Source organism: Streptomyces sp. NPDC127038 (assembly GCF_042725875.1).
In the GTDB taxonomy this organism is placed as follows: Bacteria; Actinomycetota; Actinomycetes; order Streptomycetales; family Streptomycetaceae; genus Streptomyces.
Map to the genome: position 1 here is coordinate 1 of NZ_JBHXDQ010000007.1, position 56158 is coordinate 56158.

At 68.4% G+C, this 56158-nt stretch carries 54 protein-coding genes and 8 pseudogenes (1 of these 62 cut by a window edge); 23 read left to right on the forward strand and 39 right to left on the reverse strand.

Features of this window, described 5'->3' with window-relative positions:
• Window positions 1-35 precede the first annotated feature (35 nt).
• Window positions 36-260, forward strand: a complete 225-nt coding sequence (locus tag ACFWI4_RS07325) for a SpoIIE family protein phosphatase (protein WP_387192245.1) — start codon at window positions 36-38, stop codon at window positions 258-260.
• A 123-nt stretch (window positions 261-383) separates the two neighbouring features.
• Here ACFWI4_RS07325 and ACFWI4_RS07330 read toward each other — a convergent pair whose 3' ends face one another.
• From ACFWI4_RS07330 to ACFWI4_RS07340, 3 genes are all read right to left on the reverse strand, one after another.
• A complete protein-coding gene (locus tag ACFWI4_RS07330) occupies window positions 384-827 on the reverse strand; it encodes a DUF2267 domain-containing protein (RefSeq protein WP_387191914.1) in 444 nt (147 codons plus the stop codon).
• A 58-nt stretch (window positions 828-885) separates the two neighbouring features.
• On the reverse strand, window positions 886-1281 hold the full coding sequence (locus ACFWI4_RS07335) for a DUF2267 domain-containing protein (protein ID WP_387191916.1): 396 nt from the start codon (window positions 1279-1281) through the stop codon (window positions 886-888).
• 108 nt (window positions 1282-1389) lie between these two features.
• Window positions 1390-1821 carry an Hsp20/alpha crystallin family protein gene (locus ACFWI4_RS07340; RefSeq protein WP_365736670.1) on the reverse strand — a complete coding sequence of 144 codons (432 nt, stop codon included), beginning with the start codon at window positions 1819-1821 and terminating at the stop codon, window positions 1390-1392.
• 127 nt (window positions 1822-1948) lie between these two features.
• Between ACFWI4_RS07340 and ACFWI4_RS07345 the strand changes: the two genes are divergently transcribed.
• A complete protein-coding gene (locus ACFWI4_RS07345; protein ID WP_385408832.1) occupies window positions 1949-2578 on the forward strand; it encodes a type III effector protein in 630 nt (209 codons plus the stop codon).
• Window positions 2579-2720: 142 nt separating this feature from the next.
• Here the strand turns inward: ACFWI4_RS07345 and ACFWI4_RS07350 are convergent, their stop codons facing one another.
• The 3 genes from ACFWI4_RS07350 to ACFWI4_RS07360 form a co-directional block, all read right to left on the reverse strand.
• Window positions 2721-3242 carry a winged helix-turn-helix domain-containing protein gene (locus tag ACFWI4_RS07350; RefSeq protein ID WP_387191919.1) on the reverse strand — a complete coding sequence of 174 codons (522 nt, stop codon included), beginning with the start codon at window positions 3240-3242 and terminating at the stop codon, window positions 2721-2723.
• 281 nt (window positions 3243-3523) lie between these two features.
• Window positions 3524-3877, reverse strand: a complete 354-nt coding sequence (locus ACFWI4_RS07355; RefSeq protein WP_387192247.1) for a VOC family protein — start codon at window positions 3875-3877, stop codon at window positions 3524-3526.
• A gap of 641 nt (window positions 3878-4518) precedes the next feature.
• On the reverse strand, window positions 4519-6123 hold the full coding sequence (locus tag ACFWI4_RS07360) for a phospholipase D family protein (RefSeq protein ID WP_387191921.1): 1605 nt from the start codon (window positions 6121-6123) through the stop codon (window positions 4519-4521).
• 333 nt (window positions 6124-6456) lie between these two features.
• Between ACFWI4_RS07360 and ACFWI4_RS07365 the strand changes: the two genes are divergently transcribed.
• Window positions 6457-7434 (forward strand): L-threonylcarbamoyladenylate synthase, encoded by a 978-nt coding sequence (locus tag ACFWI4_RS07365; RefSeq protein WP_387191923.1) that lies wholly within the window; start codon window positions 6457-6459, stop codon window positions 7432-7434.
• A gap of 19 nt (window positions 7435-7453) precedes the next feature.
• Here the strand turns inward: ACFWI4_RS07365 and ACFWI4_RS07370 are convergent, their stop codons facing one another.
• The 4 genes from ACFWI4_RS07370 to ACFWI4_RS07385 all read right to left on the reverse strand — a co-directional run bounded on the left by ACFWI4_RS07370 (window position 7454) and on the right by ACFWI4_RS07385 (window position 12670).
• Window positions 7454-8089 (reverse strand): carbonic anhydrase, encoded by a 636-nt coding sequence (locus ACFWI4_RS07370; RefSeq protein WP_387191924.1) that lies wholly within the window; start codon window positions 8087-8089, stop codon window positions 7454-7456.
• A gap of 516 nt (window positions 8090-8605) precedes the next feature.
• Window positions 8606-10399, reverse strand: coding sequence for a cytochrome c biogenesis protein CcdA (locus ACFWI4_RS07375; RefSeq protein ID WP_387191926.1), 1794 nt, complete (start codon window positions 10397-10399; stop codon window positions 8606-8608).
• A gap of 87 nt (window positions 10400-10486) precedes the next feature.
• Window positions 10487-11803, reverse strand: a complete 1317-nt coding sequence (locus ACFWI4_RS07380; protein ID WP_387191928.1) for a class I SAM-dependent methyltransferase — start codon at window positions 11801-11803, stop codon at window positions 10487-10489.
• A gap of 198 nt (window positions 11804-12001) precedes the next feature.
• Window positions 12002-12670: a fasciclin domain-containing protein gene (locus ACFWI4_RS07385; RefSeq protein ID WP_387191930.1), complete on the reverse strand. Its 669-nt coding sequence runs from the start codon at window positions 12668-12670 to the stop codon at window positions 12002-12004.
• Window positions 12671-13654: 984 nt separating this feature from the next.
• Between ACFWI4_RS07385 and ACFWI4_RS07390 the strand changes: the two genes are divergently transcribed.
• From ACFWI4_RS07390 to ACFWI4_RS07400, 3 genes are all read left to right on the forward strand, one after another.
• The gene (locus ACFWI4_RS07390) at window positions 13655-15217 is read left to right on the forward strand and encodes a DUF4331 domain-containing protein (RefSeq protein ID WP_387191932.1); all 1563 of its coding nucleotides are present in this window, start codon (window positions 13655-13657) and stop codon (window positions 15215-15217) included.
• A gap of 76 nt (window positions 15218-15293) precedes the next feature.
• On the forward strand, window positions 15294-16628 hold the full coding sequence (locus ACFWI4_RS07395; protein ID WP_387191934.1) for a hypothetical protein: 1335 nt from the start codon (window positions 15294-15296) through the stop codon (window positions 16626-16628).
• Window positions 16625-18295 (forward strand): nickel/cobalt transporter, encoded by a 1671-nt coding sequence (locus tag ACFWI4_RS07400; protein ID WP_387191936.1) that lies wholly within the window; start codon window positions 16625-16627, stop codon window positions 18293-18295. The genes ACFWI4_RS07395 and ACFWI4_RS07400 overlap by 4 nt, the downstream gene beginning before the upstream one ends.
• A 128-nt stretch (window positions 18296-18423) precedes the next feature.
• On the opposite strand, the pseudogene ACFWI4_RS07405 reads toward ACFWI4_RS07400, so the two are convergent.
• Window positions 18424-18762, reverse strand: a pseudogene (locus ACFWI4_RS07405) (SLC13 family permease); the annotation flags it as partial.
• 658 nt (window positions 18763-19420) lie between these two features.
• Window positions 19421-19777: a hypothetical protein gene (locus tag ACFWI4_RS07410; protein WP_387191938.1), complete on the reverse strand. Its 357-nt coding sequence runs from the start codon at window positions 19775-19777 to the stop codon at window positions 19421-19423.
• 214 nt (window positions 19778-19991) lie between these two features.
• On the opposite strand from ACFWI4_RS07410, the gene ACFWI4_RS07415 reads away from it, so the two are divergent.
• Window positions 19992-20507, forward strand: coding sequence for an ATP-binding protein (locus ACFWI4_RS07415; protein ID WP_387191940.1), 516 nt, complete (start codon window positions 19992-19994; stop codon window positions 20505-20507).
• A 266-nt stretch (window positions 20508-20773) separates the two neighbouring features.
• Window positions 20774-21169 carry a hypothetical protein gene (locus ACFWI4_RS07420; RefSeq protein WP_387191942.1) on the forward strand — a complete coding sequence of 132 codons (396 nt, stop codon included), beginning with the start codon at window positions 20774-20776 and terminating at the stop codon, window positions 21167-21169.
• 9 nt (window positions 21170-21178) lie between these two features.
• Here the strand turns inward: ACFWI4_RS07420 and ACFWI4_RS07425 are convergent.
• Window positions 21179-21430: pseudogene (locus ACFWI4_RS07425) on the reverse strand (IS5/IS1182 family transposase); the annotation flags it as partial.
• Between ACFWI4_RS07425 and ACFWI4_RS07430 the strand changes: the two are divergent.
• The gene (locus ACFWI4_RS07430) at window positions 21410-22204 is read left to right on the forward strand and encodes an alpha/beta hydrolase (RefSeq protein ID WP_387191944.1); all 795 of its coding nucleotides are present in this window, start codon (window positions 21410-21412) and stop codon (window positions 22202-22204) included. The pseudogene ACFWI4_RS07425 and the gene ACFWI4_RS07430 sit on opposite strands and share 21 nt — an antisense overlap.
• Window positions 22205-22467: 263 nt before the next feature.
• Here the strand turns inward: ACFWI4_RS07430 and ACFWI4_RS07435 are convergent, their stop codons facing one another.
• Entirely contained in the window at window positions 22468-23433 is a 966-nt protein-coding gene (locus ACFWI4_RS07435) for a hypothetical protein (RefSeq protein WP_387191946.1), read from the reverse strand.
• Between the two features lie 122 nt (window positions 23434-23555).
• Here ACFWI4_RS07435 and ACFWI4_RS07440 point away from each other — a divergent pair, with 122 nt between their 5' ends.
• The gene (locus ACFWI4_RS07440) at window positions 23556-24245 is read left to right on the forward strand and encodes an HAD family hydrolase (protein WP_387191948.1); all 690 of its coding nucleotides are present in this window, start codon (window positions 23556-23558) and stop codon (window positions 24243-24245) included.
• A gap of 232 nt (window positions 24246-24477) precedes the next feature.
• Here the strand turns inward: ACFWI4_RS07440 and ACFWI4_RS07445 are convergent, their stop codons facing one another.
• Window positions 24478-24942 (reverse strand): hypothetical protein, encoded by a 465-nt coding sequence (locus tag ACFWI4_RS07445; protein ID WP_387191950.1) that lies wholly within the window; start codon window positions 24940-24942, stop codon window positions 24478-24480.
• Window positions 24943-25096: 154 nt separating this feature from the next.
• Here ACFWI4_RS07445 and ACFWI4_RS07450 point away from each other — a divergent pair, with 154 nt between their 5' ends.
• Complete coding sequence (locus tag ACFWI4_RS07450; protein ID WP_387191952.1) at window positions 25097-25801, forward strand: alpha/beta hydrolase; 705 nt, start codon at window positions 25097-25099, stop codon at window positions 25799-25801.
• A 189-nt stretch (window positions 25802-25990) separates the two neighbouring features.
• Window positions 25991-26290: pseudogene (locus ACFWI4_RS07455) on the forward strand (IS110 family transposase); the annotation flags it as partial.
• Here ACFWI4_RS07455 and ACFWI4_RS07460 read toward each other — a convergent pair.
• Window positions 26283-26729 (reverse strand): annotated as a pseudogene (locus ACFWI4_RS07460) (hypothetical protein). The pseudogenes ACFWI4_RS07455 and ACFWI4_RS07460 overlap by 8 nt on opposite strands.
• Before the next feature lie 115 nt (window positions 26730-26844).
• Between ACFWI4_RS07460 and ACFWI4_RS07465 the strand changes: the two are divergent.
• Complete coding sequence (locus ACFWI4_RS07465) at window positions 26845-27258, forward strand: DUF5959 family protein (protein ID WP_387191954.1); 414 nt, start codon at window positions 26845-26847, stop codon at window positions 27256-27258.
• Here ACFWI4_RS07465 and ACFWI4_RS07470 read toward each other — a convergent pair.
• A pseudogene (locus ACFWI4_RS07470) lies at window positions 27247-28059 on the reverse strand (IS5 family transposase). The gene ACFWI4_RS07465 and the pseudogene ACFWI4_RS07470 sit on opposite strands and share 12 nt — an antisense overlap.
• Before the next feature lie 286 nt (window positions 28060-28345).
• Here ACFWI4_RS07470 and ACFWI4_RS07475 point away from each other — a divergent pair.
• Window positions 28346-29122, forward strand: coding sequence for a hypothetical protein (locus tag ACFWI4_RS07475; RefSeq protein WP_387191956.1), 777 nt, complete (start codon window positions 28346-28348; stop codon window positions 29120-29122).
• Window positions 29123-29283: 161 nt separating this feature from the next.
• On the opposite strand, the gene ACFWI4_RS07480 is transcribed toward ACFWI4_RS07475, so the two are convergent.
• From ACFWI4_RS07480 to ACFWI4_RS07500, 5 genes and pseudogenes are all read right to left on the reverse strand, one after another.
• Window positions 29284-29850: a dienelactone hydrolase family protein gene (locus tag ACFWI4_RS07480; protein ID WP_387191958.1), complete on the reverse strand. Its 567-nt coding sequence runs from the start codon at window positions 29848-29850 to the stop codon at window positions 29284-29286.
• Window positions 29851-30093: 243 nt separating this feature from the next.
• The gene (locus ACFWI4_RS07485; RefSeq protein WP_387191960.1) at window positions 30094-30555 is read right to left on the reverse strand and encodes a hypothetical protein; all 462 of its coding nucleotides are present in this window, start codon (window positions 30553-30555) and stop codon (window positions 30094-30096) included.
• Window positions 30556-30876: 321 nt separating this feature from the next.
• Window positions 30877-31281, reverse strand: a complete 405-nt coding sequence (locus ACFWI4_RS07490; protein ID WP_387191962.1) for a type II toxin-antitoxin system PemK/MazF family toxin — start codon at window positions 31279-31281, stop codon at window positions 30877-30879.
• 204 nt (window positions 31282-31485) lie between these two features.
• Complete coding sequence (locus ACFWI4_RS07495; RefSeq protein WP_387191964.1) at window positions 31486-31953, reverse strand: hypothetical protein; 468 nt, start codon at window positions 31951-31953, stop codon at window positions 31486-31488.
• Window positions 31950-32615 (reverse strand): annotated as a pseudogene (locus ACFWI4_RS07500) (transposase); the annotation flags it as partial. The gene ACFWI4_RS07495 and the pseudogene ACFWI4_RS07500, both read right to left, overlap by 4 nt.
• Before the next feature lie 108 nt (window positions 32616-32723).
• Here ACFWI4_RS07500 and ACFWI4_RS07505 point away from each other — a divergent pair.
• A pseudogene (locus ACFWI4_RS07505) lies at window positions 32724-33529 on the forward strand (IS701 family transposase); the annotation flags it as partial.
• 269 nt (window positions 33530-33798) lie between these two features.
• Window positions 33799-34599, forward strand: a complete 801-nt coding sequence (locus tag ACFWI4_RS07510) for a hypothetical protein (protein ID WP_387191966.1) — start codon at window positions 33799-33801, stop codon at window positions 34597-34599.
• Window positions 34600-34784: 185 nt separating this feature from the next.
• Here ACFWI4_RS07510 and ACFWI4_RS07515 read toward each other — a convergent pair whose 3' ends face one another.
• The 10 genes from ACFWI4_RS07515 to ACFWI4_RS07560 all read right to left on the reverse strand — a co-directional run bounded on the left by ACFWI4_RS07515 (window position 34785) and on the right by ACFWI4_RS07560 (window position 43288).
• Complete coding sequence (locus ACFWI4_RS07515) at window positions 34785-35294, reverse strand: hypothetical protein (RefSeq protein ID WP_387191968.1); 510 nt, start codon at window positions 35292-35294, stop codon at window positions 34785-34787.
• A gap of 428 nt (window positions 35295-35722) precedes the next feature.
• The gene (locus ACFWI4_RS07520) at window positions 35723-36145 is read right to left on the reverse strand and encodes a hypothetical protein (RefSeq protein ID WP_387191970.1); all 423 of its coding nucleotides are present in this window, start codon (window positions 36143-36145) and stop codon (window positions 35723-35725) included.
• Window positions 36146-36296: 151 nt separating this feature from the next.
• Window positions 36297-37499, reverse strand: a complete 1203-nt coding sequence (locus tag ACFWI4_RS07525) for an MFS transporter (protein WP_387191972.1) — start codon at window positions 37497-37499, stop codon at window positions 36297-36299.
• Window positions 37499-37978, reverse strand: coding sequence for an SAM-dependent methyltransferase (locus ACFWI4_RS07530; RefSeq protein ID WP_387191974.1), 480 nt, complete (start codon window positions 37976-37978; stop codon window positions 37499-37501). The genes ACFWI4_RS07525 and ACFWI4_RS07530 overlap by 1 nt, the downstream gene beginning before the upstream one ends.
• On the reverse strand, window positions 37975-38418 hold the full coding sequence (locus ACFWI4_RS07535; protein ID WP_387191976.1) for a hypothetical protein: 444 nt from the start codon (window positions 38416-38418) through the stop codon (window positions 37975-37977). The genes ACFWI4_RS07530 and ACFWI4_RS07535 overlap by 4 nt, the downstream gene beginning before the upstream one ends.
• A gap of 1 nt (window position 38419) precedes the next feature.
• A complete protein-coding gene (locus ACFWI4_RS07540) occupies window positions 38420-39226 on the reverse strand; it encodes a class I SAM-dependent methyltransferase (RefSeq protein ID WP_387191978.1) in 807 nt (268 codons plus the stop codon).
• A complete protein-coding gene (locus ACFWI4_RS07545; protein WP_387191980.1) occupies window positions 39223-40074 on the reverse strand; it encodes a hypothetical protein in 852 nt (283 codons plus the stop codon). The genes ACFWI4_RS07540 and ACFWI4_RS07545 overlap by 4 nt, the downstream gene beginning before the upstream one ends.
• Window positions 40071-41558 (reverse strand): coproporphyrinogen-III oxidase family protein, encoded by a 1488-nt coding sequence (locus ACFWI4_RS07550; protein ID WP_387191982.1) that lies wholly within the window; start codon window positions 41556-41558, stop codon window positions 40071-40073. The genes ACFWI4_RS07545 and ACFWI4_RS07550 overlap by 4 nt, the downstream gene beginning before the upstream one ends.
• 123 nt (window positions 41559-41681) lie before the next feature.
• The gene (locus ACFWI4_RS07555; RefSeq protein ID WP_385397803.1) at window positions 41682-41822 is read right to left on the reverse strand and encodes a hypothetical protein; all 141 of its coding nucleotides are present in this window, start codon (window positions 41820-41822) and stop codon (window positions 41682-41684) included.
• An 80-nt stretch (window positions 41823-41902) separates the two neighbouring features.
• On the reverse strand, window positions 41903-43288 hold the full coding sequence (locus tag ACFWI4_RS07560; protein ID WP_387191984.1) for a radical SAM/SPASM domain-containing protein: 1386 nt from the start codon (window positions 43286-43288) through the stop codon (window positions 41903-41905).
• Between the two features lie 498 nt (window positions 43289-43786).
• Here ACFWI4_RS07560 and ACFWI4_RS07565 point away from each other — a divergent pair.
• Window positions 43787-44101: pseudogene (locus ACFWI4_RS07565) on the forward strand (transposase); the annotation flags it as partial.
• A 218-nt stretch (window positions 44102-44319) separates the two neighbouring features.
• Here ACFWI4_RS07565 and ACFWI4_RS07570 read toward each other — a convergent pair.
• The gene (locus ACFWI4_RS07570; RefSeq protein WP_387191985.1) at window positions 44320-45156 is read right to left on the reverse strand and encodes a DUF6461 domain-containing protein; all 837 of its coding nucleotides are present in this window, start codon (window positions 45154-45156) and stop codon (window positions 44320-44322) included.
• Window positions 45157-45285: 129 nt separating this feature from the next.
• Here ACFWI4_RS07570 and ACFWI4_RS07575 point away from each other — a divergent pair, with 129 nt between their 5' ends.
• Window positions 45286-46005, forward strand: a complete 720-nt coding sequence (locus ACFWI4_RS07575) for an SMI1/KNR4 family protein (RefSeq protein ID WP_387191987.1) — start codon at window positions 45286-45288, stop codon at window positions 46003-46005.
• On the opposite strand, the gene ACFWI4_RS07580 is transcribed toward ACFWI4_RS07575, so the two are convergent.
• Window positions 45995-46126, reverse strand: a complete 132-nt coding sequence (locus ACFWI4_RS07580) for a hypothetical protein (RefSeq protein WP_387191989.1) — start codon at window positions 46124-46126, stop codon at window positions 45995-45997. The two genes, ACFWI4_RS07575 and ACFWI4_RS07580, sit on opposite strands and share 11 nt — an antisense overlap.
• Before the next feature lie 71 nt (window positions 46127-46197).
• Complete coding sequence (locus ACFWI4_RS07585) at window positions 46198-49167, reverse strand: helix-turn-helix transcriptional regulator (protein ID WP_387191991.1); 2970 nt, start codon at window positions 49165-49167, stop codon at window positions 46198-46200.
• Window positions 49168-50359: 1192 nt separating this feature from the next.
• Between ACFWI4_RS07585 and ACFWI4_RS07590 the strand changes: the two genes are divergently transcribed.
• From ACFWI4_RS07590 to ACFWI4_RS07600, 3 genes are all read left to right on the forward strand, one after another.
• Window positions 50360-50704: a DUF2750 domain-containing protein gene (locus tag ACFWI4_RS07590; protein WP_387191993.1), complete on the forward strand. Its 345-nt coding sequence runs from the start codon at window positions 50360-50362 to the stop codon at window positions 50702-50704.
• 89 nt (window positions 50705-50793) lie between these two features.
• Window positions 50794-51540 (forward strand): hypothetical protein, encoded by a 747-nt coding sequence (locus tag ACFWI4_RS07595; protein WP_387191995.1) that lies wholly within the window; start codon window positions 50794-50796, stop codon window positions 51538-51540.
• Between the two features lie 36 nt (window positions 51541-51576).
• The gene (locus ACFWI4_RS07600; protein ID WP_387191997.1) at window positions 51577-51930 is read left to right on the forward strand and encodes a transposase; all 354 of its coding nucleotides are present in this window, start codon (window positions 51577-51579) and stop codon (window positions 51928-51930) included.
• 443 nt (window positions 51931-52373) lie between these two features.
• Here the strand turns inward: ACFWI4_RS07600 and ACFWI4_RS07605 are convergent, their stop codons facing one another.
• Window positions 52374-52751, reverse strand: coding sequence for a hypothetical protein (locus ACFWI4_RS07605; protein ID WP_387191999.1), 378 nt, complete (start codon window positions 52749-52751; stop codon window positions 52374-52376).
• Between the two features lie 279 nt (window positions 52752-53030).
• Entirely contained in the window at window positions 53031-53444 is a 414-nt protein-coding gene (locus ACFWI4_RS07610; RefSeq protein ID WP_387192001.1) for a DUF4345 domain-containing protein, read from the reverse strand.
• 90 nt (window positions 53445-53534) lie between these two features.
• Between ACFWI4_RS07610 and ACFWI4_RS07615 the strand changes: the two genes are divergently transcribed.
• Window positions 53535-54140, forward strand: coding sequence for a TetR/AcrR family transcriptional regulator (locus ACFWI4_RS07615; RefSeq protein ID WP_387192003.1), 606 nt, complete (start codon window positions 53535-53537; stop codon window positions 54138-54140).
• 218 nt (window positions 54141-54358) lie between these two features.
• On the forward strand, window positions 54359-55345 hold the full coding sequence (locus ACFWI4_RS07620; protein WP_387192005.1) for an alpha/beta fold hydrolase: 987 nt from the start codon (window positions 54359-54361) through the stop codon (window positions 55343-55345).
• A gap of 42 nt (window positions 55346-55387) precedes the next feature.
• Here ACFWI4_RS07620 and ACFWI4_RS07625 read toward each other — a convergent pair whose 3' ends face one another.
• Together ACFWI4_RS07625 and ACFWI4_RS07630 are read right to left on the reverse strand one after the other, a co-directional pair.
• Complete coding sequence (locus ACFWI4_RS07625) at window positions 55388-55960, reverse strand: hypothetical protein (protein WP_387192007.1); 573 nt, start codon at window positions 55958-55960, stop codon at window positions 55388-55390.
• A protein-coding gene (locus ACFWI4_RS07630) for a DnaB-like helicase C-terminal domain-containing protein (protein WP_387192249.1) crosses the window boundary here: on the reverse strand, window positions 55960-56158 show its end. Its footprint extends 2321 nt past the window's final position; only the last 199 of its 2520 coding nucleotides appear in the window; the start codon falls outside the window, past its right edge; the stop codon is at window positions 55960-55962. The genes ACFWI4_RS07625 and ACFWI4_RS07630 overlap by 1 nt, the downstream gene beginning before the upstream one ends.

Consider the following 56158-nt stretch of genomic DNA (forward strand, 5'->3'; position numbering starts at 1 on the left):
GTTCCCCACCCTCGGGTGGGGAACGCCGCCGGCGCTTGCTGCTCTACACCGACGGCCTGGCCGAACGCTCTGGCGAAGACCTCGACCGCCGTCTCGCCCGGCCGCGTCAGCACGCCGCAGCCCTGACCCGCGAACCACTGGCGGTCTTCCGCGACGAGCTCCTCGCCGGCCTGGCCCATGGCGGTAACGACGACATCACCCTCCTGGCGGTCCGCCTCCCGCCCCACGGCCTGAAACCCCCGACTGAGGAACGGCCCTGACACCGTGCCCTCGGCGGGGCGTGTCGATTCGTCGGTGCGCGCTGACGAGCGGGCGACGGCAGTCACCTCGCGGACCCCAGGCGCGGGGCGGACACCGCTCGCGTCCGCCCCGCACGTCGCCAGCTATGCGGCGGGGGTGAGTTCGGCGCGGCCGAACAGCAGGGCGTAGCCGGTGGGGAGCTGGTGGAGGATGCGGGTGATGAGTTCGGGGCCGGCGTGGGCGGCGACGGCAGCGATAACGACTCCGGTGTCCCAGCGGGTGGTGGCCTGGGAGGCGCCGGTGCGGGCGGCGAGATCCTTGACGAAGGCCCAGCCGGTCAGCGGCTGAGGGTCGGGGATCTGTGCGGTCAGCGCACGTGCGGCCTCCAGGGGCAGACAGGCGGCCAGCTCGACGCGTTCGTCGCCGGTCAGCTGGCGTCCCAGCCCCGAAAGGACTAGGCGGACGGCTTCGGCGGCCTTCTCACGGGTGGGGTAGGCGCCTTCGTAGCGGACCTTCTCCAGCATCTGGTCATACGCCGTCGAGTACGGCTGCCGGTGCTCAAGCGGTACGCGCACGTCGGTGATCACTGCAATGCATGCCTTTCTTCAAGCAGGGTGGGATGGTGCCAGCGTCGGGCACCGGTAGTCAGGCGGGCTGGGGACGTCCGAAGAGCAGGTCGTAGCCGACGGGGAGCTGGAGCAGGATCTGTCCCAGCAGGTCCTCGCCGGCGGTGTCGGCGACGGTCGAAAGCACGGCGCTGACGTCCCAGGTGGCGGTCTGCTCGGTGGCGCCCTCGATCCAGGCCGCGGTCGCCCGCACGAACCGCTCCGTCGGCAGCGGTTCGGCGCTCTGGAGCGGGTTGAGGAGGATCAGGGCGAACTCGTCCGGCAGGCGGGCTGCGAGCTGGGCGCGGACCTCGCCGACCAGGTGCGCGCCGAGCAGGGCGAGCACCACGCGGGCCACGCGCTCGGCTTCCTCATCGGTGCCGTACTCTCCGCGCTCCTTCACACGAGCGAGGAACGCTTCGTGTCGCAGGGTCATCTCGACCGCCACCCCTTCTTCTCTTCTTCAAAACTTCCCGCAGGGGTGCGGAGGGCGAGGTGAGGGGGAGATCAGGCGTCCCGTCCTCCGCACCTTCTCCGGCCGGTGTCAGCCGGAGATCTCCTTGTGGCCGGATCCGACGCCGATGGAGATCTTGCGGGGCTTGGCGCGCTCGGCAATCGGGATGCGCAGGGTGAGCACGCCGGCGTCGTAGTCGGCCTGGATGTGCTCGGTGTCGAGGGTGTCGGCGAGCACGATCTGGCGGGAGAAGACGCCCAGCGGCCGCTCGGACAGCTCCATCTTCACGTCGTCGGCCTTCGTCACCGGCCGGCGCTCGGCCTTGACGGTGAGCATGTTCCGCTCGACGTCGATGTCGATCGCGTCCGCGGTGACACCGGGGAGGTCGAAGGCCACCACGTACTCGTCGCCCTCGCGGTAGGCGTCCATCGGCATCGCCGACGGCTTCGACCAGGTACCCGGGCCCATCAGCTGCTGCGTCAGCCGGTCCAGCTCACGGAAGGGGTCAGTGCGCATCAACATCGTGAAACACCTCCAGCAGGTTCAGGCAGTGGTTGCCAATGCGCTGCACTGACACCGTTGTAACATGTCATCCAATGGATGACAAACATGATGTCGTCTGCCTGATGACAACTCGAGGGAGGTGCCCGTGACCCCGACCGACCAGCCGTCCTCGCCCAGCACCGACGCCCACAGCCCGGCGTCGTTCCTCGCTGCCGCGGCGGCCCTTGATGCCATAGACGACGCCCTGCGCGCCGCCCAGCACAAGACCCCTCACGGCTCCGAGGCCGACCCGGGCCCGGAGCAGGCCCTGGCCTCCCTGCTGCTGCTGCGGCAGGTCCGCGAGCAACTGGCCGGATGGGAAACCGGCCTGATCGAGACCGCCCGCGACGCGGGCGCCAGCTGGGCAGACCTCGCCCAGCCTCTCGGCGTCACCAGCCGCCAGGCCGCCGAGCGCCGTTACCTGCGCGGCCGCCCCGGCCCGGCCGGGACCACTGGCGAGCAGCGCGTGACGGCCACCCGCCGGGCCCGGGCCGCCGACCGCACCGCCGCCGCCTGGGCCCGCCGCAACGCGGCCGACCTGCGCCGCCTCGCCGGCCAGATCACCTCCCTCACCGACCTGCCCGCCGCCGCCCGCCGCCCACTCGGCGAACTGCACGCGGCCCTCGCCCACGATGATCCCGCCGACCTCATCGGCCCCCTGGCCGCCACCCGCCCCCACCTGGCCGCCGCCCACCCCGATCTCGCCGCCCGGCTCGACACCCTCACAGCCCCGTAGCACGAGTCGACGATCCAGCCGCACCGTCGACAGCAAGTACCTGAACTTCAAGGTCGGCGGCGGCCGTGACCCGCACGTCCGGGGACCGTCATGAAGGCAACATCGCCTTCGACGTCTACGCCAAGGCCGCCGACCCCCGCGCCTACTGGATCTTCGAGGTGTACGCCACGCTCTGCCGCGATGCTCTTACCCGCGGCCAGGTCCCCTTCTTCCACACCTCGACCGCGCTGTCGTCGCGCTCGATCGCCCGGCGGGTCGGCTGCTGCCAGCTCCAGCCGTGCCGCTTCAGCAGCTGCCAGGCGCCCTCCACCGTGTAGGAGACGTGGAACAGCTGGCCGATCAGCGTCTTGATCCGTGCCAGTGTCCACCGCTGGTCCGCCCAACCGTGAGCCAGCGGCCCGCACTCCAACTCCCGCTCCAGCCTGACGATCTGGATTTCACTGAGCCGAGGTCTCCCCGGCGAGCCCTTCGACAGCACCCCCGCCTCGCCGCCCTCGCGCCAGGACCGGCGCCACCGCTCGACCGACCGCACGCTGATCCGCAGGACAACGGCAATCTCCGCGTTCTTCTGCCCGCACTCGAAGCACTCCACAGCCTGGAGCCGCAACCGCTCCCGCGCTGCTCTCTCCGCGTACGTCAGCCCGCCACCCTGCGCGTACCTCACACCCCCAGGGCTACCGGCACCGAACGCTCGCTGTCAGACGAACGCCACCGACATCACCCAATCAAGTTCAGTCGCTTCACACCTTTCGGCGCTCCAAGGAACTCATCGGGCATCGGTCGGCGGATCGCTCATGTGCGGCGGTACCGCGAGGTCAACGCTGGCGAAGAGGCGTGCGAGACCCGCAGGTTCGTCTTGGACGCACAGCGAGGCGACGACGTCGATCAGATCGAGATATGCGACTGATGTGACGCGTGGCCCGTCATGACGGGGCGTAGCGCGGGTCAGTAGTACTGGGCCAGGCAAAATTCGTGCTCTTCGGGATCGGCCATCACAACAACCACACCCTCCTCGTAGTCATGCCGTTCGCCGGTGAACCGGCCGCCTAGGGAGGTGACTTGGGCAATGCCCTTGTCGATGTCGTCGACGACGACGTCGAGGTGCAGGCGTACCTTGCCGTGCTTGGGCTCGGACACCGGCTGGAAGACGAGTCGGGGCAGCGGGTCGTCGCGGTCGCCGAGGTAGACCCAGCCAGGCCGGGACGGCCCCGGCCGACGGTCCAGCAGGGCGCTCCAAAAGGCCGCCACCTTTTCGACGTCGGCGCAGTCGATGGTCACTCCGGCCCAGCGGTTCGGCATGTTGTCGGCTCTCTGTTTCATGGCGTGGGTGGTTGACGGTCCCTGGCGGACCCGATCTCGGTCAATTGCGTGACCGCGGGTGTGGTGCGGTGGGTCCTGGCCAGGTGGAAGGCCTGGCGGAGCGTGACTGCTATGCCGTCGATCCGCGCGACCAGCCGCTCCTCGGGTTCCTGGCGCAGTTGGACCCCGGTGGTGTGGATAGCGCCTCCGGAACGAGGACATCGACCTCCGTGGTGAGCGCGTCGTCGGATCTGCCCAGGTCGCACCCAGCTCCTCGACCAGGTTGTGTGCGGCCGGGGCAATGTCTGTCACGACGAGCCGGGCGCCAGCCCGGTTCAGCAGCCGCGCCACATGGCCGCCGACCGCACCGAGACCGATCATCCCGAACGCGGGCGTCGGCATGCACGCCGTCATCCCGATCAGGACGCTCCTGAGCCCCTCTCGCCCTGCGCCAGCGCCCACGAGCACTTCGTCCGAGACGTGTTGCGGCACATATCCGGTTACCCAGGGACTCCGCTCCTACCGCTTCCGTGTCCCACCTGGCGCGTCGTGACCCGCCGGGCCAGGTCGGCCGCGTGAGGGGCAAGACGTGGACTCACCCGTCGCAGCATCGGGGTCACCTCACCCGCCCGGGACACCGGTCAGTAGGCGCCCTGCCGACGCAGCGAGCGCGGGCGGCCGTCGGGATCGGCGACGACCCGGTAGAGGGGGTCGGTCAAGGCCCGCGTGATGCGGGACAGATACGGCGGGTGATAGGTGCGCAGCCGTCCCGGCGGTCGCGGACCCTGACGGCCGGCGTCGTGCCAGGCGTCCAGAGCGGCAGCCGAGTCGGCGTAGGCCGCAAAGACGCGGTCCGGGTGGCAGAGTGCGACTGCTGCCTCGTCCCCGTCACGGTCAAGGTGTTCGAGATTCAACGACAACCGCAGTTCGCGGGCGAAGACGCGGGCGCCGTCCCCCAGGCCGCCGGGGTCCATCGGTTCACGGGGGTCGCGGGCCTCGTCGAGGACAGCGCAGCTGAGTTCCGAATCGTGCGTCCAGGAGCGCCGGTTGACGTTGTCGGAACCGACCGCGGCCCAGACATCGTCGATGACGCAGACTTTGGCGTGGACGTACACGGGCGTCCCGGCGTGATTCTCCAGGCTGTAGACGGCCACCCGGTCACCGCCGGCCCGTCGCAGGACTTCCAGGGCTCGGATCCGGCCCAGCAGGTTCATCGGCGTGCTGATCCGCCCTTCCTGGTCCGGCAGTGGCGGAAGGACGGCGATCATCCGCAGGCCCGGATGATCTGCGAGAGCCTGGGCGAACGGCTGGAGGGCACTCTGCGACCACAAGTACTGGTCCTCCAGGTAGACCAGTCGGCGTGCCCGCCGCAGGGACTTCATGTAGGCGCGGGCGATGCTGCGTTCACCGTCGGGAGCGAACGGATAGCCCCTGAGGCGGTTCGGGTAGGTGCGCAGGACCTGGACTGTGTGGGAACCGCGGGGGCCCGGGTCGGGTTGTTGTGCCGGGAGCGGATCCGCCCGTGTGTCCTCGCCCCGCAGTGCCGCCCGCAGCCGGTTGCGCGGGCTGCGACTGAGCGGAGCCGGGTCCGTCCACCGCTCACGGAACGTGGCCTCGACATCCCCGACGGCGGGCCCGCGCACCGCCAGCTGGACGTCGTGCCAGGGCGGGCGGGAACCGTAGTCATCAGCCATGCGCTGCGCCTGCGGGTCACCCTGATGAGCAGCGTCGTCCCGACGGCTGTGGCACAGATCGATCCCGCCGACGAAGGCGACATCACGCTCGGGTCGACCCGGGTGGCGCAGCACCACGAACTTTTGATGGTGCGAGCCACCCGGCCGCACCCGCATGTCGAGCAGGCACTCCCCTCCCGCCTCCTCGATCTCCTCCCCCAGGTGGTAGTTCTCCTGTTCGCTGAACTGGAACCGATCCAGGTGCGAGCGCCACACCAGCCCTTTGACGACGACACCGCGGCGTGCGGCGTCGCACAACACGTCGCCGATAGAACTCTTCGGGCCGTTCAACAGCTCGTCAGGGTCACCCCGCCAGTCCGTGAACATCAATATGTCGCCGGCCCGCTGCCTGCGCACGGCCGCAAGCAACTCGGTGAAGTACACCGCCCCATGTACCAGGGGGCGGACGTCGTTGCCCGTGGACCACGCCGCACCGTCGGCATGACGGCGGTCCACCCGCGACGTTGGATTGCCCCGCTGAGCGGGGGTGAGCAGCCAGTCGGCGCGTTCCACGTGGCAGTCCTTCCAGCCGACGGCCCTTCCAGGATCTTCTGGTAGATGCGGTACCCCCTGAGGCGCGACCCACGCGATTCCTACTCCGAACAGTGCTGCGGTTGCCTCCCTTGCCGGATCTGGGTACGGCATTTCCGCCCGCGCTGACTTGGGCGGCATCCGCACGTTGGTCCGATCTGTTGCGGGCCTGCGCGGGTGTTGGTCCGGTCGGCGAGGCCGGGCCGTCCGGCCCGCGCGGCATCATGGGGGCGGTAGGGCGTGCATGGGCCTTGTCGTCGCAGGGCGACAAGATCAGGTGCGTGGTGAACGGAACCGTGAGAGAGAAGTGCAAGGGTGACGGCAACAGCCACTGACATCGGCAGGGCAGCGGACGTGCTGCGCGCGGGGGGCCTGGTGGCCCTGCCGACCGAGACCGTCTACGGTCTGGGCGCGAACGCCGAGGACCCCGTCGCGGTTGCGCGGATCTTCCAGGTCAAGGGGCGGCCGCCCTCTCACCCGCTGATCGTCCACATCGCCGCCGCCGACCAGCTGGACGACTGGGTCGAGGAGGTACCCGCGACCGCGCGCCTGCTGGCCGAACACTTCTGGCCCGGGCCGCTGACCCTGGTCCTGCGACGCGGCCGTCGCGTGCCGCTCGAAGCCACGGGTGGTCTGGAGACGGTGGCCGTGCGGGTACCCGACCACCCTGTGGCTCTCGCGCTGCTGTCGGCCTTCGGCGGCGGGGTCACGGCTCCGTCCGCCAACCGCTTCGGCTCGGTCAGCCCCACGACCGCGGGCCACGTCCGGGCGGAACTCGGTGACGCCGTCGATGTCGTCCTGGACGGCGGCTCCTGCCAGGTCGGCGTCGAGTCGACCATCGTCGACGTCACGGGCGAGATGCCGAGCATCCTGCGACCGGGCGGGGTGACGCGTGAGGACCTCGAAGCGGCGCTGGGGCACCCGGTCGCTGTCCCGTCCACGAGCGGTGTCCGGGTGCCGGGCCAGCACCCGTCGCACTACGCGCCGCGTGCGCGGGTCGTCCTCGTCGAGCCGGAAAACGTCGTCGCCGAAGCCGAACTCGCCCAGGAGGCGGGGCACCAGGTGGGCGTCTTTCTTCCCCCGGGCCTCGCCGACGCCGCGGTGAAGGCACACGCCGTGGTCGCCCTGCCCGGTTCACTGGACGCCTACGCGCACGGGCTGTACGGGTTCCTGCGTGAGCTCGACCAGCAGGGGTGCGACCTCATCGTCGCGTCCCTGCCGGTGGAGGAGGGGCTCGGGCTGGCGGTCGCCAACCGGCTTCGCCGGGCCGCGGGGCCCCGGCCCTCCGCGTGAGTGGCCATGTCCGGGGCGGTCAGGACGCGGCGGGAACCGCCGCGTCGAGGCCGCGGGTGGCGACCAGCTGGGCGCTGCCGTCGGACAGCCGGTAGGACAGCCCCACCACGGCAAGGCGGCCGGCAGCCACCGCATCGGCCAGGACACGGGAGCGTTCCAGCAGCAGGTCCACGGTGTGCTCGATGTGCCCGGCCAGGATTTCTTCGGCCGTGTCGCGTCCGGCGGCGCGGGCTGCCAGCACGCTCGGGGTCACCCGTTCGACAACGTCCCGGACGAAGCCGCCCGGCGTCCGCCCGTTCTCCAGGGCGGAGCAGGCCGCGGCAACCGCGCCGCACGAGTCATGGCCGAGTACAACGACCAGCGGCGCATTGAGGACGCTCACGCCGAACTCTACGGACCCGAGGACTTCGGTACCGGCGACGTGCCCGGCGGTGCGGACCACGAACAGGTCGCCCAGGCCGCGGTCGAAGATGATCTCGGCTGCCAGTCGGGAGTCGGAGCATCCGAACAGGACGGCGAAGGGCTGCTGGGACGGTGCGATCTCGGTGCGGCGGGTGGCGTCCTGGTTCGGGTGCTCGGGGGTGCCTGAGACGAAGCGCTGGTTGCCGGCCATGAGCAGGTCGAAGGCGTCGCGGGGCGTGGGGGTCTGGGTCATGGCCGCAGCCTACGAGGCGGCACCCGCCGTCGCAGCCACTGGTCAGCCGGACGGCGCCGGGTCGCACGACACGACCGACCCCAGGCATCACCCAGGCGCCGGGCTAGGACGGACTCAATGCGGAGCCTTAGCGCAGAGCGCAGACGCCTGGCTCCGTAGGGGACTCCAGCTGTTCGTTCGTCCTGTACACCACAACGAGTGGGGCGCTGCATGCGCGGTTGGCCGAGATTCGCCTCCTTGAACGTCCGGTCTGCCAGGGAGGGCAGGGACCTCACGGTGAGCGGCCTGCGCCTCACAGCGTCATGTGGGACTTCGACAACCCGGGCAGAGTCCGTCTCCGGCGCCCGCAGCAACCGGCTGGACCTGGCACGTCCGGTCGTCACACAGGCGCGTCCTACGGGTTCCTCGGCACAACAACGTCTTCTCGCCGTCGTTCAACCGCCGGACGCGATCACCTTCGGTCCTCAAGCGGGAGGTACCCCGACATGGAGGAGGGCCGGGCCAGCCTCGGAGCGGTCAGCCGAAGGTGAGGACGTACGCCTGGATGCCGGGGTCGAGCCGGACCTCCAGGTGTGCCTGCCGGGCCGTCTTCTCGTCGACGAGTCGGTGCATGGTGGGCGTGCCCGTGATGTCGAGCCTCTTGGTGACCTTCCCGTCGAGCAGGACGGTGGCGTTCCCGTGTCCGGCGAGGACGAGGTTCACGTTCTTGGCCTTGTAGGTGAGGCCCAGGCGGGCGTCGCGTCCGGCGGTGAAGTACTCGTATCCGGCCGTCCAGGAGCCGTCGAGGGAGATCCCGTTGGCGGGGATGACCGACGGGAAGTGGTACGTCTTGGCCTTGTCGTCGAGGATCGGGTCCCCGACGTAGCCCGTGATGAGGTGGTTGTTCAGATACGTCTCCGGGGTACGGCCGGCGGTGAGCTGGGCGTCGGGCTGTCCGGTCTTCGGCGGCAGGACGACGGCGGGGTTCGCCTGGCGCAGGAGCGTACGGATCAGGTCCTCGGTCTGGGCGTACTGGCCCTCGCCGAACTTGAAGTAGCGCACGGTCCCGTGGGCGTCGATGAGGTACTTGGCGGGCCAGAAACGGTTGCGGTAGTTGTCCCAGGTGGTCAGCTTGTTGTCGAGGGCGACGGGGTAGGTCACGCCGAGCTTGCGGGCCTGGCTCTGGACGTTGCTCGCCTTCTTCTCGAACCCGAACTCCGGGGAGTGCACGCCGATGATCTCCAGTCCGGCGTTCTTGTAGGCGCGCTCCCACGCCTTGATGTGCGGCAGGCTGCGCTGGCAGTTGATGCAGGAGTAGGTCCAGAAGTCGATCAGGACGACCTTGCCGCGTTCCTGGCGGAGGTCGACCGGTCGGCCGACCGGGGTGTTCAGCCACTTCGAGATGCCCTGGATGGGCGGGGCCTGACCGCAGGAACGGAGTTCGTTCACTCCGTCCTCACAACGGGAGAGCTGCTTGTTGGAGTTGTCGTAGAGGCCCGAGAGCTGCTGGCGTGCCGCCTTGCTGTCCTCGATCTTCTTCTGGGCGGCGGAGGTGTAGTCGGGCAGGGCACGCTGGATGGCGTCGGTGACGTTCAGGGCCAGCCCGAGTGCCAGCGCGATCATGAGACATCCCGCCGCGATGCGCAGTTTCCTGGCCCGCTTCCGGAAGGCGCCGATGCGCTCGGAGACACGGCGGCCCGCCAGGGCGAAGACCAGCAGGGGCAGGGCGGTGCCGATGGCGAACGACACTGTCAGCCCGACGATGTCCAGGCTGATGTGCCCGCGCGCCCCGGCGACGGTGATCGCCGCGAGAACGGGGCCGGCACAGGGAACGTACAACAGGCCGAGACCGAGGCCGAGGACGAACGCCCCGCCCTCCTTGTTGACCTGCCGCTGCGGAATGCGGGCGAACGGCCGCTCCAGGAGCCGCTCGACGGGCGGGAAGATGAGCCCGAGGCCGATGAGGACGAGCAGGCCGAGACCGACGTAACGCAGGATGTCCTGGGGCAGTCCGAGTGCGGTGACGATGGTCACGCCCAGCAGGGTGAAGAAGCTGAAGCTGAGCACGAGGCCGGCGACGACCGCGTACGGACGCCGGTTGCGGGTCGTCCTGAGCGGGGCCGGATCGTCGACGAGGGTCGCGGTCGGCGCCGCCGCGGAGCAGTCCGACCGCTCCGGGCCCGGGCGGGCGCGGCGCTGCGGAGCCGGACCCGCCGGGGCGGCCGGAGCCGGGCCGCCGGCGAGGAACACGACCGGCAGGACGGGCAGGATGCACGGCGAGACCGCGGTGATCAGTCCTCCCAGCAGTCCGATGAGAACCAAGATGACCATGCGACGCCGCCTCCGTTGTGCGCGGCCGATGTGTCCGGCCGCTCGACACTGATCCGGAGCCGGAGTTCGGAAGGATTGGGGAAGCGGTCACCGGGCGTCCAGGTGTCGGTACCAGCCGGCCGTCTCGGCCTTCGTCAGGCCGCTGTCGCCCGTGGGGTCCGGCCGGACGGCGAGGAACTGGTCCACGCCCATGCGTCGTTGTTCGAAGGCCAGGGCCCCACCGATCAGATAGAGACGCCATACCCGGGCCGTCTCCTCGCCGACCAGTCGGACGAACTCGGCCCATCGCTCCTCAAGCGTGCGGTGCCAGGCGTTGATGGTGCGCGCGTAGTGCTCGCGCAGCGACTCCACCGACCGGACCTCCAGACCCGCGGCCTCCAGCAGGACGACGGTCTCCCCCATCGGCCGCATGTGCATGTCGGGGGCGATGTACGCCTCGATGAACGCGCCGCCGCCGGGTGCGACCGCACCGCGGGACATCTGCTGGACCAGCACCCGGCCCCGCGGACGGACCAGCCGGTGCAGGGCGGCGGCGAAGGCGGGGTACTCGACGTCGCCGACGTGCTCGCCCATCTCGATGGTCGCGACGGCGTCGTAGGCGGACCCAGTGACGTCCCGGTAGTCCTGGCACACCACCTCGACCCGGTGCTCAAGACCCCGCTCGCGCACCTGTTGCCGTACGTACGCGGCCTGCTCCCGGGCCAGGGTGACCGCGGTGACCTGAGCATGGTGCTCCTCGGCGGCGTACAGCGTGAGGGCGCCCCAGCCGCATCCGATGTCCAGCAGGCGGGCGCCCGGGACCAGGCCGAGCTTGCGGCAGATCAGTTCCAGCTTGGCCCGCTGCGCGTCGGCCGGGCCGACCTCCGGCTCCTCGCCCGTCCAGTAGCCGCAGGAGTAGGCCATGGTCTCGCCGAGAAGGAGGCGGTAGAAATCGTTGGACAGGTCGTAGTGGTGGCTGATCGCGGCGCGGTCGCGGGCCTTGCTGTGCAGGCCGCCCCGCAGCCGCGCTTCGGACACGGGCGCGGGCAGGCGGGGGCCGACGGCGCCGAGCCGCAGGACGTCGCCGAACGCCCGGGCCGCGCCCACGAACGCGGGCCGCCGGACGTACGGACCCCTGTCCCTGGCCGCGGCCCACACCGCACGCAGCCCCAGGGCCGGATCGCCCTCCATGTCGAGTTCACCGGTCACATAGGCCCGGGCGAGGCCGAGTTCACCGGGCTGCCACAGCAGGCGGCGCAGGGCGCGCGGGGAACGTACGACGACCACGGGAGCGTTCTCGGGGCCTGTCTCGCTGCTGTCCCAGGCGCGCAGTCGCACCGGGAGCGGCCCGCCGAGCGCATCCTCGGCGAGCGCGGCGAGCCGCTGCGCGGCACCAGGGCGGACGGTGGGACGGACGATGGTCATCGGGCGGACATCTCCTTGGTGAGCGGGCGCTGGATGCGCATCGAGGCCGCCGGATCCGCAGCGGACGGCGGCGGGGTGTATCGGGCGCGGGCCGGGCGGGGTGCGGATGGCCTCCCCGGGGACGAGGGACGCACGGTGCCCGGACCGCTCCCGTCGGGGGCGGACCGGGCAGGCGTGGACCCTCGGTCCGGGCAGGTGTCAGCTCTTGGGCATCAGGACGGTGTCGATGATGTAGACGTTGGCGTTGGCGGTCTTCACGTTGCCGCAGACCACCTTGGCGGAGTCGTTGACCGTGTACGACTGGCCCGAACCGGAGGTCGTGAGCTTCGACTTCTCCAGCGTGGTGAACGAGCCGTTCTCCAGGTCCTTCGGCGTCAGCTTCTGGCCCACCACGTGATAGGTGAGGATCTTCGTCAGCTGCGCCTTGTCGTTGAGGACCTTGTCCAGCGTCGCCTTCGGGATCTTGGCGAACGCGTCGTTCGTCGGCGCGAACACCGTGATGTTCTGGGCGTTGTTGAGCGTGTCGACCAGACCCGCCTTCTTCACCGCCGTCACCAGCGTGGACAGCGCCGGGTTGTTGGAGGCCGCGGTCGCGACCGGGTCCTTGGCCATGCCGTCGAACGAACCGGCACCGTCCTTGGGAACCGACGAACAGCCCGGACCGAACGGCTGGTCCATGCTGCTCGCACTCGCGCTCGCACTCGAACCACCCATGTCACCACCGCTCTTGGCCGCCGAACCGGCCGTCGTCGAAGCCGAGTCGGCCTTGCCCGAATCACTGCTCCCACTGGAGCAGGCGGTCATCACCAGGGGCAGCACTGCGGCAGCGGCGAGAAGACCGGTGGTACGACGGATACGCGTGTTCATCTTGTTCTCCTGTTGAACGGTGCAGCGCGGTGCGCCTGCGTCCAGGGCTGTCCCTGAAGGTGTGCGTAAAACTGTGCGGAAAGGGGTTTCGCGCGGGAGCGCGCCCGACGTGCCAGGCCCGGACGTGCTCGGCCCGGACGTGGCCGTCCCCGGCCTCGCTCGCGCATCCTTTGTTTCGTCCCTCACGTGGGGAATCCGGTTCTGCCCCCCACGTCGGATTGGCCCGGTCACCGGATCGGGTGAAAAAAGATCTCCCACCCATCCGGCGGGCGTTCCACGACGGATCACCCGGTTGCGCCGCGCCGGCTCCGTGCCTGGTGGCAGTGGCTGGACACGGGCCGTTCAGAGCATCCGATCGGGCGAATCGGAGCTCCGGGGCCAAGCCGTCCCGGCCCCGGCGCCGGAGTCAAGAGTGAGGGGTGCCGCCCGGCGCGAGCCATGCGCCGGGCGGGGCTGTCTCCCTTCGAGGCAGGCACTCTGTTCTCCTGTTCACGCCGCTGACGGGGCGGCGCGGGCAGGACGGTCCCCTCGCCAGGCCGATCCGTGGTGTCGCCTCGGACCGGCCAGGAGCGGTTCCAGCGAGGGGATCCGGTGCGGGTGGCGGTTTCGGCACCGCCACCCGCACCGTGCGACAGAGGAGCGACTCCTCATTCGGAGTACCCGACTCCCCCGTGTCGCGGGGAGCGTACCGGCGCGGCGAAGGCGGCTCTGACCTGCTGTTTCAGCATCCCCAACGGCCGGCTGGCCCACTGTTCCCCGGCAGGACCGCGCGGCGATCCCCGGACGTCGTGCTTCCATTCCGACTTGCGCAGCGATGCGCGGTGGTGTGTCCGGAGACCGGCGGGGCCCCGTTGCCTTTCCCGCCGCTCCGGACGGTGCGAGTTGTTCGCCGCGGTGCCGACCGTCAATGCCACCCGACTCCCCATTCCTCCAGCCCGGTGCCCGCAGGCGCCGGGTGGAGCGTGCCCGTCCGAAAGGAACCCTGTGAAGGCAACGACCGCCAGGCCGCACTCGCGACGTGTCCTGGATCAGTCCCTGCTCGTCCTCGGCACCGGCGCCCTGGCCACCGCGGTGAGCATCCTGAGTCTGGCGCCGGGCGTCAGCGAGGCGTCCAGTCACCGTGAGGCACCGCTGATCGCCGGTGACCCGCGGGCGGACAACACCGACGTCTACGCGTTCACCAGCAACGACAAGCCCGACAGCGTCACCTTCGTCGCGAACTGGATCCCGTTCGAGGAGCCCAACGGCGGTCCGAACTTCTACGCCTTCGCGGACGACGCCCGCTACAACATCAAGATCGACAACGACGGTAACGGAAAGGCGGACCTCACCTACACCTGGCACTTCCGCAACAAGGTCCGAGACGCGGCCAACCAGTTCCTGTACAACACCGGACAGGTCACCTCGCTGACCGACCCCGACCTGAACTTCCGCCAGGTCTACGACCTGATCCTCACCAGGAACGGACACAGCAGAGTCATCAAGTCCGATGTGCCGGTGGCGCCGTCACGGGTGGGCCCCGCCTCGATGCCCGACTACGGCTCGCTGCGGAACCAGGCCGTCAGACCGCTCGCAGGCGGGGGCAGGACGTTCGCCGGCCAGGCGGACGACCCGTTCTTCGCCGACCTGCGGGTCTTCGACCTCCTCTACGGAGCCAACCTGTCCGAGCGCGGACAGGACACCCTGGCCGGGTACAACGTGAACTCCGTCGCCCTCCAGATCCCGAAGAGGGATCTCGCGCTCCGGGGCAGCAGCTCCCGCAACCCGGTGATCGGCGTGTGGTCCACGACCGACCGCAAGGGGGTGCAGATCTCCGACTCCCGCAGCCGGCACGACAAGTGGCGCCAGGTCTCGCGCCTCGGCAACCCGCTGGTCAACGAGGTCGTCGTCCCGCTGAAGTACAAGGACGCCTTCAACACCCTCAACCCCGACCAGGACCACACCGTCCAGCCGGTCGTGGACAAGGTGTACGACCCGATCCTGCCCAAGCTGATCCAGAAGGTCTACGGGATCCCTGCGCCGGCCACCCCCCGCAACGACCTCGCCGAGATCTACCTGACCGGCATCTGCAAGGCCTGCGGCCCCATCAAGGCCGACCTCAACGCCCACCGTCTGAACAAGGACGCGAACCTGCGGCGGATCGTGCCCGCCGAGGAACTGCGCCTCAACATGGCCGTGCCTCCCACCGCCAGCCCCAAGCGGTACGGCGTGCTCGCCGGTGACCTCGCCGGATTCCCCAACGGCCGTCGACTCACCGACGACGTCATCGACATCTCCTTGCAAGCCGTCGAGGGCGCCGCCCAGACCGGGCAGCTCGTCCCCGCGCTGGCCGACGGCGACAGGGTCGACACCAACGACAAGCCCTTCGGTTCGTCGTTCCCGTACCTGGCCCTGCCGCACACCAAGTCCGTGAACAGCGGCCCCGGCGGCAGCCCGGTCCGTCAGTCCTCCCTGAAGACGTCCAGCGCGGCCGGTGTCGGTGCCCTGGGCTCCCTGATGCTGGGACTGGGTGGCTGGCGCCTGCGCCGCCGCAACAAGACCAGCTGACGCCTGAGTTCACAGGCCTGTGCCGGTGTCCGGCCCGCCACCGCGGGCCGCACACCGGCCCCATCAGGGAGCGACCATGCACGCCCGAGCCACCGCACCAGCCCCTCCCGCCGCCCGCAGGCGTGTCCGCAACGCCCTCGTCACGACGGCACTGGGCGCGGCCCTCTTCACCACCGGCGCCATCGGCCTGGCCCCGAACGGGAACACCACACCGTCCCCCTCCCCACACGCGCCGGGACCGGCCAGAGGATCACTCGACGCCCTGCGGAGCCGCGTCCGCCACGTGCCCCAGGACGCCGGCGCCTGGGCCGCCCTGGGCATGGCCTACGTCCAGCAGGCCCGCACCACCGCCGACCCGGCCACCTACGACCACGCCGAGAAGGCCCTGAAGCGCTCACTCGCCGCCCAGCCCGGCGACAACACCAACGCCGAGATCGGCATGGGCGCTCTCGCCGCGGCCCGCCACGACTTTCCCACCGCGCTCACCTGGGCCCGGCGAGCGACCACGAGTGCCCCCTACAACCCGGTGGCCTACGGTGTTCTCGCCGACGCCTTCACCCAACTCGGCCAGTACAGCGCCTCCTACGAGGCCGTCCAGCGCATGAACGACCTGCGCCCCGACGCTCCGGCCCTGGCCCGTGCCTCGTACACCTTCGAACTGCGGGGCAGGACCGACCAGGCGGTCGCACTCATGAAGCGTTCGCTGGACGCCGCCTCCACGACCGGTGAACGCTCCTTCGCCCACACCGTCCTGTCCACGCTCGCCCTCCAGACGGGCGACCCGCACCTGGCACTCCGGGAGGCGGAAGCGGGACTGCGCGGCGCCGCCGACGACTCCGCCCTCCTTGAAGCCCGCGCGCGGGCCAGGGAAGCGCTGGGGGAAACACCGAAGGCCATCGCCGACTACGAGGCCGCGATCGCCGTGGCCCCGCTGCCCCACTACCTCCTCGGCCTGGGCGAACTCCAGCAGTCGCTGGGCCACATGGAGCAGGCAAGGGCCCAGTACGCCGTACTGCGCGGGCAGGACGCCGTCCGCCGGGCCGGCCGCACCCCCGCGGACACGGACGCGATCCTCTTCGAGGCCGACCACGGAAGCCCGGCACGCGCGGTCGGCATGGCGCGGGACGCTCTGCGGACACGGCGGTTCATCGCCGTACACGACGCGTACGCCTGGGCATTGCACCGGGCGGGCCGCGACGGAGAGGCCCTCGCCCAGGCCGACGTGGCGCTCCGACTCGGCACGCGCAGCGCCCTGTTCCTCTATCACCGCGGGGTCATCCACCATGCCCTGGGTGACGACGCCTCGGCCCGCACCGACCTCCAAGCGGCGCTGCGCACCGAGCCGCACTTCCATCCCCTGCACGCGGCCATCGCGCGTGCCCTGCTCCATCGGATCGACACCACCTCATGAACCACGCCCTGCGGCGCACCACCCTCGCGCTGGCCTCGACCGCCCTCGCCGTCGCCGGCGGTCTCACTCCGGCCGAAGCGGCCCCGGCCCACCCGCTCGGGAACTTCACCGTCAACTACCACACGGGGCTAAGCCTTCGCCCCGACCGCGTCGACGCCACGGTGATCGTCGACCGGGCCGAGATCTCGACCCTCCAGGAGCGAGAGGTGGTGGACGCCGATCACGACGGGGCCGTGTCCGCCGCCGAGTCACGCGCCTACTCCCACGACAGTTGCCCGGCCCTCGGGCGCCGACTCCGTACGACCGCCGGGGGCAAGGCCCTCGTCTGGGAAGCGGTGTCCGCCGGACTGACGTACGAACCGGGGCAGGCGGGTCTCAAAACCAGCCGTCTCACCTGTACCTTCACCGCCCCGACGGATCTGTCCCGGCCCGCCGACGTCGACATCCACACCAGTTACGACAGCCGCCGGATCGGCTGGCGGGAGATGACCGTGACAGGCCACGGTCTCCGCATCGGCGGCACCGACCTGCCCAGCGTCTCCCCCACTGACGAACTGCGTCACTATCCGCGTGACCCGGCGGCAAGTCCCCTGAACCAACGAGCGGCCCACCTGCGCACCACACCGGGCGGGAACGACACCGCAAGCGTCGGAACGACCGTGACGACCGGGGCCGGATGGTTCGACCGAATCCTGGCGAAGACCTCATCCGTCTTCGACTCGCTCGTCGGCTCCCGGCAACTGACCGTCCCCATCGGGCTCCTGGCCCTGCTGCTCGCCCTGATCCTCGGAGCGTCCCACGCGGTGCTGCCCGGCCACGGCAAGACCATCATGGCGTCCTACCTGGCCGGACGGCGTGGAACCCGACGCGACGCGGTCACCGTCGGCGCCACCGTCACCCTGACCCACACCGCGGGCGTACTGGTCCTCGGCCTCGCCCTCCCCGCCGCCACCGATCTGGCCGGCGAGGCCGTCCTGACGTGGCTGGGCGCGGCCAGCGGGCTGATCGTGACCTCCATCGGGCTCTGGCTCCTCGCCTCCGCCCTGCGGAACAGGCCGCGGAACCATCACCACCATCACGGCCCCGACCACAGCCACCATCACGGTCACGGGCACGACGGTCATCCGCGTCACGAGCACGGCCTCGGGGAACCGCTTCCGCGGACCCCGACCCCGCAGCAGGACGTCGGCGTCGGCGTGGCCACGCTGGTCAGGGCGACGGAGACGCCATCGGCCACACCGTCTCACCACCCGCACGAGCACGGCCATCACCATGGCCACGACCATGGCCATCACCACCACGCCCTCGATCATCACGCGGCCGGGCGGACGGGACGGTCGGGACTCATCGGCATGGGGATCGCCGGAGGGCTCGTTCCCAGCCCTTCCGCCCTCGTCGTCCTCCTCGGCGCCGTCGCCCTGGGCCGGACCGCGTTCGGTGTGCTCCTGGTCATCGCCTACGGCCTCGGCATGGCTGGGACGCTCACCGCCGTCGGACTCCTACTCGTCCGGCTTCAGGAACACCTCGAAACACGCATGAGGGCCGTGTCCGAAAGCCGTCGCCGCGCGCTGCGGAGGCTGAGCCGTCTCGCGCCGGTGGCGACCGCGCTCCTCGTCGTGCTCGTCGGTGCCGGACTCACCGTCCGCGCACTGGCCATGACCACCTGAGCCAGCCGGAGGGGCCCGGCGTCAGGCCAGGGCGAAGTAGCGCAACCACACATAGCCGACGGAGATCGCCACGTCACGGCGGTGACGATCAGTCCGTACTTGGTGAACTGCCAGAAGGTGATGGTCTGGCGGTTGCGTTCCGCGATGCCGAGGACGACGACGTTCGCCGACGCGCCGATGGCCGTGGCGTTGCCGCCCAGGTCGGCGCCCAGGGCGAGCGCCCACCACATGACGTGGTCGGCGCCGCCACCCATGGAGTGGACCAGGTCGCTGGTGATGGGGGCCATGGTGGCCACGTAGGGGATGTTGTCGACGACCCCGGAGAGCACCGCGGAGGCGCCCAGCAGGGTCAGCGAGCCGCCGAGTTCACTCGTTCCGACGGCAAGGGCCAGGACCTTGGAGACCTCGTCGATGACGCCCGTGTCGATGAGCCCTCCTGGTTCCACAGCTCGGACGGCCGGCTGCACACGCTGGCCTGCTGCCTCGACATCATCGGCAACGGCACCGCCAACGGCACCAAGGTCCAGCTGTGGGACTTACGGCACGGCAGGCAGCCAGGTCAGGCGGTGGGGCTGGCTGTCGGCGACCGCTGTCCCCCACGCCCGCGACGTGAAGGACCCAGCGGTTCCGGTCCACCGAAACCGCTGGGCCAGCACGTTCACCGCGGGTGCCCAGCCGGCCGGAGGCCGCGGATGCCGGGCCGCGGCAGCTTGTCGCCGACGCTGCAGATGGCCGGTCACTGCCTGCTTGCCGAAAGCGGGCGTCGCATCGGTGGAGGCGTCCGTACTTCGATGGCCGGGCCAAACTGCCGACGCACCAGTGCGGCGACCGTTCGGCAGACCACCAACGCGGCCAGGCCGGCCACCCACCGCTCAGCGCACCGGACGGATTGGCCTTCTCACCTGATCAGGTGAGAAAAGACCTCTCGGCAATCCGCCCGTGGTCGGTCACGGACTGGATGGTTGTACCGCCGGAGGTCATTGCCGTCTTTGCCGCCTCCGTGCAGAGTCTCGGCCCATCAATGCAGCGTGCCCGTCGGCTCGAGTCCGAAGCCCCAGGCACCGGCAGCTCTTCGCCCACCGTCACTGATGTCCGGCAGGCGAAAAGCGCGTCATTGGGGGGCGGTCAGTCCCAGTAGCCGTTGGTCCAATACCAGTCCCAGTGGCCGGGAACGTAGATCCACTTGTAGCCGTGGTCCCAGTAGCTGTGGTGCCAGTGACCGTCGTGGTCGCGGTAGCCGCTGTGCCACGACATGTGATCGGTCCACTTCATCTCCCAGTGGCCCTTGACCCACCTCTTCTCCCAGTGCCCCTGGTTCCAGTGGTGCCCGCCGTGGTCCCCGTGCTGGCTGGCAACGACTGCCGGCGCAGAGGCCGGCGCCGCTGACGCGGTACCCGCCATGCCCAGTGCCGCACCGCCCGCCAGCAGACCGGTTGCCGCAGCACCAACCATCAGTCGCTGAACGTAAGTGAGTGCTCTCATAGAGAATCCTCCTCCGTGGGAAAGGCGACTGCCCGTCGCCTCGTGACTGTCATCGGGAATCCGAAGCTGCGCGCTCACTCGATGGGTCAATCCGCGAAGAATATTAGTTAAATGAGCAATAGCCCCTTTGGTACGTTCGTCGCACCATCCGTGAGAGCTGCAGTTCCGGATCACCAACAGAGCAACCACACACCCTCTCGAGGAGGTACCGGCCATGACCGTCGCCACACCACCGTCCTCGCCCGCGACAGCGACGACCGCCAGTCCTGCCGCCGGCCGCCGACTGGCCCTCCAACTGCCCCACGGACTGCACGCCCCACGGATCGCACGGCGCCTCACGGCTGATTGGCTGGCCGACCAGGGCACACTCGCGTCCTGCACAAGTGATGTGGCGCTCATCGTGTCCGAACTGGTCACCAACGCCGTACGACACACTCACCAGCCCTGCACTCTCACACTCACCCGGCGAGGGAGCCGACTGGACATCGCCGTCGCCGACCACAGCAGAACACCGCCGCACGCACCCAACACACCTGGCGAGCACGGCGGCTTCGGGCTCCGCCTCATCAAGGGCCTGGGAGGAAGGATCACGACGGCGCCCACACTTGACGGCAAGACTGTGCACGCGTCGGTGTATGTCAGCCCGCCAATCGCCGCACAGCATGCGTGCCGCCCGCCCCAGTTCGCCGACCTGGCTGATGCGATGATTCGACAAGTCGAGCCGGGCTGACTTCTTGAGAAAAAGCGGTCCGTGCCTTGACGCCCGCCGGAGGAATCCCGGCACACTGGCAGCCGCCAGGAATGTCCGCGGTGAGCCGTCGGGTACATTCCGGCCAGGGCGTGTTCAGGCTGAGCGCGACGAGGTGCGGACACATGGCCGCTGCGGCGGAGACAACAGGCCCGGTGCAGCCTCCCCACCCCGCCTAGGCCGTGTCCGATGGGTCGTGTGACCTGCTCAGGGTGTGGCCTAGTGGTTCGCTGGACGAAGGGGGCCACATGTCTCGTGACATAGCCGCAGTAGAGGCGAGAATGAAGGGGATCAGGTTTCGTGCATGGCACGGAGAGCGTTACGTCACCCTGGCTGAGCTACTGGTTCGCCTTGGCAGCTTCGGCCTGGACCTGACCTGGCGCGTCGAATTCGACGAGATCGTCGACCCTCGCTGTGCCGAGATGGAGAGAAGGTCCGCTGACGCGGGGATGGACACGTTGACGCTGTTGTCATTGACGACCCCCTACCTACAGCTGATCGACGCCGAAGCACGTGGGTTCGCAGGGGACGAACTCAATGTGGTCCTGACCGAGTTCGACAGCTCCTCGTGGGATATCAGGACTGTCGACGAGCGCGTACTCAGCGATCTGCGCCACCACTACCCGGAAGCCGAGGCGCTCTGAACGGACGTCTCACTGCGGACGGAGCCATAGCCGAATAGCAGCCACGGTGACCGTTCCGTGAAAGACATACGCCCGCTTGTCGAAGCGAGTCGCGACAGCTCGGAAGTTCTTGAGCCGGTTGATCGTCCGCTCGACTTCGTTGCGGCGACAATAGATCGTCTTGTCGAAGCCTGAGGGCCGGCCGCCTTGGCTGCCGCGGCGCCGACGATTGGCCCGCTGGTCCCTCGGTTGAGGGATGGTGTGCTTGATCTGTCTGCGACGCTCGGCGACCGGCCAGCGGTGCTCGTCGAGCCGGCAGGCACTCCGAGGGCCGGGACAATCCTTTACTTCCACGGCGGCTCCTACGTGGTCGGTTCACCGGAGACGGCGATGTCGCTGACGGGGAACCTGGTGACCAGAACAGGATTCAGGGCGTTCTCGTTGGATTACCGGCTTGCCCCTGAGCACCCGTTCCCGGCCGCGATCGAGGACGGGCTGAGCGCCTACCGCGCACTTCTCGACAGTGGCGAAGACCCTTCGGCGATCGCGTTCGCCGGGGACTCCGCGGGTGGCGGCCTCACTGTCGCCACCTGCCTCGCCGCTCGCGGCGCGGGCCTGCCCATGCCCGCCGCGATCGTGGCATTCTCCCCCGGACTCGACATGACCCGGACAGGCGGGAGCATGGACAGCAAGGCGGGCATCGATCCGTTCGTCACGCGTGAGGGCATGGAACACACCGGGGCCATGTACCTAGCGGGACAGGATCCGCACCAGCCCATGCTCAGCCCCGCCATCTACGCCGACCTGACCGGCTTGCCCCCGGTACTTCTGCAGGCGGGCACCAATGAAATGCTCCTGGACGACTCCACACGCATGGCCACGCGCGCGAGGGAAGCCGGAGTCGACGTCATCCTGGACGTCACCGCTGACGTTCCCCATGTCTTCCAGGCGTTCGCCGGCGTCCTGGACGAAGCCGACGAGGCGCTGGAGCGAGCCGCTCTCTTTCTCAGTCAGCACGTCCGCACCAACGGCACGGCACACACGTCACCAAGCTGAGGGCGGCAGACGCCTCACACGGACGACGGCTCACACCCCGGGCTCTGGCTCGCCGTTCCCTTCCCTGGCAGCCGCGGCCCCGCCGCTCCGCTCTGAGGCCATTCAAGACCTCCGCGTACGGCCCGGGCCTGGGAATTACGTGAACTTACCCCTGAGGATATCGCGAACGTCCACAACGTGGTCTGACCCGCGCCCCGTCCACGAGGCGGATCTCGCCGCGTGGAACGGACGCAGCCACCGCCGTACAGGGCCTCGATCGAGCATCACGTCTCGTACCGCCCTCGCGCGGCGGGTGGTTCGGCGGTGCTGACATCCAGAACCGTCACGCCCAGCACGAGCATCGGCTCGACGCTGACCTCCAGCAGCACCCGCGTCATGATGAACGAGGAGCCGGAACACGTGTGTTCCTCCCCGTGGGCCCTCCAGCGAATTCGGCCGGGCACCCATAGCCTGTCGCCGACCTGATAGGCCAGAGTTCTGCCGAGCCAGCCGTCAAAAGCCAGGAGGCCCGTGCCGGCCACCGGGAAGTCCGGGGCAGAAGGCCGCCCAGGCCCCGCGATCGCGGCCCGCACCTGCTGCGCAACCGACTCCGATCGCACCAGAAAGTCCAAGTCCTGCGCACCTACCGACGTTTTGGTACCCCATCGCTTCAACAGCGCGGGAATGCCGTCCTTGATCAGACCCAGGAAAAGTGATCTGTCCGTGCCCAGACGCTGTTCTGCTTCGGCACGCAGATCGGGGTGAAACGCGGAGCGCGCGGCGAAGTCCTGGTCATCAGAGAGAAACCAGAGCATCTGGTTCCGGTCTTCGAAAGCGGCCAGCAGGGTCAGCCAGACCACGGTGTCCCGGATGCCGTGGGCCACGGCCTTGTCGACGTCTCCGTCGACCGATGCGGCTCGGGCGGGGAGACGGCGTTGGGCCACTCGGTCCAAGGCCTCCTCCTCAGCGCCTTCGGGCGTCGGCAGGATCGTGAAGAACGCGTGGAGAGCCTCACGTCGGCGGCGGGCAGCGTCTTCCGACGAACGCCCTGTCAGCTGCTGGGACTCGAAGTGCGCGAGGTGCTCGATCGCCACCGTCTGGGGCACCGCGAGGGTGTGCCCGTGCAGGTTGGCCGCGGTGTGCAGCATCTTGAACACGCCCCCGTCGGGGAAGCCGACCAGTTCAAGCTGGTCGGTGTCGAGGACGATCAGTGCTCCTCGGTCCGTGTCGGGCAGATATGAGTTGGTCATGCGTCCCATCGATCAGATCCCCTTCTCTGCCGCAGTCGCGGCCCATTCTCCGCTCGGCCCCACCGTACGAGGACGAAGCCGGTGTCATCCGCAGCGTGCACAGCAGGGCCTATGCTGCGGAAATGATCAAGCCGATTGAACTTGTCATATTCGACTGCGACGGCGTGCTGGTCGACAGCGAGCGCATCGCCGCTCGCGTCCAGGTCGCCCTTGGAGCCGAGCTGGGTTGGCCGCTGACCGAGGACGAGGTCGTGGACCGGTTCATCGGGCGCTCACACGCCGCCATCCACGAGCAGGTCACTGTTCAGCTCGGCCCGGACACGGCCGCGGTCTGGTCGGCAAGGTTCGAGCAGCTCCACCGGGAGGCCGTGGACGCCGAGCTTGCCCCGGTCAACGGTTTGCCGGAAGCACTCGACGCGCTCACTCTGCCCACATGCGTCGCCTCCAGCGGCTCTCACGACAAGATGCGGCACACCCTGGGCCGCACCGGGCTTTACGAACGCTTCGCAGGCCGTATCTACAGTTCCACCGAAGTCTCCCGCGGCAAGCCCGCCCCTGACCTGTTCCTGCATGCCGCCCGGCAGATGGGCGTCGATCCTGAAGCCTGCGTGGTCGTCGAGGACAGCCAACCCGGCGTCCACGCTGCCCGCGCCGCCGGCATGCGAGCCTTCGGCTATGCCGGCGGACTCACCCCGGCCGAACGCCTCGAAGGCCCCGACACCGTCGTCTTCCACGACATGCGCCGGCTGCCGAACCTCATCGCCGAACGGCAGTCGGCTCTTCGGCGGGCACTGCCCACCCATAGGCTTTGACAATTGATCCACGTGGCGTATCACCATGTGCTCGCCGGGAGCATCAGTTTTCGGCGGATATCAACAGTGGCAACCACTCTCGGTAGGGAGGTCTTCGGTGAGCCTGTGGACGATCGTGGCTGTTCTCGGAGCGATCGCCCTGCCCCATCGAATGCTGCCTGCCGGTGAGCAGGTACTACGCTGGCGTCAGAGGTCGCCGCGTGATCATTGGTGTCCACGCAACACCTGATGATCAGCGGCGGCCACATCTGCTTGGCCGCCACCGGAACCAGTAGTCCAGACCCTCGACCCGGTAGCGGGGCCCGGCATCAAAGCGCACCTCGCCCACCAGTCGCCTCGCATCGTCCGGCGCCTGACGGTACTGCGCCAGCAGCAGGGCCAGTTCGTCGTAGCGGGCGTCGATCCCGCCCTGACCCGGGTGGGTCTCCGGCCCCACCGTCCCTGCCTCATGGCGCTCGTTCCACCTGGCGAAGATCGCCCACTGCTCGCGCTCCAGCTCCACCACCGCGAAGCTCGCGGGCCAGACGCTGTACTCGTCGGCCTCATCAGCGTCATTCCAGTCGTTTCCCTGGAAGTAGTGGGGCTTGCCGTCGACATCGGCGAGGCCGGCGCGTGGCCCGCTGGACCACTCCAACTCGACGTACACGCGCTCGAAGCCGTCCGCGATCAGCTGCACTTCATCCCAGGTCTCCGCCACACGCGCAGGCTACCGACGAGCCGCCTCTACATCCATGATCACGATCTACGGCTGGAGCACTGGGCCGTGCACCGAAAGTGGATCAAGATGAGGGTGTGGCCATGTTTCGGGGCTAGGCTCAACGGTCTGCTGTCGACCCGAGGAGGCGGACGAGTTGGCTGCTGTGGTGCTTGTTCACGGCCTGTATCACCGGCCTGAGCACTTCGCGGTGGTGGCGGAAGGATTACGGACAGACGGAACCGAGGTCGCCGTGCCCGAGCTCCACCGCGGCTCTCTGGCAGCTGACACCGCTGCCGTCCAAGCCGTCATCGACGCGTTGGCGGAGCCCCCGGTCGTCCTCGGCCACTCCTACGGAGGGTCGGTCATCACAGGGGTCCGCGGAGCGGCACATCTGGTCTACCTGGCAGCTTTCGTGCCGGACGTCGGCGAGAGCCCGGCCAGTCTGGGCGGCGCGTCACAACGGCTCAAGGAGGCCATCGTCGTTGAGCCGGACGGTTCGACCACCCTGCACCAAGGCTTGGCCATCGACACCCTTTACGGCGACTGCCCCGAACCCCTCGCCACGCGGGCGGCCGGCCTGCTGCGTGCGCAAGCACCGGGCTGCGGACGAGGAGTACCCCAGCACCACAGCTGGAAGAAGACTCCTTCTACCTACGTCATCTGCGCACAGGACCGTGCCATCGACCCCGGCCTCCAGCGGACCATGGCCTCACGCTGCACCAACGTACGCGAATGGCAGACAGGCCACTCACCCTTCGTTCGGCAGCCCGACCTCATCGTGGAACTTCTACGAGGACTACTCCCCCAAAGCGCGCCCCGGCGAGACCACGAAGACCAGGACGTCACGACCACTCCTTGATCACGGCGATCAGGACCGTCGCCTCGAATCGGGCCGCGAGCTTGTCGTATCTGGTGGCGACGGCACCGGTGCTCTTGAGGCGGTTGAACCCGCACTCGACCGCGCGACGCTCGCGGCGGTCGACTGGGTCGAAGCACGGTGGCCGACCACCCCGGAAGCCTGGCTTCTGACGGTTGCGTGTCTGATCGGACCGCCGGCCACCTCGCCGCCTACGCGGATCTCGCCCGGGGATCCGGAGCTCGGGCTTCTCTATCGCGGCGAACAGCCCTCCCGGAGAGGGAGCAAGCAGTTCAAGAGGGCCTTCTTCCTCTCTGCGTTCGCTGCCCTGGGCGATCCGGTCTCCCCGGCCTGCTACGACAAGCAGACACCCAGAGAAGGCACCACACCCAGGCCCTGCTCTGCCTCGCCAGACGCCGGGCCGACGTCCTGTTCGCGATGCTCCGCGAAGGCACCTTCTACGAACCGCAGCCGTCGGCCGCAGTCACCTGACCTGCGGGTCTGCGAGGACAACGACTCTATCGGCCTCGACATCGAAGCCAAGCATCAGATGGCCGTTGTCGCCCTCGGGGGTCCACCAGCACCGGCTTGCCCAGCCGCCGCCCGATCTCCCGAAGGAACCCGCAGAACACATCCAGTCGCTCCTGGCCCTGCAATTCCCGCAGGTCGACGTCGAAGTCGACTTCATCGGCAGCATGGAAACGGAAGATCGCCAACACATCGACAGTCGGCCAGACCCGCAGGTCAGGGCACTCGGCATCCGCCGGACGGGACAGCACGGCTTCCGCCCGAGGCACCGGATGCACCGGATGCACCAACTCCCCCTCGGAGTAACGGTACTTCCAGCCTCTCTCTCCGCGACCAGATCGAGGACCGCCTGCCAGTCCTCCACCGAGACATCCGGGATGCGCACGTCCGGCAGCGGCCCCACTAAGAACTCCTAACGGAATGATTCGACGCAGACCCAGAGCACTGGCTAGTTGACCCGACGTGCGCCAAGATCGCCTCATCTTCGTGGGGGGGGCGACTTGGCAACGACTGGGCAGTTGGATCTCGCTCTGCTCTGTGACGACGAGGGCAACAGTGTCCGCATCACGGTGCTCGGACCTCTTCTGGGTGTGTCTGGAGGGTTGGCCGCGGAGATCGTTGTTGACACACCGTTCGTTGCCGGACGCCTGGACCTCTCGCTGTGGCGGTCACGGCTGAATGCATGGAGCGAAGCCCTGGATCGTCTTGAGGCCGGCGAGGACGTCGCCTGGTTGCACGTCCAGCGCGGACCGTCCGTCTTCATCAACCTCACCGGCGAGCGCGACTGCCCCGAGGTGGTAGTTGAAGACGATCTTGTCTCGATGGCGGCCGTGCGGGTCCCGATCGACCTGCCGGTCGACTGGATCGCGGCCCAGCGGCGCTTGCTCAGCGTCGTACTCGGCGCCTGGAACGACCACCTGTCATCCGAGTGAGCACAACTTTCGCCAGCAGATCAGGGAGCATCCGAGACTCAGAAAAGCCTCGTGAATGTCGTCGCGTATCTCCCAGCGGATCCGCAGACGGCGAAACCAGTGCAGATGGGCGAACGCGCGCTCCACGACCCAGCGTTGGGTTCCCAGGCCGGACCCGTGCTCCGTACTGCGGCGGGCGATCAGCAGCTTTACGCCCAGGTCCCAGACCAGGCGGCGGTACGTGTCGTGGTCGTAGCCGCGGTCGCCCAGTACCACGTCAGGGCGGCGCCTGGGCCGGCCGCTTGCCGCGTATGGGTGGCACGGCCTGGAGGAGCGGGATCAACTGGGTGACGTCGTTGCGGTTGCCGCCGGTCAGGGTGGCGACGAGCGGGATGCCGGTGGCGTCGGTGATCAGGTGATGCTTGCTACCCGTCCTGCCCCGGTCCACGGGGCCTCGTCCGGTCTTGGGTCCCCCCTTAACGCGCGGATGTGGGAGCCGTCGACTGCCGCACGGGAGAAGTCCAGGGCGTTCGCGCCGCGGAGTTTGGCCAGGAGGACCTCGTGCAGCCGGGGCCAGACCCCCGCCTCGATCCACTCTGCCAGGCGACGCCAACAGGTCATGTCTGAGCCGAAGCCGAGCTCCTGCGGCAGGTGTTCCCAAGCGATCCCGGTGTGCAGGACGAACAGGATGCCCTGGAACACCAGCCGGTCCGGATGCCGCTTGCGTCCCGGATTTGGGGTCCGACGCTCGACCCTGGGCAACAGCGGCTCGACAACCGCCCACAGCGCGTCATTGACTTCCCACGGCTTCCGCCTCGCCAAGGCAGGCAGTGGGCGCGGCTTCCTCGGCGGCGGGCCTGCCGTGCTGCCCGTGCCCGGCTGTCAGTCGCCGCCGTCGCGAACGACGGGCCGGCCGACGGCCATCCAGACCTTCAACGGCACCATCATCGAGACCCGCACCGGCTCCTGCACCCCTCGCCTCCACCCGAGCTCGAGCCAAGGAATCGGCCAAGGCCGTGTGACCGCGGCAGATTCAGGGCCGACTGCCCGCCCCCCCATCCAGGCGACAGGCCGTCGGCCCGACATGCTCCAGTAGGCTGCGCTGGCCATGGACACGGACGCCGAACCCGAGCAGACCCAGCGCACCACGAACGCTGCTGGTCCGCCGATCCGGCAGCTGTTCCGGGACGTCATCGCCGACCGCATGCCAGGCCCCCGGCCGCCCCAGGCCGCGATGCTGTTCGACGCCCAGGTCGACTCTTGCTGGGACGACCGGAGCTTCCTCGGAGACTTCTACAACGAGATCCTTCACCAGGACAACTGCCAGCCGGCCACCGCTGACGGCCTCGCCCTGGTCGCGGCCCTCGCAGTCGACGACCGCATTCCCGCCCAGCACCGGTTCCAGGCCGTCGACCTGCTGTTCAAGGCTGCCACCGTCGCTGAGCGCCATCTCGCCGAGGCCTGGTCGGCCGCCCCACAGCGTGCCGAGCCCGACAGCGAGGCCCGGGCCCGCAGCGCGGTCCGGGCTCACGTTCCAACTCTGCTGGCCCGCTGGCCGGTCGAATGCCCAGCGGTTCGCCTCGCCCTCGCCGGACTCGCCGTGGTCTTTCCGACGGACCGCACCCTGCCCGCCTTGACACCGCGCCTGCGGACCTTCATGCATCAGCACCCCCAGGGCACCGACATCGGCGACTACGTGCGATTCGTCGTCGTCCTGGCCACCCAGAACGACGACCAGATCCTCACGGCGACGGAGAAGCTCACTGACGCCTACTGGACGGGAACAACCCGCGGAGTGCCGGCCCGGTCACGAGCCCTCCACCTCCTCGGCCAGATGCTGACGAAGGTGGGAATCGGACTCACCCGAGCACCCGCCAGGCAGTGACGCATCGCGTGTAGCTCTCGCTGCCAGTTCTCGGTTCCGGCACGGATCTTGGGGAACGATCGCGGAGGGTGACGGTTGTTCGTTCGATAAAGGCAGGCATATCCCAGCACTTGCAGCAGCAGACAAGCGATATTCGTCAGGCACGCCGCAGTGCGGGACGCTCAGACGAGGTGGCGACTGAGGAAAGCGTGCCAGAGGACGGGTGCGTGTTCCGGAGTGTGACGGTGGCCTCCCGCGAAGGCATGGAGTTCTTTGCCAGTGCTCGCGAAGGCGTCAAACAGCTGGATCTGCCCCGGGCGCGGAAAGATCTCGTCGTCCCACTGCAGGTGGAACAGGACCGGTGCGGCGATGGCAGAGGCGTCGTTCAAAGCGCGGGCCGGGGCATGAAGTCCGGGATTGAGGACGACAGTTGATTGTGTGCCGAACTTTCCGAACACGGCGCACTTCAGCCCCGGGCCAAGGGCAAGTGCGGCAGCAAGGCCGAATCGGGTTCCCATGGAGAACCCGCAGTACGCCTGACGTGTCGGATCGGCTATGCCAGCGTCCACCAGGAGGTCGCGAGTGGCGACCCAGTCGCAAGCCATGCGGTCCAGCACCCGACTGATGCCCTCAGCGGCGATTCGGCCCTGGTACTCCACCGGCGTCAGAGGAGATGTCACCCGCTCACCGTGGAATGGCCCATCGATCGCTGCGGCCGCACAGCCCGACGATGTGATCCGGTCTGCCATCGACAGGATTCGGTCGCCGTGTCGGTGTCCGCTGCCACCGTGTCCCAGCAACACCAGTGGGACTGCGCCTGGCCGACCGCTCGGCGTCCACACGGTACCGGGCACTGCCGCGAGTGGCCGATTGATCAAGAAGGAGCGCTGTGTGGAGTGGTCAGAGACCTTGCGGCAGTCGGACCAGACCACGGATTCACTCACCTCTCTTCACCCCCTACACCCGAGACTGCCATCCAGGAGGGCTTGGCCTCAACCGATGTCGGCGCAGATCGGATCGCTGGAGGGCAGCGCAGCGGCGATGGTCATCAGCGAGATGCGGATCATCTGGCTCAACCGGGCCAGATGCAGGGCGGATGCGTCGTCGTAGATAAGCACCCTGAGGGCATCCACATGTAGCTGGTCCTCCTCGCCAAGGCGTGGCAGGCCGGCGAGCAGCTCGTGCGAGGGCCGTGCGGTCGCGGCGGCTTCGATTTCCGCGAGCCGGAGCCGTCGCACCAAGGCCCCGGTGTCGGCTTCTCCCTGGGCGACCGCGTCCAGGACCAGGGCGTGGATGCTCAAGGTGAGCAGCGTCTTGAGCAGTGTCTCGGCTGTGACAGGGGCCATCGACCAGGTCCGGAATCGCTCGAGGCGGTCCCTGCGCTCCCCGGGGATGCGGTCGACCGCCCGCAGGATCCGCTCGCTCCACGTCACACACGCCACCCAGACGTCCACGGGTCGGGTCTCTCCTTCGTCGGCGGATTGAAGGTGTAGGGAGGCCAGAGGCAGCGAGCGTTCAGGACTGCTCCGCTCGCATTCGCGTCCGCGGTCTCGCCGTAGTAGAGGGAGCCGATCACGCGTGTGCGGTAGCTGTACAGCGGATCCGTGCTCCGGTGCCCTCAGGTGAAGGAAGCGGTGGCCGTCCGGTACGGCGCCGGGCAGGCGTACTGGCGGCTGGACTGCACCACCGGCCAAATTCGCCTCCTCCGCACGGTGCCCACGGAAAACCGTGTCAGCGGCCGCGCCCGCGCCCTCCAGGGACGCCGACACCTTCTTCTACCCGAGTTCACCGAGACGGAGGGCATCCCTTATCTCGCTGAGCTTCGTGGTCGTGGCCAGGGTCTGCTGCTGCACTTGTTCAGCGCGTCGGAGGGCGTCGTCAATCTCGCTGAGCTTCACGGAGGACAGGACGGCCGCCCGCTCTATCAGGTCGTCCCGGGACACAGTGGTCAGCCACGTGCACGGGGTGAAGCCTGGACGCGGGAACGCGAGCCGCAGTACGCCTTCGAACGGCAGTCCTTCACTGGCACCGACCGTCACTTCGATGCCAATACCGCTGATGTCGACGCCCGCCGGAGCGACGACCTGCATCACCCGGATCCCGGACGTGTCGTCTCCCGACAGCAGTACGACCAACCTCCGCTCGTCGAACTGAACCCACCAGACTTCGCCACGTTGCACAAGTCCTCCAGACACATGACGGCAGACCGACGCTGCACCCCCCTGACGCGCTGTGGAGACGGGTGCGGCCACCGTTGATCATCGGTGTGTGAAGACTGAAGATCATGCGGTGGCCGCAGGTCACAGCGTAGACCCTGCCTGCTGGCAGGAGGCGTTCGCGGGCCTGATGGCCCGGATCGCGGGCGAGTTGTGGGTGAGCTGAGTTCAGCTTTCGCTGCGGTGGTTGCGGCCGGTCCTGGCTGCGTTGCGGATCCGCTTGGTGCGGCCGGCTTCGGCGAGGGTCTCGATGGCCTCGGCGTTCGTCCCGGCAGCGGTCTTGAGCTGGAGCCAGTTGGATGACGCGAGCAGGTTCTCCGACTGCCAGGGCAGTTCGAGGGTGATGGCACGGAAGAGTGACCATTCCCGCAGGCGCTGGACCAGGAAGGGGTCGTCGATCGTGGCCTGGGTCATCGCCTGGGCCCACCTCTCGTAGGCGGGACCGGGGTAGAGGCCCGCGGCTCGACGGTCCAGGTGCCGCAGCACGGCCGACCGGGCCATCGCCTGGTCCGGATCGGTGAGCACGTGGCTGACCAGCTCGACCTCGTCCGGGTCGGCAACGTGCCCCAGCTTGTCGAGGTAAGCCGTGAAGCGGACGTGCTCATCCGGGTTCTGCTGGATGTCGTGGACGTTCATACGGCCCGCTCCTCGCGCTCGACCAGGACGCCGTTCTCGAACCGTACGCCGGCCCAGACAAGGGGCACCAGATGGGCTCCGGTGATCGCGCGCCATCGCGCCTGGGCGGACTCGACCAGCTTGAACACCATCGCAAGCGCCGCCGGGCTGCCCGCGCCGCAGGTGACCTTGGTGCGGAGCTTGACCGTGGAGAACGTCGACTCGATGGGGCTGGTGGTCCGCAGGTGGATCCAATGCTCGGAAGGGAAGTCGTAGAACGCCAGCATTTCGTCCCGGTCCTCGGCGATCTTCGCGACGGCCTTCGGGAACTTCGCCCCGTAAGTCTTCGCGAACGCCCCGATCGCTCTCTCGGCATGCGCGCGGTCCTCGGCGTTGCAGATCTCCTGCATCGCCTTCGTTGCGCCGGGCTGCGCGGACTTGGGCAGGCAGTTCGCGACGTTGCGGGCCTTGCGAACCCAGCTCCTTTGCGGCCTGGCCGCCGGGCAAACCTCGGCGAGGGCCCGCCGCAGGCCCACGGCACCGTCGCCGATGACCAGCTCCGGGTCACGCATGCCGCGCCGGCGGCAGTCGCGCAGAAGGTCGGCCCACGACTCTCTCGACTCCCGCAGGCCCTCGGCCAGGGCGATCAGGTTCACTTCCGCTTCCAGTGCGGCGGCGAGCATCCTCCCGCACGATCTCGTCGGTCAGGGAGCCGGACAGGGGGAAGCCGTCGTCGGCAACTACGCTGAGCACGGGCGTGCCTTCCCGACCCGCGCTGCAACGCGGGCCCACTCGGAGACCTCACGGATCGTCCGGGAAAGTACGCCTTCCGCATGCTCTCCCGTAACCGATCCACAAGTCCTGAGCATTGCTCGTGGGCCGGAGAGAGCACCCCGGACGGCATGGAGCACCTGCTCGGGCGGGCCAAGTGGGACGCTGACCAGGTCCGCGACGACGTGCGGGCCTACGTGGTGGAGCATCTGCGGGACGACCAGGCGGTTCTAGTGGTCGACGAGACCGGCGACGTAAAGAGGACACCGACACCGTCGGTGTCCAGCGCCAGTACACCGGCACCGCGGGCAGGATCGAGAACGCGCAGGTCGCCGTCTATCTCGTCTACGTCGGCCGCCGCGGTCACGCCGCGGTAGACCGGGAACTACACGTTCCACGTTCCTGGACCTCGAACCCCAACCGCTGCCGGGCCGACGGACTCGGTGACAAGACCGAATTCGCGACCAAACCGCAGCTTGCCGCCTGCACGGCCACCCGATTCCTGGACGCCAACCACCGGGCCGCCTGGCTCGCGGGAGACGAGGTCTACGGCGGCAGCCCGAAGCTACGCGCCGCGCTGGAAGAACGTGGCACCGGCTACGTCCTCGCGGTGGCCTGCTCGCACGAAGTCTCCACAGGCACCGGGAAGTTCCGCGCGGACACGCTGGCCAGGAAGGCGCCCAAGAGGGCCTGGCAGAAGCTGTCCGCAGAGAGCGGAGCCAAGGGCCACCGCTTCTACGACTGGGCCGTCATCGACCTCACCGGCCGGCGCAGTGCCGCTAACCATCCTGGTGCGCGTCGCTGGAGCTCTTCCAGACGCAGCAGCGCTTCGTTCACGGCCCCGAGCTCTCGGGCACGACAAGGCAGCCATGGGGCATTCCAAGACGATCGAGCGAGAGCCAACATTGAGATCAACAGTCACCGAGCATGGATGCTCCACAGAAGTTGAGCCAGAACCGCAAGTTGGACATCAACCCGGCGGTCTGCTGGGGCTGTGGCTCAGAGCGGACGGGATGCCTGCTCGGTACCAAATCGGCATGCCAAACGTAGCGGCTCGATGCGATCATGCTGTCCGACGACAGGGTGGGGAGAAGTATGGCTGGCCTGACCGTGACGGTGTGTCTGCCGCCCGGAGCTGCGGACGACATCGATGGGGCCCTCACAGCGGCCCTCGCGCCGTTCGACCAGGACAGTGACAACCCCGTGAACCGCGGCATGTGGGACTCACGCCGCATCCGCGGTGGCAGCAACGGTCAGGGATTCGCGGTCGTCCGCGGATACGAGGAGGATCCCAGGCTGGTTCACGACGAGCCCGCATATGACGGCACCCCCGCTCCCAGCGCTCCAGGAGTCTGCGCCGGAGGACCGCGTGCCCTGCTGGACTTCTCACGGCCACAAGCCGCTTCCGAACGAGTGGTAGCCGCGTCCTGGGACCTGTGGCAGCGTCTGACCGCGGTACACCCGCCGGCACTGCCCCTCTCGGTTTTCGAGGACCGTTGGGAAAAGGATCCGTACGCGTTCCCGGGCGGCCCCTGGGCCGACGGCATGCTGGCCGCCTACCGGGCCCAGCCCCTGATCAAGGCCTACATCCATCACCCCTGGAGCCTCGACCTGGGCTATCCCGACACCCCGCTCCATGTGGAGCATCCCATCATCGGATTCCGCGGCAGCCGTGCCGACTACATCCGCGAGCTCTCCCGGGTTCCGTGGGAGACCGACGTGCTCACCGTGGACGGCTGGTGGCGAGAGAGCGACGGAAGCGCCCTTCACGCGTACTGCGACCCTGATTCGTGTCCTCACGAACCCTCTGGGCCAGGTGTCTGGCCTGGCAGCGAGGCATACCTGTCGCAGCTGCCTCACGACACGATCCTGGTACGAGTGCACTGCCACTGCTGACACCCCACAAATGCCTTGCCAGAGCCCCTAAACGTGAACGAAGCCAGACGTTGTCGAGGGTCCCGCTTCAAACAGGGTGACGGTGCGTCTCAGGTCCGTGATCAGCCTGTTCTGCCATCTCGTCATCAGGTTGGCGGATTTCGTGACTTCCCCCGTGGATCGTCACCAGCCGAGCTCTCGTCAGGTCACGGCTCCCGGTGTCCAGCTGCGCGAAGCCTTGCAGCGGCCTCAGCGGGTGTGTCGTAGTAGCCGGGTCGAGCCAGGAGGACCGAGCTGAAGTAGTACCCCTGATGTTCGTCGGGTTCGTCGTCCGCTTCGAAGGGGCGCCAGAAGCTGAGAAGAAGGTCTGGTGCGATGAAGGAGGCCGGGTCGTCCTCGGCCTCGGTGATCGTGGTGATTCCTCGCAGCAGGGTGACTACCTCGGCAGCGGGCAGGCCGAAGACGTCGATGCCGCGGAACTGGACGAGGTCCTGGCCGCCGGCGGGTCGGCCCAGCTCGATTGCCTCGAGCTCACCGCGCGAGCAGTGAATGCTGACCATCAGGCCGCTCGGCCGGAAGACGAACTTTCCCAACTGGTCTGATTCCGAGATCGCTTTCGGGTCGCGGAACGAGGCGAGTGCCTGGTCTGCTGCCTCGCGGGGCATGCCGATGGCCAGGGCGCCGAGACCGGTGGGCGGCGTGAGCTCGAATTCCATGCGCGAATGATTCCAGATCCGATGATCGGCCGGATTCAGGGTTCCGATGGCAACCGATTCGCCGTTCCTTCGCGGACCGTCGGAGGTTCTTCTCGCGCCACCCGCCACCCCCGCACGGCCGGCCGTAGCCGGCGACTTCCAGCAGAACCTCCTGCTGGCGTGTCAGGAGCAAGGGCGAAGAACCCGCGCGCAACTTCGTCCAACCTACGCAGCCCTTGGGCGATTTCGTTGACGACCTACTCCGTCTCACGCCGGAAGGTGCCGCCGTCCTCGCCGCTCGGTTCGGTCATCGTTGGATGATTCCACGGCCCCGGTTCCGGGCGAAGGCGTGGTGCCGATCTTGCGGTCGGCTTCACCGCGTACCTGCACCGCCATCGACGACGAGGTCGGGGCGGCTGATCGGGCACCCAGCGATCGCGCTCCGGCGATCAGCGGGGCCGGGGCTCAACCACCGACCTGACTGAGTGCTGCCAGAGCTGGGCCGCCATGAATTCCATCTCGACCACCGTTCCCACCAGCCCGGTCGATTTCAACTCAGCTGCCAGGGCCTTTGCTTGCGTGAGCGTCAGGCCCCGCAGCTCGCGAAGAGCCCGCAGGACGGACACCGGGCTGGTCTCAGGCCCAGTCAGGCGGAGCCGGGCAGGCCCGTGTTCGCACAGGAGTGCCTGGCGGATCTCCTCCGGGGTCTCGCTGCCGCTGTCCTGCTCGCACCAGGCGACGGTGCACGACTGGCAGGCGCCTTCCGTTCCCCACCACAGGCGCCCGCGGTCGATGAACTGGCCGATGTCGCGTGTCAGCACACCCCCGCAGGCATCGCATCGCGTCGCGATCCTCACGCCCTGGGTGATCACTTTGCTCCTCGTCGCCCGTCCCTGCCCCGCATGGCGCTTGCGCTCGTCGACCGCTTATCCTCGCTGCTCGCACTCGGTCCCGCTGAGGAAGGAATCGGGCCCTTGGCCTGTTCGCCCTCCGGTACCGCTCGCGGCAGGGACGATCATGCCGTCAGCGTGTCCACTGGGCGGTCAGCAGGATGGCCAGCAGGGACGTCACTGCCATACCGAGAGCAAGCACCAGCCAGCCCCATGCCCCGGGAGCCGCGATCACAGCCGTGAGCAGGATCGGGGCGACGGCGTTGCGGGCGACGGAGCCGAGGCTGAAGAACGACAGGTAGCGGGCGCGGTGCTCGATGGGTGACAGTGCGTAGGACAGGCCCCAGGCGCCGGCCTGTTGGCGCATCTCCGCGCCCGCTTGGGCCAGGATCGCGGCCACCAGGACCGCCGCCGCGTTCCAGCCGCCGGGAACCGCCAGCGTGCAAGCCATGAGCAGCGCCGTCAGCGCGAGCAGCAGTCCGGACTGGCTCAGCGCCCGGCCCGCGCCGCGGGTTTCATCGGTCCCTTTGGACAGCCGCACCTGCAGGAGGACGACGCTCACCGTGTTGCAGAGAACCAGTGCGGGCAGTACTCCGCTGGGCAGCGATGTACGGCTGGTCACCCACAGGGGCACGGCGAAGGTGAGGACCGGCGCGTGGAGGCCGAGGACGGCGCACAGCACCGTCGCGGCCGCGAACCGGCCGTCACGCAGCATGACGAACCGAGGGGTACGTGCGGCGGGCGAAGCCGGGGGCGGGGTGGGGGTCCGCCGGGGGCCCCGCAGCAGCAGAGCCCCGGCACCCAGGTAACTGAGGATGTTCCAGAGCACGACCGCGACGAGACCGGTGGTGGAGCGCACGGTCAGGGCCAACGCGGCGAGGCCGGCGCCGATCGACATCCCGGTGTTCTGCATGACCCGGACCCGGGCCATGGTCTTCACCCGGTCGGACTCGTTCTGCTCCGCGGCCAGTGTCTGCAGCATCGGGATCGCCGACCGCTCCCCCGCTGTGACGACGCACAGGAGCACCAGCACCAGTGCCGCCGGTGGACGCAGGAGCATGAGTGCGTAGGCGCCCGCCCGCGTGGCGTGCAGTGTCACCAGCATGGTGCGGGCGCCGATCCGCTCGGCCAGCAGGCCGAGCGGAACGAGCAGGAGAAAGGCCACAACGCCGGCCGCGGAGAGGAATCCGGCGGCGGTGAGAGCCGGCAGCCCCACGTACCGGGTCAGCATCACGATGGAGAGACCGAGGTACGCGCCCGACCCCAGGCTGTCGACGAGTGCGGCGACGACGACCGGGGAGGCGAATCGCGGTGCGGTGGAGAGGACACTCGCCATCAGTAGTATTCGTGCATCAACTCGTGGGACCAGGCCGGCTGGCGCACCTCGCCCCGCGGGGCGAACTCCGTCATGTAGGGCTTGATGTCCAGCACGGGGGTGCCGTCAATGGCGTCCAGCCCGCGTATGTACAGGTCGGCGCCCTCCACTTTGAGCAGTTCGCAGCGTGAGACCCCGAGCCGGTTCGGCCGGTTCTTCACCCGCTGGGCCAGCACGCCGATCTGAGGCCACTCGGCGTTGCCACGCGGATGGCGGGCACCCCGGTGCACCTGCTCGGGTGCGACCTTGTGGAAGAGGAAGACGACTTCCAGGTGGCTGAAGGTGTCGAGGCCGGCCAGGGCGTCAAGGCCGAAGACGCCCGAGTCGAGCCGTATGACGGCTTCGACGCCGCCCCAGTGGTCGTCCGTGATCTCCTCGCGGGGGCTGGAGACGACACCGATCGGCACCACTTCGTAGCTCGTCGTGTTGGGAGTTGTCATCTCAGTCTCTCTCCGCGTTCTCTGGTTTCCGCAGTCTGTTGGTCGGACAGGTCGCCGCGGCTCGGGCCGAGGCCGGCCGTGGTGTCCCAGTGCACGGTCGCCCCGCGGGTGAACAACTCGCCGGAACGAACCCGTCGGTCGGCCACATAGATCTCGTTCGCGGGACAGCCCGATGCCGTGGACAGGAACGCGGCGACGGTGGCATTGAGGTGTTCGACCTGCTCGGCCGCGTACTGCTCTTTGCACGTGAGGAAAACGATCGGGGCCACGGAGCCCGCGGCCCACTCGGGCCTGTAGCACTCGGTGGGATCGACGCGCCGCCACAGCACCCAGCACATGCCCGTGGGGATGCCGAGCAGAGCGGTGACCGTGTCGGAGAGCTCGCGCAGTCGCTCCGGGCCGGGGCTCGGGGCAGGAGCGCAGATCTCGATGACCGGCACGTCAGATGGCCCCGAGCGGCTTGACTCCGACGACGAGCACGGTGCGGACAGGAATCAGGTACTCGCCGTCACGCTCCCGGATCCCGAGTGCCGCGCGTACTTCGGGTCCGGCTTCGGTGAGCCGCTCCCGGATCGCGGCGGCGGCCTCGTCGCCGACGGCCGTGATCTGGCACCAGCGGGCGACCGGGACGCCGGACGGGCTCTCGCTCTGGGTGCCGCGGGCGACCGGAACATTGAGTCCCGCGTCCTGGAGCATGCGGATCCAGTCGCGGCGCGAGTGGCTGCGGCCGTGCGTGGGGTCGTGCAGCACCTCGATCTCATGGTTGAACGCGGCGAGTTCAGCGTCCTCCGGGCCTTCGAGGTCGATGACGGCCAGCCTGCCACCGGGACGCAGCAGCCCGGTCATGGTGCGGACAGCCTGCTCGATATCGGTGAAGTGGTGCGCGGCAAGCCTGGTCATGACGACGTCGTACGACTCGGGGGGCAAGGGGATCGCCTCGGCCGTGGCGCAGATGGTCCGCGTCTCGGTTCCGGTCTCCGGCCGTGCGGCCAGGGCCTCCGTCACGTGCTTCAGCATCGGCTCGGCCGGGTCCACGAAGGTCATGGAGGCGGGGTGCTGCGCCAGCAGGGACAGCCCGAGGTGGCCGGCCCCGCAGGCCACGTCGACGATGTCGGTGCCCTCTTGCGAGCCGAGGAGTTCGTGCAGCATGCGCATGGTGGGGCTGCTGCGATGGACCTCACTGGTCGCGTAGTTCTGTGCGATCGTGGAAAATCGCTCTGCGGAGCGGCTGGGGTCGCTGACCGTCACGTTGTCTCTTCTCCTCTGTGGCCACGGCCGCACGTGCCGTCTGCGCTGGTTTCCGGGAATTCCTGAGCTGTGCACGACATGGGAAGAACGATATTCGCGACTCTCTCCGCTGTCGGCGGTGAAGATGACAATCCGGTCGTCTCAAGGCGGCCGAGGCCGGGACGAGAGGGCAGCGGCCGGCCCGAAGGCACCGGCTGGAGCCGGTGTCCCAGCCCCTCCAGCACGTGGATGCGCACGTCCCGGTCGCCGTCGGCGGACAGCCGTCGGGCCACCTCGCCTGCGTACTGTCCGGGCGCGAGGACGGTTGTCGTCCGCGGGTCCACCGCTCCCTGACCGGCCGGGACATAGGCGATCAGGTCCCCGGCGCCGTAGACCAGATCAACACGACTTACGGCATCGCTGAGTTGTTCTTCCCTCTCGGTGACGAAGCCGACAAGGACGAGGCGGGTGGAGGTGTGGCTGCCCCTCTGCGGGGCGGAGCCCGTACCGGCGAAGGCCTGGACCGTCGCATGGGCCCCGAGCGAGAATGCGACCACCACGTCAGGAGTGGAGACGCGCACCACCGACCGGACCCGTGCGACGCGATCGGCGACCTCCTCCGGGTCCGCCGCCCGGCCGTCCTCGGTACGGGAGGGAAACGTCACGTGCGCCACGTCGGCGTCGCGAGCTCGCAGTGCCGCGGCAAGCGACCGCCACAGCTCCTGCTCCTGACGGTCTGGATCCGGGACCTGTGCGGTGACCGCATCCGTTCCGTTCGGCTTCAGGTACGGATCGCTGCCGGGGTCTCCGTACGGATCGGTGAGTCTCCCCGAGGGGACCAGCAGGCAGCGCGGCCGGCGTCCGTTCACCGGCGGCAGATCCGCTCACCGACGATGCCGCCGATACGCTCGTGGAAGTACGTCGAGATGATCTCTTCGTGGAGGCTCTCGCCGTCGAGTGTGGGGAGATATCCCTCGGTCGTACGGGTGACGAGGCCGCGGTCGGTCAGTTCGGCGAAGAGCGAGGACAGCGGTTCGTCGGCGCCGAGGTCCACGCCGTACCGGTCCTGGTACCGGCGAACGGAAATCAGCTGGTTGGCCTTGAAGTTGAAGCCGAGCGCCGTGGCGAGCGACTGGGCGTCCGTCAGCCGGCGGCCGTGGCTGAGTGGCAGTTCGGTCTCGGTCTTCGCCATGAAACTCATGTACTGCGCGATGTCCTGGAGGTTGTGCGTCTGTACGACCTCGGAACTCTGGCCGGTGGCCCAGCCGTAGGCGCCGGGGCCGACCGCGATCATCGTGTCGAATCGCTGCCACTTGTTCCGTGAGACCTGCGGAATGTTGCCGTCGTTCCCGTCGCCGTAGGTTCCCGGCTGGTTCCACCAGCCGCAGGGACTGGGGTGGTACCCGGCGTCGAGGAGTCGTTCGACGATCGCCTCGCGCATCTCGTACGTCTCGTGATGACTGGGCCACAGGCCCGCGTTGCTGATCCGTTCGCGTACGTTCTCGACGTTCCATACGGAGCGGTTGCCGATGCCCATCTGCTCGCGGTCGGCGTTGCGCAGCCGGTAGATGGTGATCGTCGGGGTCTCCATGGCGATCAGAGTGGTGATGTCGTCGGCCACGGTCTGAACGGTCTGGTGCGGCAGCCCGAACATCATGTCCGCGTTGAACGGCAGTCCGCTGTCGCCCAGCTTGCCCAAGGCCTGCAGGGACATCTCGCGGTCGTGCTTGCGGCCGGCGAACGTGTTGACCTCGGACTGCAGGGACTGCACTCCGATGCTGAAACGGTTGAAGCCGAGCGCTGCCGCCTGTTCGACCTCGTCCTGGAGGAAGTTGTCCGGGTTCCCCTCCAGGGATATCTCGGCGTCAGGAAGCAGATCGAAGGAGGACTTGACGTGGTCCATGAGCCGGCGCAGGTGTGCGGGGCGCAGCAACGAGGCTGTGCCACCGCCGAAGTAGACGGATTCGACGCGTGCTTCGGCCAGCCAGGGCAGGGCGGCCAATTGGCGTCGCGACTCGTCGAGCAGGAGTTCCGTCCAGCGGTCGAGGTTCTCGTCGAGTTTGTCGCCGGTCGGGGCAAGCCGTTTGACGTAGTTGCAGAAGTGGCAGATGTAGCTGCACAGCGGCACATGGAAGTACAGATGGGTGGGCTGTCGGGCCCCGTCGTGCGCGGCGAGGGCAGCGGTGGTTGCCGCGGCGTCGAGTTGGTCACCGTAGTTCGCGGTGACGTTGATGTTGTATTTGTCCCGCTCGATTTCAAGGTGCGGGTTCTCCGCCAGAATCGTCCGGATGCCAAGTCCCGGCCGACGCGGAGTGGACTGCGGGGGTTCCGTCGACGGAGCCGTCGCTGCCACAGGGATCTCCTTGTCGTCCTGATCGCGTGTTTCCCACGGCTGAACCCGGCAGGTCGGGACCGGGGGGCACGGGTGGCGGTGGACCGTCACCCGTGCCGTGATCCCGACCTGCCGGGCGTTCGCTCAGTTCTGGGTGGGCTCGGAAACCGGCTCACCGGCGGGGCGCGGAGCCACCGCGCTGGCGGCACCAGCGGCGGCGAGGACGATCGTGTCGGGGGCGGTTTCCAGGTGGACCCGGGTCAGCACGACATTCTCGGAATTCATGGAATTCTCCTCATGACATGGAGCCAACGGTTTCGAAAATCGTTGGTCCGGGTGAAGATCCGGTCAGCGTGTTTTCGCGCTCACCGGCCTGAACCGGCTTGGGGTGCCGGCAGCATGGGGGGCGAGAGGCGGAGGGTGATGTTTTTCTGCTTCCGTTCCCGCCAGTATTTCTCGGTAAGCAGCATGAACTGCTTGAGATATTCCGTCGCGCCGCAGACCTTCTCGTCTCCGTGCAGGTTCGAAGAAAGTGGAGGGCAGCGGAACTGGCACCACGTTCCGACTTGCGCGACCTCACAGCTTCGGCAGGCGTCGTAGTCGTCGAAGGTGATGTCGCGGAATTCGTCGAACCCGCTGCTCCAGATATCGGCGAAGGGCCGCTCGCCAAGGTTTCCGGCCCCGTACCGGTGACTCGCCATGCAGTTGCTGCACGGATAGACGTCGCCATTGCTGGAGACGTACACGACGGTACGGCCGCACTTCTCCTGGCGAGTGGCCTGTTCCAACCGCTGGCAGAACTTCACTGTGTCGACCGAGCGAATCGTTTCGGGCCGGGGCGTACTCGCGGAAGTCGTCTCCACGTCGTCGACCGGAACGCCATCGACCGGAACGGTGTCGACCGGAACGGTGTCGTCGAACTCCTCGTAGGGCGCGTCCGTGTACCGGTCCATGCACTTCCGGTAGACGTCGAAAACCTGATCCACCTCGGCCGGCGTCAGCAAGATGTGCGGATGGAGCAGCGCCCGGCCCGTCGGGTGGGTCTCCAGCCATTGCGGCCGGGGGTAGCCGTGCTCGGCGCACCACTCGAAGATCTCCAGAGCGTCTTCGATGTTGTTGCGATGCACGGATATCGCGGTGCGCACGATGTGTCCGTACTTGTGCATCATGTCGAACGTCGCGCGCAGCAGGGGGAAGTCCATCTTGCCGCGGACCGTGCGTACCGGATCTGCGGTATCGAAACTCACGAAGAAGGACTGGCCGGGCGGTATCGCGGCCAGTTTCTCCTCCGTGGCCAGAATTCCATTGGTGAATATCTGGGTACTGAAAGACTTGGTCCGCGCATGCTGGATGATCTGCACGGCATCACGATGGGAGAACACCTCGCCACCGGTCAGGAACACCTGAATGGTGCCCAGCTCGTCCAGCTCGTCGAGCAGACTGAGGATCCGCTCCGTGGACATCTCGTCCGTCCGTCGCACGGCGGAATCCGCATAACAGTGCAGGCATCGCAGATTGCAGCTGTTGGTCGTCTCGATGAACGCGATGGCCGGCGCTGTGAGATGGAACCGCTCCAGCGGGACGAGCGGGCTCCCGATGACGAACCGGTCGAATTCGCGAGGATCGACGCCTTCACCGTTTTCGAACCGGTCGAGCAGGGGCCGCGCGTCCGGAGAGAGGAACTCGACACGGCCGTCCGGCAGCAGACACACAATTCCGCCGGGATTTTCCTGCCTGGGGAGTCGAGACACGCTGGCTCCTTGGGGGGTTTGGAAATGAAGGCCGCCGAACCCCTTCGGGAGTTCGAGCGGGATCAGCTTACGAAGATCTCGGCTGACACCGCCCTGTACCCGAGGACAGTTTGTCCCTGTACCGCGGTACAGGGAGCCCGAAGGTCCTTAGGATCCGCCGATGACGACAGGTTGTTCGCGGAATTCCCGAAAGCCCTTTCCCTGCCGCCAGCGAGTTGTTCCGACCCGGAGTTGCCGGCGCGATCGGCCGGGGACGGGTGACGGCGATTTAAGTTGAACGGTTGATGTCGGACGTTTGGGGCCGCCGGCAGAACCACGGCGGCCTACGCTCATCGACGAACGTGACTGGGCTGGGCCGGGCCGTCGCAGATGTGCTGTCCGATGGAATGTCGGGGGTGGCGGTTAGAGCTCGTAACACGATCTCGTTGAACGTCCCTGGTCGATCGTGACCGGTGTGATGATTCAGCCGTTCGGGACGGTGTGAGTACTCGGCCGTGGATCGTGGACGATGACCTGTGGGCGCTGATCGAGCCGTTGCTGCCGCCCTGGCCCGAGAAGGCTCCCGGCCCACGGCCGGTGCCGGACCGGCAGTGCCCGCAGGGCATTCTGTACGTGCTGCACAACGACATCGCCTGGCAACTGCTGCCGTTGGAGCTGGGGTTCGGCTCGGGCCAGACCTGCTGGCGGCGGCTTGACCGGCGGCAGACGGCCGGGACCTTCGAACGGCTGCACCAGATCCTGCTCGCCGAGCTGAACGCGGCCGGCGAGCTGGACTGGTCCAGAGCATGTGTGGAGGGCTCCCACGTCCGCGCGAAAAAGGGCTTTGCATTGCCCCACCAGTTCAAACGCCTCGCCGTCCGATGGGAGCGCCGCACCGAACTCCACGATGCCTTCGTCTCCCTCGCCTGTGGCCTCATCTGCTACCGACGGCTCAAGAGGGCTGCCGCTCCATGATCGAAGAAGCTCTCATGGCGGCAATGCCCCTCGGAGAGGGCGGTGGGTACCCGAGGCACCCTCCACGCTCCCGTTCGCTACTCACCCGTCTCGCGCTCCGAACAATCCTTGGCGAGAGGCTCGTTGTAGGTGATCACGACCGGCGCGTTCGCCTCCGCCCGTGCGCGGTTGGAAGCCGCCGCGATCTCCTCGTAGGTCCATTCCTTGTACAGACGCTTCCCGTGGGCATCGGTGATGTCGATGACCAGGCCGGTCCACTCCTCGGCAGGCTGTTCGGGGACGAGTCCCAGTTCGTACGTGGCGTCCTGGAGGCGGGATTCAGTGAGGCGTATGCCGGTGAGTCTCTCGGCCAGAGCGAAGACCGCCGCCTTCCCGTCGACGACCGGGGCGCTCTCGTCGTGCTCTCCCTCGGGAGTTAGCGGGAAGCCGACTTCCCGCAACAGTGGAACCAGTTCGTCAGGGCTGTTGCCGTCGCGCGCCGAGGGACCTTCGAACGTCGTACGGAGCTCACCGTCCTCGAACCAGTGGAAGAAGTGGAGGGGCTTGCCGCCGTTGCTCGAGTGCGCCACGACCCGGCCGCCCTCCGACAGCGTCTCGGCACACCGCATCCCAAGGCCACCGTCGAAGCCTAGGACGACTGTCCAGTCGCCTTTCTCGCCTGGGGCCTTGAAGGCACCGGCAACGTAGGACTCGTCCCAGTAGTCGTAATCCACCTCGGCACGGTGAGCGTCATCCGCCTCGATCAACCCGGCCGCGCCCTCCCCAGTGCCACGCGGTTCCGCCTCCATCGCATGCAGCACCTCCTTCGGGCTCCGCCCCCGAATCAGCGTCAAGGTGTAGCCGCTCTCCATCATGTGGCGGACGAGCGGCGAGGTGCGGATCCAGGCGTAGTCGTGTGCGGTCACCAAGTTCATACGGCGCAGTGTGCCTGACGCCTCTGACAATGCCCGGTGTGCCGGTTCTCATCGCTGGAGCTGGGACTCGGGCTGCGCCCAGTCCGCGTCAGGAACATGATCGCGTTACGAGCTCTTAGGGTCTGCACCATGACGCAGACGTTCGACTTTCGCCAAGGCCTGGAGCATGCACGCGCGGACCGCGAGGCCGCTTGGCGGTTCGTCCGTGACTTCACGCACGCGTGGGTGGAGCCGCTCCACGACGGCGATGGCTTCACCGAGGAGAACCTCGCACGAGCGGAGGAACGTCTCGGCGTAAGCCTGCCCACCGCCCTTGACGAGATGTACCGGCTGTTCGGGAGGCGCCAGGATCTGACGAGTAACCACGATCGGCTGCTGCACCCGGACCAGCTCTACATCGACGCCCGCAGCGAGGCGCTGGTCTTCCGGGAGGAGAACCAGGGCGCCTGCTCCTGGGGTGTACTGCTCAAGGATCTCGACCAGGCTGACCCTGCGGTTCATGTGCTGTCGGATCTGGCCGACCGGCAGGCCCAGCGGTGGGAGCCGTGGATGGAACGCCTATCGTGGATGGCCGTCGAGATGGTGCTGGCGGAGTCCCTGCACGCACCGGAGCACCTGAGCGACTTTCTTTACGAGCCCGACCCCGAGTACGCGCGGATTCTCGAAGAGAGCTGCGAGCAACTGCCGTTCCCGACGTATCCGGCCAAGGGTTTCGAGGGCACCCGCTGGTTCCTCGGCGCGGACGTGCTGCTGCGGGATGAGGAGGGCTGCGTGCCGGTGAGGGCCCGGACCGAGGAAGCACTGGAAGCGGTCCGGGCCCTGCTCCCTGGGGACTGGCTCAATGGATGAAGACTTTGGCGTGATGTCGGTCAGCGGTCCTGAGGTCGGCTGCGGCGAGGTTGCCGATGTCGCCTTCGCCCAGTGACCAGATGCCCTCCTGCGGGTTGAGATCCGGCGCGTAGGAGGGCATCTGAAGACGGTGAGCCTGTCGGAGTTCGCGCCTATGAACTCCCGCGGCGGCTTGGTACCGGCTTCCTGCGATCAGGAGGTGACGATAGCGGCGGTCTCGGACAGAACATAGAGCACGATCTGTGTGCGATTGTCCAGATCCAGCTTCAGGAGAATGTTTGATATGTGGTATTTCACCGTGCGCACGCTCACGCAGAGTTTCTGTGCGATTTTCGCGTTCGGCAGGCCGGAGGAAACCAACCGGAGAACCTCGTTCTCTCGAGGTGTGAGTTCACCGACCTTCGCTGCTTCCTGCGATGCTCGCGAAGGTTGCGCGGTCGGTTCGCCCGCCGGTTTCGCCGCTGGTTCCGACGGGCTGCCGAAGACTGTCGGACGTATGCGCTCGGCCAGGCCGACAAGCAGCCGGTTGCCGCCTTCCGAGGCGATGCGGTGCCCCCGGTGCCACATCACGGCCGCGCCTTCGGGGTCACCGACGGCGCTCTTGTGCGGGGACGCGAGGAGCAGGCACCGCGCCTCACGCAGAGCCGCCCCTGACCGGGCGCTGAGCCGAGAGGCTTCGGTGAACAACCGTGCGGCCTCCGCGGAATCCCCCTGGTGGGCGGCGACCTGGGCGAGGCCGCAGAGTGCCACCGCGCGCTGGGCGGGCAGGTCCAGCCGTTCCGCCTCCTCGCGAGCGCGCCCGGCCCAGTGCGCGGCCTCCTCCGTTCTGCCGTTGGCGAGGGCGGCGTTGGCGAGCAGCTCCAGATAGCTGGGGCGCACCGTGGTCTGCAGGCGGCACAGGTCGCTGTCGCCGCCGACTCGCAGCACGATGTCCGCCGCCCGGTAGGAATCGCCGCTGTCGAGCGCGGCGTGGGCGAGTGCGCCGGCCGCCAGGTTCGCCCACCAGGTGTCACCGTCGCAGGCCGCCACCGCCTCTTCGGCCACGGACAGCGCGTCCGGCCGGCCCGGAGGGCGGGCCTGGAGCAGGATGTGAGCCTGGAGGGCGAGGGTGAAGGCGAGCAGGTCCTCGCAGCCAAGGGACCGCCCGATCGACTCGGCCTGCTCGGCGAGTTCCAGGGCGGTGGTGATCCGGCAGGTGTCGAGGTGGATGAGCGCCTTCACCGTCAGGAAGTGCGACATGAGATAGACCTGGCCGGTGCGTCGGACGATCTCCAGCCCTCGGTCCAGGTGCCCTTCGGCGGCGTTGTAGCGCTCCAGGAACACCTCGGTCCAGCCCAGTACGCACAGGTATTCGCTCAACTCGGCGAGGGCGGTGTCGGTCATCGCGTCCACGAGTTCTGCCGCGGATCCGGCGAAGTCACGGGCCGAGGCCATGTCACCCTCGTACGCCTCGCCCAGGGCGATCAGTGTCAGGGCAGCCACCTCGCCGATCTCGTCGCCCAGGGAACGCGCCATCGCCAGCACCCCGGCCATGTCGTCCCGGACCTCCGGGAAACGGGCCGCGGCGATCGCGCAGGAGCACAGTTCCAGACCGAGTCGGACCGTCTGGGACGGCGTCGGCCGGGGCCAGCGCCTCAGTTCGCGGCGGAGCAGCGCTTCGGCCTCCCCGTGGTGCCCGAGCTTGCGTTCCGTTCGGACTCGCAATGTGACCACGGCGGAACGGATCTCGTCGTATCCGCCCGAGTCCGGCATGTCCATCACCTGGTGCAACAGGTTCCGGCTCTCTTTGAGTCTGCCGCTCATGCCGAGGGCGCGAGCCCGCAGCAGTGTCAATTCGCGTCGTGCGGTGAGGTGTTCGGGATCGTCCGGCAGTAAGAGCAGTACGACGTCGAGCCAGTGGGCGGAGGTGGCGGGCGCGGTCCCGGCGCTCTGCCAGGCGGCGGCGACGAGGAGGTTGAGCGCCTCCTGGTCCCGGCCGCTCACATACTGTTCGACATGGTGTGCCTGCTCCACCGTGGAGGCGCCCGCTGCGGCAAGTGCCGCTGCCGCACGGCGGTGCAGGTCGTCGCGCCGCCAGGGCTCGATGTCTTCGTGGACCAGTGCCCGGACCAGCGGGTGCCGCAGCGTCAACTGCCGCCCGGCGCGCCCCGGCCGCACAAGGTCGCGCCGCATCAGCCCGCGCAGCCCCTCGATGACGTCCTCGGGGCCGGAGGCGGTGAGGGAGCCGATCATCGCGAGCGTGGCGTGGTCACCGAGCACGGCGGCGGCCTCCACGATCCGGCGTTCCAGCGGATTCAGCAGCGTGAGTTCGTCCAGGAGCAAGGACCGTAGCCCGAGGGCCGGACCGTCCCGTTCGCCGAGCACCGTGCCGACAGCCAGGGAGGGCGCCGGCCCCGGGCGCGTCTCGCGATGAGCCTTGAGGAGCGTGAGAAAGTACAGCGGGTTGCCGTCGCTCGCCTCGTACAACTCGGCCGCCAGCGACGCCGGAAGGTCGCCCGCCAGCGCCCGGACACAGTAGTCCTCGGGCAATGGTCCCAACTCGACGCGCAGTACGGACCCGGCATCGGCGCCTCGGGTGAGCGTGGCGCCAAGGGCCACCGAGGTCTGTCGGTTCCGGCGGGAGACGACGAGCAGGAAGGGAGCCGGTGCAGGGTGCCGGACGAGGTGGTCCAGCAGTTCCAGTGACGCGGGGTCCGCCCAGTGCAGATCTTCCAGGGCCAGGACGATTCCCGCCCCGCCCAGCCGGCCCAGCACCGCGGCCGTGGCCCGGTAGAGCCCGAACCGGTCTACGACTCCCGGCCCGGCCGGTGTCTCGCCGGCCCCACGCAGCAACGGCGGCAGCTCGGCCAGCGCCGGAAACCGGTTCTCCGCCGACGTGGCGAGATCGGCGAAGGCATCGGCGAACGGCCGGAACGGGCTGTGCTGTTCGTACTCCGTGGCCCAGCCGCGTAACACGGTCAGCCCCCGCGCGCGGGCCCGGGTGGCGAACTCGGCCACGAGTCGACTCTTGCCGATCCCCGCTTCGCCGGTGACATCGACGACCACCGGACCGCCCTGTCCGAGCTGTGTCAGCACCCGGTCCAACCGGCGGAGCTCCTCGTCCCTGCCGACGAACGGCGCGTTGCTCATCGGCTCGCCCGCTCTGCCATACCCGTCGACCACGTACTCTCCTCCGGCACCAGGCCCGGATCACGGCCCCAACTGCAGCTTCGTCCGGGCAACGACACTCCAGGCGGGACACCGGTCCCGGTGTTCACCGCAGCACTTTTACACAACCTGACACATACGATCATGCCGAGTACTCATTGCGACGACATGTTGGACAAATCCTGACCCACCCCACCCGTGGTGCGGTCTGCTCGTTCACCGTTCAATGGCCGCTCGGCGCGTGCGGCACGTTCGTTGGGCCGACTTCGGAGGCGTACGCAACGTCCTTGATCGGCACGGTCCCCCATGCCGTGAACCGCGGAGCGGGCCGCCGCGCCGGCACGGGCCTTGCAGGCCTCGGCCTTCCGCGCGCGCTGCTGCTCCCAGCGGCGTTCGCGGGCCCCGGCCCGGGCGGTCACGGTCTCGCGGGGGGGCCGCGCGGCGCCCCGGCGGGGGGCGGGGCGGTTGTGGCCGTGCCCTCGCGGCGGGGGGTGGCCCCCCCGGGGGGGGGGGGGGCCCGGGGCGGGGGTGGCCTCGGCCCGGGGGGGGGCCCCCCCGCCCCCCCCGCGGCGCTCTTCCGGCGAGGCGTACGGCAGCGACTCTTCCGCGGCGGCCGCCGCTTCTCGGGGCAGGGCGCGGATGCCGACCCGCCGCTCCTCACACGGCGGGCAGTCGCGGCCGGAGTCGAGCAGCACACCCGCGTCACACAGCCGATCGCCGCATTCGTGGCGCTGTGGCAGGGCACGACTGATCAGCCGGCCAACCCGGCTCGTGATCGGCGCGCCCAGCCGCAACTTCTCGTCGAGGCGCCGGTCGAAACGGTCAGCGAGGACCTCGGGTGCGTCGGCCCGGCCGGCGAAGCCCGCGGCCTTGACCAACTCCATGCGGGGCGCGCCTCCACCAGCTTGCGGGCGGCCGGACGGTCCAGCCGCTCCCACACCGGCTGGACCGGAGCCAGGACGACCCGGAGATCCTCCGGCGGCAGGGCACCCTCCCCCGCTGTCGCCTGCCCTGCCCTTCACTACCCATCGCGGGCCTCCCGACCGGAACGGCCATGAACTTCGGCGACCGCCACCAGGCGCACCCGCGACCTCCCGTTCATGCCCGACCCGGTCCCGGTCCGGGCCACGTCCGCGACACCCGGATCCTCCAGCCGCTAAAGAACCCCCAGCGATATGACTGCTGCGGAACGGTAGGCTCGGTGGCCATGAGTCAGAGCGGTTCGCAAGCGGCGGCATTCTTCCGAGATGTCCGCCAAAGCAAAGTGGTCTGGCTTGTCCGTGATGAGAACGGAAGCCCGACCCACCTCTCTGCGGGCGGCACGCGAAGTCTCCCCTTCTGGTCGACCTCGCCCCGCGCCCAAAGGGCGGCGAAGATTTGGGGGCATGGACTCCGCGTTGAGTCCATGCCCTTGGACACCTGGTGCGATCGCGTACTGCCCGATCTAGCCCGGGATGGACTCGTGATCGGCATCAACTGGAATGGGCCGCGCCTGGTCGGCTGGAGCTTCACTCCCGAAGAAGTCCTCAACCGACTGGCGGCGGTCGACTAGCATTGTCTTCATCGAGGCCAAGGCGTCCAGCGTGGATGGCTCGCGGGAAAGCAGATGACAGCGTCCGGCCTCTGGTCGATCATCGTTCCGTGACCCCTGACCTGCAGAGCTTCGCCCTCAGCGTTGTGGTCCCCAACCAGGTGACCTGTGGAAGCGCAGTGGAAGTACGCCCCCAACTTGGAGGGCGAGACGTACTGGCTGAGGTATTCGACGAAGGGCCGGGCGAAGACCCTCGCTACCTCCTCTTCCCTGATGGGCCACTTCATGCTCATGCAACCCCGCGCGAGGTTCGCTTGGCGGAGGCAACGTGCACTGAAGGCTGCTGCGGTGCTCTGTATGTCACGATCCGTCGCGATGGCGAACAGGTGGTTTGGGGTGCATGGCGCAACCCCGATGAAGATGAGATCGACCTGCCAGAGTTCAGGTTCGACGCTCGGCAATACCAAGCAGAGGTGGAACGCGCAACGCTGGACCGCTCTTGGGAATGGCAGGCCAGGACTGTTGCCCGCCTCCTTGAAGAGAAGCTTCGTCAATGCACCGCCTGGTTGGAGCGCTGGGAGTGTGAACTTGGCAGCGTGTCTGCCTGGCTCTGGGAGCCGGATCAGATCAATCTCTTCCTCTTCCATCCTGGCCGAGCCGCCATCAAGGATGGTCGTCCTTGGCTCCAGTTCCGGATGACCTGGGACATCTCCAGTGAGGACGCGGCCAACCAGGCCGATCAGCTGGTGGAGGAACTCACGGCGTTTGACCCACGCATGGCCGCCGATGTCTGCGGCGGCTCACCGGAGTTCGCCCGCCAGCTCGGCTACCCCTGGCCGCAACGGCACAGGACGTGACCCTAGGGTCTGGCCTGGCTGGTTGATCATGGTCTGGTGATACGTCGCCATGAACTGTCGGACGCCGAGTGGGAGTTCGTGCGGCCGTTGCTGCCGCATGCGGCCTCGGGGCGGAAGCGGCTGGACGACCGGATGGCCCTGATCGGGATCGTGTGGAAGTTCCGGACCGGTTCGGCCTGGCGGGATGTGCGCGATCGGTATGGATCCTGGGCCACGCTCCATACCCGGTACCGCCGGTGGGCGGCCGACGGTACCTTCGAGCGGATGCTTCGGGCCGCCCAGGCGAAGGCGGATGCGGCCAGAGCTGCGGACTGGATGGTGTCGGTCGATTCCACCATCGTGCGGGCCCAACTGCCCGGGGCCCAAAAAAGCGGGCTCCGCAAGCCGTAGCTCGGGCGGTCCCGGGGAGGCCTGACCAGCAAGAGCCAGCGCGCCCACGACGGCCCTGGGCCGCTCGCTGGCCCTGGTCGTCACCGACGTCAACACCAACGACTGCACCCAGTTCACCGCCGTCATGGAAGCGATCTGGGTGCCCCGGATCGGACCAGGCCGGCCCCGGAACGGGCCCTCGCACGTCATCGGCGACAAAGGCTTCAGTTCCAGGGCCATCTGCACCTGGCTCTCCCGAGCGGGCCGACCAGATCCGCAACTGGCTTCGCCGCGGACGCCGCGGCGGACGTCTCCCGGCCTTTGGCAAGGGCCGTCTACAAGCGCCGCAACGTCGTGGAACGCTGTTTCAACCGCCTCAAGCAGTGGCGACAGGTATTCGGCTCCGTCGAAGGGCACGTCTCAGTGCCCTACTTCCGTGCCCGAGAGTGCCCCGAACTACCCGGCTACCGGCCGGTGTCCTGGTAGGGCGAGGCGCAGTAGTCGACGTGGTCGATGACCACGCACGCCGTGAAGAGGACGATCGGATTGCTCTGGATGTCCGGGGTTTCTGTGCAGAGGCCCTTGCCCTTGGAGTCATACAGTGTCTGCGGGTCCCCGACCTTGCGGTAGTAGCGGACGGCGACCCCGTATCCGTCCCCATACTTGTCGCAGACCCTGACAGCGCCGTTCGCACCATAGGAAACAGCCTCAGCGCGGATAGCACCGCCGTAGGCGACGATGGAGGTGCGATCGGCGGCCTGCGCCGGTGCCGACAGCACCAGAGCGCCTAACAGAGCCGCACCGGCGGTCAGGGCGCGAGTCGTCTTCCGATACCTGGTCATGATCTTCCCCTTCTCGTCGGCCCGTCGGGCCTGAGGATCCCGCGCGGCGGGTGCCGCCGGGCTTGGCCGGTCCGGCGGCATTTCCTGCCGGACGTCGAGCTTCTCGGCCGCGAAATTCTGTCCTGGAGGGAGGAGGCCGTTGGTGGGTCTCGCGGCGATGAGGTCGGCTGCTGTGCAGGGCCACACAATTCCCCGCGCTGCGCTGCCCGCCCCACATTTGTTTCGACAAGAGCGGCCGATAGTTGGGTGCGCCCCAGCTCGTCGCCTCGAAGCGCGCGTTCACCGTGCCGCCGCCGGCGTTTTCACCTCGCTCCGCTGGGTGCGCTCCTCCGCGTCGGCCAGCCAGAAGAGGATCGGCGGCAGGCCGAGCTCGATCGCCGCGAGCACGATCTGAAACCAGTGCGGCCAGCCGTGCACCGCGAGCGACAGCAGCCGGCCGATTCCGCCCAGCAGGAATACGCCGGCCAGCCAGCGCACCGCACGGGCCGGGATCGGCCGCTGCTGGACGGCCCACAGCCACGCCAGCCCGTAGCCGACGAAGCTCGCCCCCATGAACCGGCCCCAGCTGTCGACCGTCGTGCCGGCGGAAGCCGCCCCGGGGATCGCCGCGTTGCCGAGGATCACGTGGTACAGCCCGATCGCGACGCTGGACCAGCCCATCAACTGCGTGAGTGTGCGCAGAGCCCTTGCCATGATCCCTCCGAGATGTCCCGGTGGAGCTTAGTTGACACGCGTCTACTAGACTGGATGCACTAGTGGACACATGTCAAGTAGCCTTCGTCCGTGCCTCCCCGCAAACGGCTCAGCCCCACCGACCGCCGAGCCCAGCTGCTCGCCGTCGGCGCACGGCTCTTCGCCGCTCACCCGTACGACGATGTCCTGATGGAGGAGATCGCCGAAGAGGCGGGCGTTTCTCGAGCGCTGCTCTACCGTCACTTCTCCAGCAAGCACGTCCTCTTCGCAGCCGTGTACCAGCAGGCCGCGGACCAACTGCTCGCCGAGACCCGACTCGACCCCGCCGACTCGCTGGTGGATCAGCTGATTCAAGGCATGGACGTCCACCTCGATTACTTCGTGGAGAACCGGCACGCCGTCCTCGCCGCGAACCGTGTTCTCGCGGGCGATCCCGTGATCCAGACGATCATGACGAATGAGCTGGACGCGCTTCGTACGCGGCTGCTGGCCGTACTCCCCCTCGCGGACGAGAACACCAGAGAGGCCGTGTCCGGCGTGCTGAAGAGCTGGCTGGTCTTCGTTCAGGTCCTCTGCGTCGACTGGCTCACCCAAGAGACGTGCACCCGCACTCAGTTGCGTGACGTCTGCATCGGCGCGGTCCTCGGCGCGCTCCGGCCGTTGCTCCCCGAAGACCTGACCCTCGACTGGCAGTAGAGCCGGCACCGCCGCGTCGGCGTACTCGGTCATGTGCTCGGCCGGGCACGCTTCGGCGACGACCCTACGGTGGCGCCGCCGACCCGGTACGTCGGCGGCCCGCACGCACCGCTGCGTCCTGCGGCTTTGCCGGAATGGCAAGGCTGGTCGCGTCGGGCGGGCTCCGCGCCGCATGATCGATGGGCAGCCGCTTATGTCCGCGATCCGAGGAGAAGCCCATGCAGCCCGAGCCGACCGCCGAGCTTCGCCACCGCACCGTCGAGGCCCCGGCCGGGCGCCTGCACCTGGTCGAGCAGGGCACCGGCCCGTTGGTCCTGCTCGTGCACGGCTTCCCCGAGTCCTGGTACTCCTGGCGGCGCCAGCTCCCGGCGCTCGCCGCGGCCGGACACCGAGCGGTGGCGATCGACGTACGCGGCTACGGACGCTCCTCCAAGCCCGAGGCGAGCGACGCCTACCGGATGCTGGACCTGGTGGAGGACAATGTCGCTGTCGTGCGCGCCCTCGGCGAGGAGAACGCGGTGATCGTCGGCCACGACTGGGGCTCCAACATCGCCGCCGCCTCCGCCCTGCTCCACCCCGAGGTCTTCCACGCCGTCGGCCTGCTGAGCGTCCCCTACGCGCCGCCCGGCGGCCCCCGCCCCACCGACATCTTCGGCCAGATCGGCGGCCCCGAGCAGGAGTTCTACGTCTCCTACTTCCAGGAGCCCGGCCGCGCCGAGACGGAGATCGAGCCCGACGTCCGGGGCTGGCTCGCCGGTTTCTACGCGGCCCTGTCCGCCGACACCATGCCCGCCCCAGGCGAGCCCGACCCGCACTTCGTCGCCCGCGGCGGCCGGCTGCGCGACCGCTTCCCCACCGGAGTCCTCCCGGCCTGGCTGAGCGAGGACGAACTCGACTTCTACGCCGGGGAGTTCGAGCGTACCGGGATCACCGGCGCACTCAGCCGCTACCGCAACATGGACCGCGACTGGGAAGATCTCGCCCCTCACCGCGGAGCCTCGATCAAGCAGCCGTCGCTGTTCATCGGCGGCGCCCTGGACGCTTCCACCACCTGGATGTCCGACGCCATCGACGCCTACCCCACCACTCTCCCCGGCCTGTCGGCCTCCCACCTCCTGGACGGCTGCGGCCACTGGATCCAGCAGGAGCGCCCCGACGAGGTCAACCGCCTGCTGACCGACTGGCTCGCCACCCTCCAGGGCTGAACCAGGAACCGCAGTGAGAACGGCCCTGTCTTCGCGGGTGGGTCACCTGAGTTCGACGGCATAGGAGTCGCCGCTGAATTCCCAGCCGTCGGTGCCTTCGCCGATGTCGGCGATGATGACGTCGTCGATGAAGCGGTCCTCGACGTCGTCGTCACGCAGGTCGCCGGCCAGCCACAGCGTTTCGATGTCGCTCCAGTCGCCGCGGCGTCCGTCGATGCGCAGTGGGGCGGCGCGTCGGGTGCCGCGTTCGCGTTCGTCGTTGCCGGTTTTGACCTTGCCGCTGATCTCGAACTGGCCGTTCTTGACCAGGTCGGAGAGGGGTTCTGCGGGGACGATGGCGACGTTCTCGTAGGCGGTGTGGATGAGGTCGCGGTAGCTGCGGCGGATGTTGTATTCGGGGTCCGACAGCCACTTGACGAGAGTGTCGGGTCGGACGTCGAGTCCAGCGCTCTCCAAGGCTTCGTAGCCACGGTGGGTTCCGGTGAGCTGGCTGAGCTGGGCGTGCCAGTGCTTGGCGTTGTACGTGGACAGTCGGTGGCGTGGGGTGACCTGGGCGCGCAGGAGGTCGTTGAGGGCGGCGCCCAGGGAGGTGCCGTGGCCTGTGGGTCCGGCCATCAGTCGTCACCTTCGGGGATGAAGGCGCCGGGCTGGATGAACTTGGCCTTCACTTCGCCGAATCCGGTCCCGATCCGGTACGTGTCCGGCGGGGTCTCGTCGGGGGTCCAGAAGATCGCTGCGTCGACCTTGCGCAGGGCAATGAGGGGGTGGCCCTCCTGGACGGCCTTGAAGGCCACCGTCCAGTGGCGGACGGAG

Bases quoted from the DNA above. Each gene is read 5' to 3' on its own strand.
- ACFWI4_RS07335 (WP_387191916.1), bottom strand. From the start codon at position 1,281: ATGACCCTGCGACACGAAGCGTTCCTCGCTCGTGTGAAGGAGCGCGGA.
- ACFWI4_RS07340 (WP_365736670.1), bottom strand. From the start codon at position 1,821: ATGTTGATGCGCACTGACCCCTTCCGTGAGCTGGACCGGCTGACGCAG.
- ACFWI4_RS07355 (WP_387192247.1), bottom strand. From the start codon at position 3,877: ATGCCGAACCGCTGGGCCGGAGTGACCATCGACTGCGCCGACGTCGAA.
- ACFWI4_RS07370 (WP_387191924.1), bottom strand. From the start codon at position 8,089: ATGACCCAGACCCCCACGCCCCGCGACGCCTTCGACCTGCTCATGGCC.
- ACFWI4_RS07375 (WP_387191926.1), bottom strand. From the start codon at position 10,399: ATGGTCATCTTGGTTCTCATCGGACTGCTGGGAGGACTGATCACCGCG.
- ACFWI4_RS07380 (WP_387191928.1), bottom strand. From the start codon at position 11,803: ATGACCATCGTCCGTCCCACCGTCCGCCCTGGTGCCGCGCAGCGGCTC.
- ACFWI4_RS07385 (WP_387191930.1), bottom strand. From the start codon at position 12,670: ATGAACACGCGTATCCGTCGTACCACCGGTCTTCTCGCCGCTGCCGCA.
- ACFWI4_RS07395 (WP_387191934.1), top strand. From the start codon at position 15,294: ATGCACGCCCGAGCCACCGCACCAGCCCCTCCCGCCGCCCGCAGGCGT.
- ACFWI4_RS07400 (WP_387191936.1), top strand. From the start codon at position 16,625: ATGAACCACGCCCTGCGGCGCACCACCCTCGCGCTGGCCTCGACCGCC.
- ACFWI4_RS07410 (WP_387191938.1), bottom strand. From the start codon at position 19,777: ATGAGAGCACTCACTTACGTTCAGCGACTGATGGTTGGTGCTGCGGCA.
- ACFWI4_RS07415 (WP_387191940.1), top strand. From the start codon at position 19,992: ATGACCGTCGCCACACCACCGTCCTCGCCCGCGACAGCGACGACCGCC.
- ACFWI4_RS07420 (WP_387191942.1), top strand. From the start codon at position 20,774: ATGTCTCGTGACATAGCCGCAGTAGAGGCGAGAATGAAGGGGATCAGG.
- ACFWI4_RS07435 (WP_387191946.1), bottom strand. From the start codon at position 23,433: ATGACCAACTCATATCTGCCCGACACGGACCGAGGAGCACTGATCGTC.
- ACFWI4_RS07440 (WP_387191948.1), top strand. From the start codon at position 23,556: ATGATCAAGCCGATTGAACTTGTCATATTCGACTGCGACGGCGTGCTG.
- ACFWI4_RS07475 (WP_387191956.1), top strand. From the start codon at position 28,346: ATGGACACGGACGCCGAACCCGAGCAGACCCAGCGCACCACGAACGCT.
- ACFWI4_RS07480 (WP_387191958.1), bottom strand. From the start codon at position 29,850: ATGGCAGACCGGATCACATCGTCGGGCTGTGCGGCCGCAGCGATCGAT.
- ACFWI4_RS07495 (WP_387191964.1), bottom strand. From the start codon at position 31,953: ATGAACGTCCACGACATCCAGCAGAACCCGGATGAGCACGTCCGCTTC.
- ACFWI4_RS07510 (WP_387191966.1), top strand. From the start codon at position 33,799: ATGGCTGGCCTGACCGTGACGGTGTGTCTGCCGCCCGGAGCTGCGGAC.
- ACFWI4_RS07515 (WP_387191968.1), bottom strand. From the start codon at position 35,294: ATGGAATTCGAGCTCACGCCGCCCACCGGTCTCGGCGCCCTGGCCATC.
- ACFWI4_RS07525 (WP_387191972.1), bottom strand. From the start codon at position 37,499: ATGGCGAGTGTCCTCTCCACCGCACCGCGATTCGCCTCCCCGGTCGTC.
- ACFWI4_RS07530 (WP_387191974.1), bottom strand. From the start codon at position 37,978: ATGACAACTCCCAACACGACGAGCTACGAAGTGGTGCCGATCGGTGTC.
- ACFWI4_RS07555 (WP_385397803.1), bottom strand. From the start codon at position 41,822: ATGAATTCCGAGAATGTCGTGCTGACCCGGGTCCACCTGGAAACCGCC.
- ACFWI4_RS07570 (WP_387191985.1), bottom strand. From the start codon at position 45,156: ATGAACTTGGTGACCGCACACGACTACGCCTGGATCCGCACCTCGCCG.
- ACFWI4_RS07575 (WP_387191987.1), top strand. From the start codon at position 45,286: ATGACGCAGACGTTCGACTTTCGCCAAGGCCTGGAGCATGCACGCGCG.
- ACFWI4_RS07580 (WP_387191989.1), bottom strand. From the start codon at position 46,126: ATGCCCTCCTACGCGCCGGATCTCAACCCGCAGGAGGGCATCTGGTCA.
- ACFWI4_RS07590 (WP_387191993.1), top strand. From the start codon at position 50,360: ATGAGTCAGAGCGGTTCGCAAGCGGCGGCATTCTTCCGAGATGTCCGC.
- ACFWI4_RS07605 (WP_387191999.1), bottom strand. From the start codon at position 52,751: ATGACCAGGTATCGGAAGACGACTCGCGCCCTGACCGCCGGTGCGGCT.
- ACFWI4_RS07610 (WP_387192001.1), bottom strand. From the start codon at position 53,444: ATGGCAAGGGCTCTGCGCACACTCACGCAGTTGATGGGCTGGTCCAGC.
- ACFWI4_RS07620 (WP_387192005.1), top strand. From the start codon at position 54,359: ATGCAGCCCGAGCCGACCGCCGAGCTTCGCCACCGCACCGTCGAGGCC.
- ACFWI4_RS07625 (WP_387192007.1), bottom strand. From the start codon at position 55,960: ATGGCCGGACCCACAGGCCACGGCACCTCCCTGGGCGCCGCCCTCAAC.